General features: G+C 72.4%; 43 protein-coding genes and 1 pseudogene (1 of these 44 only partly in view). 26 read left to right on the forward strand and 18 right to left on the reverse strand.

Annotated elements, in window-relative coordinates:
- Together ACFY3L_RS18350 and lysX are read right to left on the reverse strand one after the other, a co-directional pair.
- Positions 1 to 712 carry the 5' portion of an IclR family transcriptional regulator gene (locus ACFY3L_RS18350; RefSeq protein ID WP_389324785.1) on the reverse strand. The gene continues 17 nt to the left of window position 1, outside the view, so only the first 712 of its 729 coding nucleotides appear in the window; it begins with the start codon at positions 710 to 712; its stop codon lies beyond the left edge, outside the window.
- A gap of 29 nt (positions 713 to 741) precedes the next feature.
- Positions 742 to 3,996, reverse strand: coding sequence for a bifunctional lysylphosphatidylglycerol synthetase/lysine--tRNA ligase LysX (gene lysX / locus ACFY3L_RS18355; RefSeq protein WP_389324788.1), 3,255 nt, complete (start codon positions 3,994 to 3,996; stop codon positions 742 to 744).
- A gap of 56 nt (positions 3,997 to 4,052) precedes the next feature.
- Between lysX and ACFY3L_RS18360 the strand changes: the two genes are divergently transcribed.
- Positions 4,053 to 4,550 (forward strand): hemerythrin domain-containing protein, encoded by a 498-nt coding sequence (locus tag ACFY3L_RS18360; RefSeq protein ID WP_389324791.1) that lies wholly within the window; start codon positions 4,053 to 4,055, stop codon positions 4,548 to 4,550.
- Between the two features lie 35 nt (positions 4,551 to 4,585).
- Positions 4,586 to 5,293: an SDR family NAD(P)-dependent oxidoreductase gene (locus tag ACFY3L_RS18365; protein ID WP_389324794.1), complete on the forward strand. Its 708-nt coding sequence runs from the start codon at positions 4,586 to 4,588 to the stop codon at positions 5,291 to 5,293.
- Positions 5,294 to 5,299: 6 nt separating this feature from the next.
- Here the strand turns inward: ACFY3L_RS18365 and ACFY3L_RS18370 are convergent, their stop codons facing one another.
- Positions 5,300 to 6,061 (reverse strand): polyphosphate kinase 2 family protein, encoded by a 762-nt coding sequence (locus ACFY3L_RS18370; protein ID WP_389324797.1) that lies wholly within the window; start codon positions 6,059 to 6,061, stop codon positions 5,300 to 5,302.
- 105 nt (positions 6,062 to 6,166) lie between these two features.
- On the opposite strand from ACFY3L_RS18370, the gene ACFY3L_RS18375 reads away from it, so the two are divergent.
- The 3 genes from ACFY3L_RS18375 to ACFY3L_RS18385 are packed head-to-tail and all read left to right on the forward strand — an operon-like array spanning position 6,167 to position 8,506.
- The gene (locus tag ACFY3L_RS18375; protein ID WP_389324800.1) at positions 6,167 to 7,192 is read left to right on the forward strand and encodes a YbhN family protein; all 1,026 of its coding nucleotides are present in this window, start codon (positions 6,167 to 6,169) and stop codon (positions 7,190 to 7,192) included.
- Positions 7,193 to 7,241: 49 nt separating this feature from the next.
- Complete coding sequence (locus tag ACFY3L_RS18380; protein WP_389324803.1) at positions 7,242 to 8,156, forward strand: DeoR/GlpR family DNA-binding transcription regulator; 915 nt, start codon at positions 7,242 to 7,244, stop codon at positions 8,154 to 8,156.
- The gene (locus ACFY3L_RS18385) at positions 8,153 to 8,506 is read left to right on the forward strand and encodes a DUF4406 domain-containing protein (RefSeq protein WP_389324806.1); all 354 of its coding nucleotides are present in this window, start codon (positions 8,153 to 8,155) and stop codon (positions 8,504 to 8,506) included. The genes ACFY3L_RS18380 and ACFY3L_RS18385 overlap by 4 nt, the downstream gene beginning before the upstream one ends.
- A gap of 18 nt (positions 8,507 to 8,524) precedes the next feature.
- Here ACFY3L_RS18385 and ACFY3L_RS18390 read toward each other — a convergent pair whose 3' ends face one another.
- Together ACFY3L_RS18390 and ACFY3L_RS18395 are read right to left on the reverse strand one after the other, a co-directional pair.
- Positions 8,525 to 9,100 (reverse strand): Uma2 family endonuclease, encoded by a 576-nt coding sequence (locus tag ACFY3L_RS18390; RefSeq protein ID WP_389324809.1) that lies wholly within the window; start codon positions 9,098 to 9,100, stop codon positions 8,525 to 8,527.
- Positions 9,101 to 9,236: 136 nt separating this feature from the next.
- Positions 9,237 to 9,941: a winged helix-turn-helix transcriptional regulator gene (locus tag ACFY3L_RS18395; RefSeq protein ID WP_389324812.1), complete on the reverse strand. Its 705-nt coding sequence runs from the start codon at positions 9,939 to 9,941 to the stop codon at positions 9,237 to 9,239.
- 82 nt (positions 9,942 to 10,023) lie between these two features.
- On the opposite strand from ACFY3L_RS18395, the gene ACFY3L_RS18400 reads away from it, so the two are divergent.
- Entirely contained in the window at positions 10,024 to 10,860 is an 837-nt protein-coding gene (locus ACFY3L_RS18400; RefSeq protein WP_389324815.1) for a class I SAM-dependent methyltransferase, read from the forward strand.
- A gap of 30 nt (positions 10,861 to 10,890) precedes the next feature.
- On the opposite strand, the gene ACFY3L_RS18405 is transcribed toward ACFY3L_RS18400, so the two are convergent.
- The 3 genes from ACFY3L_RS18405 to ACFY3L_RS18415 all read right to left on the reverse strand — a co-directional run bounded on the left by ACFY3L_RS18405 (position 10,891) and on the right by ACFY3L_RS18415 (position 13,246).
- Entirely contained in the window at positions 10,891 to 11,727 is an 837-nt protein-coding gene (locus tag ACFY3L_RS18405) for a fumarylacetoacetate hydrolase family protein (protein WP_389324818.1), read from the reverse strand.
- Positions 11,728 to 11,761: 34 nt separating this feature from the next.
- The gene (locus ACFY3L_RS18410; protein WP_389324821.1) at positions 11,762 to 12,448 is read right to left on the reverse strand and encodes a FadR/GntR family transcriptional regulator; all 687 of its coding nucleotides are present in this window, start codon (positions 12,446 to 12,448) and stop codon (positions 11,762 to 11,764) included.
- 96 nt (positions 12,449 to 12,544) lie between these two features.
- Complete coding sequence (locus ACFY3L_RS18415; RefSeq protein ID WP_389324824.1) at positions 12,545 to 13,246, reverse strand: carbon-nitrogen hydrolase family protein; 702 nt, start codon at positions 13,244 to 13,246, stop codon at positions 12,545 to 12,547.
- 589 nt (positions 13,247 to 13,835) lie between these two features.
- On the opposite strand from ACFY3L_RS18415, the gene ACFY3L_RS18420 reads away from it, so the two are divergent.
- Entirely contained in the window at positions 13,836 to 16,046 is a 2,211-nt protein-coding gene (locus tag ACFY3L_RS18420) for a choice-of-anchor J domain-containing protein (protein WP_389324827.1), read from the forward strand.
- A gap of 115 nt (positions 16,047 to 16,161) precedes the next feature.
- Here the strand turns inward: ACFY3L_RS18420 and ACFY3L_RS18425 are convergent, their stop codons facing one another.
- A complete protein-coding gene (locus ACFY3L_RS18425; protein WP_389324830.1) occupies positions 16,162 to 17,913 on the reverse strand; it encodes a discoidin domain-containing protein in 1,752 nt (583 codons plus the stop codon).
- Between the two features lie 238 nt (positions 17,914 to 18,151).
- Between ACFY3L_RS18425 and ACFY3L_RS18430 the strand changes: the two genes are divergently transcribed.
- The 7 genes from ACFY3L_RS18430 to ACFY3L_RS18460 all read left to right on the forward strand — a co-directional run bounded on the left by ACFY3L_RS18430 (position 18,152) and on the right by ACFY3L_RS18460 (position 29,683).
- Positions 18,152 to 19,654: an MFS transporter gene (locus ACFY3L_RS18430; protein ID WP_389324834.1), complete on the forward strand. Its 1,503-nt coding sequence runs from the start codon at positions 18,152 to 18,154 to the stop codon at positions 19,652 to 19,654.
- 37 nt (positions 19,655 to 19,691) lie between these two features.
- A complete protein-coding gene (locus ACFY3L_RS18435; protein ID WP_389324837.1) occupies positions 19,692 to 20,975 on the forward strand; it encodes a cytochrome P450 in 1,284 nt (427 codons plus the stop codon).
- A gap of 203 nt (positions 20,976 to 21,178) precedes the next feature.
- A complete protein-coding gene (locus ACFY3L_RS18440) occupies positions 21,179 to 25,009 on the forward strand; it encodes a PA14 domain-containing protein (protein ID WP_389324840.1) in 3,831 nt (1,276 codons plus the stop codon).
- Between the two features lie 29 nt (positions 25,010 to 25,038).
- Complete coding sequence (locus ACFY3L_RS18445) at positions 25,039 to 27,213, forward strand: glycosyltransferase (protein WP_389324843.1); 2,175 nt, start codon at positions 25,039 to 25,041, stop codon at positions 27,211 to 27,213.
- Entirely contained in the window at positions 27,210 to 28,724 is a 1,515-nt protein-coding gene (locus ACFY3L_RS18450; RefSeq protein WP_389324845.1) for a glycosyltransferase family 39 protein, read from the forward strand. Before ACFY3L_RS18445 ends, ACFY3L_RS18450 begins: the two co-directional genes overlap by 4 nt.
- Entirely contained in the window at positions 28,721 to 29,125 is a 405-nt protein-coding gene (locus ACFY3L_RS18455; RefSeq protein ID WP_389324848.1) for a GtrA family protein, read from the forward strand. Before ACFY3L_RS18450 ends, ACFY3L_RS18455 begins: the two co-directional genes overlap by 4 nt.
- Before the next feature lie 117 nt (positions 29,126 to 29,242).
- Positions 29,243 to 29,683, forward strand: a complete 441-nt coding sequence (locus tag ACFY3L_RS18460; protein WP_389324851.1) for a universal stress protein — start codon at positions 29,243 to 29,245, stop codon at positions 29,681 to 29,683.
- 27 nt (positions 29,684 to 29,710) lie between these two features.
- Here the strand turns inward: ACFY3L_RS18460 and ACFY3L_RS18465 are convergent, their stop codons facing one another.
- The 3 genes from ACFY3L_RS18465 to ACFY3L_RS18475 form a co-directional block, all read right to left on the reverse strand.
- The gene (locus ACFY3L_RS18465) at positions 29,711 to 30,892 is read right to left on the reverse strand and encodes a metallophosphoesterase (protein WP_389324854.1); all 1,182 of its coding nucleotides are present in this window, start codon (positions 30,890 to 30,892) and stop codon (positions 29,711 to 29,713) included.
- 68 nt (positions 30,893 to 30,960) lie between these two features.
- A complete protein-coding gene (locus ACFY3L_RS18470; protein ID WP_389324857.1) occupies positions 30,961 to 32,727 on the reverse strand; it encodes a PAS domain S-box protein in 1,767 nt (588 codons plus the stop codon).
- Positions 32,728 to 32,754: 27 nt separating this feature from the next.
- The gene (locus tag ACFY3L_RS18475) at positions 32,755 to 33,768 is read right to left on the reverse strand and encodes a phosphotransferase family protein (RefSeq protein WP_389324860.1); all 1,014 of its coding nucleotides are present in this window, start codon (positions 33,766 to 33,768) and stop codon (positions 32,755 to 32,757) included.
- Between the two features lie 215 nt (positions 33,769 to 33,983).
- Between ACFY3L_RS18475 and ACFY3L_RS18480 the strand changes: the two genes are divergently transcribed.
- On the forward strand, positions 33,984 to 35,891 hold the full coding sequence (locus ACFY3L_RS18480; RefSeq protein WP_389324863.1) for a hypothetical protein: 1,908 nt from the start codon (positions 33,984 to 33,986) through the stop codon (positions 35,889 to 35,891).
- 56 nt (positions 35,892 to 35,947) lie between these two features.
- Positions 35,948 to 36,886, forward strand: a pseudogene (locus ACFY3L_RS18485) (FAD-dependent oxidoreductase); the annotation flags it as partial.
- Between the two features lie 150 nt (positions 36,887 to 37,036).
- Here the strand turns inward: ACFY3L_RS18485 and ACFY3L_RS18490 are convergent.
- Positions 37,037 to 38,050 carry a LacI family DNA-binding transcriptional regulator gene (locus tag ACFY3L_RS18490; protein ID WP_389324866.1) on the reverse strand — a complete coding sequence of 338 codons (1,014 nt, stop codon included), beginning with the start codon at positions 38,048 to 38,050 and terminating at the stop codon, positions 37,037 to 37,039.
- Positions 38,051 to 38,181: 131 nt separating this feature from the next.
- On the reverse strand, positions 38,182 to 39,084 hold the full coding sequence (locus ACFY3L_RS18495; RefSeq protein WP_389324869.1) for a septum formation family protein: 903 nt from the start codon (positions 39,082 to 39,084) through the stop codon (positions 38,182 to 38,184).
- A gap of 122 nt (positions 39,085 to 39,206) precedes the next feature.
- Between ACFY3L_RS18495 and ACFY3L_RS18500 the strand changes: the two genes are divergently transcribed.
- The 3 genes from ACFY3L_RS18500 to ACFY3L_RS18510 all read left to right on the forward strand — a co-directional run bounded on the left by ACFY3L_RS18500 (position 39,207) and on the right by ACFY3L_RS18510 (position 41,068).
- The gene (locus ACFY3L_RS18500; protein ID WP_389324872.1) at positions 39,207 to 39,773 is read left to right on the forward strand and encodes an RNA polymerase sigma factor; all 567 of its coding nucleotides are present in this window, start codon (positions 39,207 to 39,209) and stop codon (positions 39,771 to 39,773) included.
- A complete protein-coding gene (locus ACFY3L_RS18505; protein ID WP_389324875.1) occupies positions 39,770 to 40,702 on the forward strand; it encodes a CU044_5270 family protein in 933 nt (310 codons plus the stop codon). Before ACFY3L_RS18500 ends, ACFY3L_RS18505 begins: the two co-directional genes overlap by 4 nt.
- 90 nt (positions 40,703 to 40,792) lie before the next feature.
- Positions 40,793 to 41,068: a hypothetical protein gene (locus ACFY3L_RS18510; protein WP_389324878.1), complete on the forward strand. Its 276-nt coding sequence runs from the start codon at positions 40,793 to 40,795 to the stop codon at positions 41,066 to 41,068.
- Between the two features lie 910 nt (positions 41,069 to 41,978).
- Here ACFY3L_RS18510 and ACFY3L_RS18515 read toward each other — a convergent pair.
- Both ACFY3L_RS18515 and ACFY3L_RS18520 read right to left on the reverse strand, forming a co-directional pair.
- Positions 41,979 to 43,343, reverse strand: coding sequence for a DUF2252 domain-containing protein (locus ACFY3L_RS18515; protein ID WP_389324881.1), 1,365 nt, complete (start codon positions 43,341 to 43,343; stop codon positions 41,979 to 41,981).
- 43 nt (positions 43,344 to 43,386) lie between these two features.
- The gene (locus ACFY3L_RS18520) at positions 43,387 to 44,112 is read right to left on the reverse strand and encodes a tyrosine-protein phosphatase (RefSeq protein ID WP_389324885.1); all 726 of its coding nucleotides are present in this window, start codon (positions 44,110 to 44,112) and stop codon (positions 43,387 to 43,389) included.
- A 39-nt stretch (positions 44,113 to 44,151) separates the two neighbouring features.
- Here ACFY3L_RS18520 and ACFY3L_RS18525 point away from each other — a divergent pair, with 39 nt between their 5' ends.
- Together ACFY3L_RS18525 and ACFY3L_RS18530 are read left to right on the forward strand one after the other, a co-directional pair.
- Positions 44,152 to 45,282, forward strand: a complete 1,131-nt coding sequence (locus tag ACFY3L_RS18525) for an aromatic acid exporter family protein (RefSeq protein ID WP_389324888.1) — start codon at positions 44,152 to 44,154, stop codon at positions 45,280 to 45,282.
- A 20-nt stretch (positions 45,283 to 45,302) separates the two neighbouring features.
- Positions 45,303 to 46,016 (forward strand): DUF3159 domain-containing protein, encoded by a 714-nt coding sequence (locus ACFY3L_RS18530; RefSeq protein WP_389324891.1) that lies wholly within the window; start codon positions 45,303 to 45,305, stop codon positions 46,014 to 46,016.
- Between the two features lie 46 nt (positions 46,017 to 46,062).
- Here the strand turns inward: ACFY3L_RS18530 and ACFY3L_RS18535 are convergent, their stop codons facing one another.
- A complete protein-coding gene (locus ACFY3L_RS18535) occupies positions 46,063 to 46,413 on the reverse strand; it encodes an STAS domain-containing protein (protein ID WP_389324894.1) in 351 nt (116 codons plus the stop codon).
- Between the two features lie 131 nt (positions 46,414 to 46,544).
- Between ACFY3L_RS18535 and ACFY3L_RS18540 the strand changes: the two genes are divergently transcribed.
- The 3 genes from ACFY3L_RS18540 (at position 46,545) to ACFY3L_RS18550 (ending at position 48,774) form a co-directional block, all read left to right on the forward strand.
- Positions 46,545 to 47,150 (forward strand): RNA polymerase sigma factor, encoded by a 606-nt coding sequence (locus ACFY3L_RS18540; RefSeq protein WP_389324897.1) that lies wholly within the window; start codon positions 46,545 to 46,547, stop codon positions 47,148 to 47,150.
- A complete protein-coding gene (locus ACFY3L_RS18545; protein WP_389324900.1) occupies positions 47,150 to 48,055 on the forward strand; it encodes a hypothetical protein in 906 nt (301 codons plus the stop codon). Before ACFY3L_RS18540 ends, ACFY3L_RS18545 begins: the two co-directional genes overlap by 1 nt.
- Positions 48,056 to 48,117: 62 nt before the next feature.
- A complete protein-coding gene (locus tag ACFY3L_RS18550; RefSeq protein ID WP_389324903.1) occupies positions 48,118 to 48,774 on the forward strand; it encodes a hypothetical protein in 657 nt (218 codons plus the stop codon).
- A gap of 12 nt (positions 48,775 to 48,786) precedes the next feature.
- On the opposite strand, the gene ACFY3L_RS18555 is transcribed toward ACFY3L_RS18550, so the two are convergent.
- Positions 48,787 to 49,311, reverse strand: coding sequence for a type II toxin-antitoxin system PemK/MazF family toxin (locus tag ACFY3L_RS18555; protein ID WP_389324906.1), 525 nt, complete (start codon positions 49,309 to 49,311; stop codon positions 48,787 to 48,789).
- Positions 49,312 to 49,373: 62 nt separating this feature from the next.
- On the opposite strand from ACFY3L_RS18555, the gene sthA reads away from it, so the two are divergent.
- Entirely contained in the window at positions 49,374 to 50,777 is a 1,404-nt protein-coding gene (gene sthA / locus ACFY3L_RS18560) for a Si-specific NAD(P)(+) transhydrogenase (RefSeq protein ID WP_389324909.1), read from the forward strand.
- Positions 50,778 to 50,882: 105 nt separating this feature from the next.
- Complete coding sequence (locus tag ACFY3L_RS18565; protein WP_389324912.1) at positions 50,883 to 52,382, forward strand: NTF2-like N-terminal transpeptidase domain-containing protein; 1,500 nt, start codon at positions 50,883 to 50,885, stop codon at positions 52,380 to 52,382.
- Positions 52,383 to 53,244: the final 862 nt, after the last annotated feature.

Here is a 53,244-nt window from a genome sequence, read left to right on the forward strand (position 1 = left end):
CGCCGAGCTCGTCGGTGGTGCGGACCACATTGGCGGCGATCTCGACGGCGTGGTCGTCGGTGAGCCGGGCGAGCGGCACGCCCACGCTGATCGCGTCGGTGGTGCCCGGCACGATCGCCGCGACGCAGCCGACCCCCGGCTGGAACTGGCCGCGCTCGTACGCCCACCCGCGGGCCCTGGTCTCGGCCAGTTCCTCGAACAGCGCCGCCCGGTCGGCGACGGACTCGCTGGTGTGGGCCCGGAACTCGAGGTCCAGCAGCGCGACGACCCGCTCCCGGGGCAGCCCGGCGAGGATCGCCTTTCCGCCGGCGGAGGCGTAGGCGGGCATCCGCCGGCCGACGGCGGAGCCGGACGTGTCGTGCGACGACTCCCGGCTGGCGATGCAGACGATGCTGGGCGGGTCGAGGCGCACCAGGCGCACCGCCTCGTCGAGCCGGTCCCGCAGCTGCGCCAGGAGCGGCGCGGCGAGCCGGACGGCGCGGTCGGTCAGCAGGTAGGCACTGCCCGGGCGCAGCGCCACGACGCCGATGGCGTAGCTGTCGTCAGGCTCGGCGACGACCCAGCCGCGGTCCACGAGGCTGCGCAACCGCCCCCGGAGGACCCCCTCGGGCAGCCCGAGCTGGCGCAGGAGCGACTCGAAGGTCACCCGGTCGGTGGCGGCGGACAACTGCTCGAGCACGTCGAGCGTCGGACTTTCGTCACTGACGCGCATCAGGACCACATTTCCCCACGAGGCGTGGCTCAAACATCCTGGACCGAACTTTTCTTCACGAGTGGGAACGGCAGCGTCTCGCGGATCGTCCGGCCGGTCAACATCATGACGAGCCGGTCGACGCCGAGGCCCAGCCCGCCGCTCGGCGGCATCGCGAACTCGAACGCGTCCAGGAAGTCCTCGTCCAGCGACATCGCCTCCGGGTCACCGGCCGCCGCCCGCAGCGACTGGGCCGTGAGCCGGGCGCGCAGCTCGACGGGGTCGACCAGTTCCGTGTACGCCGTGCCGAGCTCCATCCCGAACGCGACCAGGTCCCAGCGCTCGGCGAGGCGCGGGTCGTCGCGGTGCTGGCGGGTCAGCGGCGACACGTCGACGGGGAAGTCGGTGTAGAACGTGGGCCGGACCGTGGTGCCCTCGACCAGGCGCTCGTACAGCTCCAGGACCAGCTGGCCGTGGGTCCACCCGTCCTGCCAGGCGACACCGTGCCGATCCGCGACGGCCCGGAGCCCGTCGACCGGGTCGTCCGGCGTCACCGCGGTGCCGCAGGCGCGCGAGACCGCCTCGTACACCGGGACCACCGGCCACTCGTCGCGCAGGTCGACGACGTCGTCGCCGCGGGTGAGCACGAACCCCGGGCCCGCGGCCGCGGCGGCCAGGACGAGCGACCGGGCCAGATCGCGCATCGTGGTGTAGTCGCCGTACGCCTCGTAGGCCTCCAGCATCGTGAACTCGGGGTTGTGGGTGGCGTCGACACCCTCGTTGCGGAAGTTGCGGCCGATCTCGAAGACCCGCTCGACCCCGCCGACGGCGAGGCGCTTGAGGTACAGCTCGGGCGCGATCCGCAGGAAGAGCCGCATGTCGTAGGCGTTGGAGTGGGTCACGAACGGCCGGGCGTTGGCGCCGCCGTGCACCCGCTGCAGCACCGGCGTCTCCACCTCGACGTAGTCGCGGCCGTGCAGGGCGGTGCGCAGCGCGAAGCCGACCGCCGAGCGCAGCCGCACCATGTCGCGGGGCGCCGAGTTGACGATCAGGTCGACGTGCCGCTGCCGGACCAGGGCCTCCGGGTCCGCGAGCCCGCGGTGCTTGTCCGGCAGGGGGCGCAGGCACTTGGCGGTGAGGCGCCAGTCGTCGGCCAGGACGGACAGTTCGCCGCGCTTCGTCGTACCGACGACGCCGCCGACACCGACGTGGTCGCCGAGGTCGACCGTGGCCGCGAACGACGGGTCGCCGCTGATCATGATCTGCAGGTCGCCGGACCAGTCGCGCAGGGTGGCGAAGCACAGGCCGCCGTGGTCACGCAGCCGCACCACCCGGCCGGCGACGCCGACCCGTTCGCCGGTGTCGGTGCCGGGCGGGAGGCCGGCGTGCGATGCGCGGATCGCGGCGATCTCGTGGGTACGGGCGAACCCCGGCGGATACGGGTCGACGCCGTCCCGGCGCAGGGCCTCGACCTTGGCGAGCCGGACCCTGACCTGCTCCGGCCGCCGGTGCAGGTGGACGGGGGCGGCCTCGACCTCGATCAGCTCCCGCGGCGCCTCGCTGGAGACCGGCGTGCCCCGCCGCAGCAGGGTGCGCAGGTTGGGCACGACCAGGAACCCCTCGGCCGCCGCCGACGCGAGGCCGACCTTCGCCAGGTCCCGGACGTCCTCGAAGCACAGGAACCGCGGCAGCCACTGCGGGTTGTACTTCACGTTGGAGCGGTACAGCGACTCCAGCTGGAACCACCGGGACGCGAAGAGCAGCAACGCCCGCCACAGCCGCAGCACCGGACCGGCCCCGATCCGCGCGCCCTCCTCGAACACGGCCCGGAAGACCGCGAAGTTCAGCGACACCCGCTCGACGCCGAGGCGCGGCGCCTCCCGCATCAGCGTGGCCACCATGTGCTCGATCAGGCCGTTGTCGCTGGCCCGGTCGCGGCGCATGAGATCGAGGGACAGCCCGTCGGCGCCCCACGGCGTGAACGACAGCAGCGCCACCTCCCGGCCGTCGCGGTTGTGCGCCTCGACGAGCACGCACCGGCCGTCGTTGGGGTCGCCGAGCCGGCCGAGCGCCATCGAGAAGCCGCGCTCGGTCTCCGTGTCCCGCCAGCGGGCGGCGAGCTCGATGATCCGCGCCATCTCCTGCGCGCCGATGTCGGCGTGCCGGCGGATCCGCACCGTGTATCCGGCCCGCTCGACCCGGTGCACCGCCTGGCGGACCTGCCGCAGCCGCGGCGCCTCGAGGTCGAAGTCGCGCACGTGCAGGATCGCCTCGTCGCCGAGCTCGATGACGCGCAGCCCGGCGCGGGCGTACGCGGTCGCGCCCTCCTCGCTCGCGCCCATCACCGCCGGGGTCCACGCGTAGTCGCGGGCCTCCCGCAGCCACGCCTCGATCGCCGGCGGCCACGCGTCGGGCTCGCCGAGCGGGTCGCCGCTGGCGAGGGAGACGCCGAAGACCACCCGGTACGTGACGGCGGCGCGCCCGGTGGGGGAGAACACGACCTCCTTGTCCCGGCGGGTCGCGAAGTAGCCGAGCGAGTCGCGGCGGCCGTACGCGGCGAGCAGCTGCCGGACGCGCCGCTCCTCGTCGGCGTCCAGCGACGCGGTGGCCCGCTGCGAGCGCAGCAGCGCGAACAGGGCCGAGAACAGGGCGATCGCGCCGAACGCGCCGAGGATCAGGTTGACCCAGCCGGGGGCCCGGCCGTGCAGCCCCACGTCGAAGCCGAACGCCCCGCCGAGGACGGTCTTGCCGCTGTACGCGAGGCGCCCCGCCCCCGCCCCGAGCGAGCCCGGGAACAGCTCGACCAGACCCCAGCCGAGCAGCGTGAACGCGCTGAGCAGCGCGCCGAGGGTCACGAGGGCCTTCGGCAGGCTGGCCCGCTGCACGCGGGCGGAGAACCCGTCGCGGGCCAGCCACAGCAGCACCAGCAGCACGGACGTGATGACAACGTTGGCCAGGCCGGCCGCCACGCCGTGCCACGGCAGTCGCAGCTCCCGCGCCTCCTCACCGCGCTCGGCACCACCGAGCAGCACGAACACGTCGAACAGGACCTGCGCGCCGAGGAACAGCACCAGGATCCAGTAGATGACGCGCTTGCGGTTGTGCACGGCGGCGGCCAGGGTCGCCAGGGTCGCGGCGTAGCCGAGGTTCGCGGGCGCAGGCAGCAGCAGCGCGTCGACCGTGACCCGCACGGGGTGGACCCGCGACCCGAGCGCCGCGGAGACGGCGGCGACGGCGCACAGGACGGCCACGGCCAGCAGTCCGCCCGCGATCCAGTCGGGAAGCCTCGCGCGCAGCGTGTTCATCGGGACATCATGGCGGAGCGCGTTTCGGATTTCGCCCCGCGGGTGATGATGCGGGCATGGAGGACATCACCGCACTCATTCTGGACGACCATCACGCGTTCCGCCGCGGCTTCGCCCGCCTCGACGACGCCCGCGGTGAGGAGCAGCTCACCGCCGTGTGGGAGTCCTTGGCCCTGCACCTGGAGATCCACGCCGAGGCCGAGGAGCGGATCCTGTACCCGCATCTGCTCAAGCGCTCCGACGACGCCGACGAGGAGACCGACGACGCGATCAAGGACCACAACAAGATCCGTGACGCGATCGAGGCGACCCGCTCCCGGAAGGTCGGCTCCGACGAATGGTGGAAGGCGGTGTGGGAGGCCCGCACCGAGAACAGCGAGCACCTCGCCGAGGAGGAGGACGAGGTGCTGCCCGACTTCCGCAAGCACGCCGACATGGACCTGCGGGTGTCGCTCGGCGCGCAGTGGATCACGTTCTACGGCGAGCACCCGAGCGGCAAGGGCCTCACGTTCCGCGACAAGGACCCGCAGCAGTACATCCGCGAGAACAGTTAGGCATATCGAACGCGTCGCGGGGGACCTACCCGCGCATGACAACTGTGCTGATCACGGGTGGCCTCACCGGCATCGGACGGGCCACCGCGGAGGCGTTCGTGAGCCAGGGCGCGGACGTGGTGGTCGCCGGCCGCCACGACGCCGAGCTGCCCGAGGGCGCCGTCTTCATGCACGCCGACGTGCGGAGTGAGGACGACGTCCGCCAGCTGGTCGACGACACCGTCACGCGCTTCGGCTCCCTCGACGTCGCGGTCAACAACGCCGGCACCGAGGGCACCCCGGGTGCCGTGGTGGAGCAGACCGCCGACACGTACGCCGCGATCTTCGACACCAACGTGCTCGGCACCCTGCTGACCATGAAGCACGAGCTGCGGGTCATGGCCGAGCAGGGCCACGGCAGCATCGTCAACGTCTCGTCGGTCCTCGGCCACCAGGGCGCACCCGGCTCGGCCGTCTACGCCGCCAGCAAGCACGCGGTCGACGGGCTCACCCGCTCGGCGGCCCTGGAGGCGGCCGGCACCGGCATCCGGGTCAACGCCGTCGCGCCCGGGCCCGTCCGGACGCCGATGCTGCAGCGGTACGAGACGGCGGCCGGCTCGACCGACCTGGTGGCGGGCGTGCCGCTCGGCCGGGCCGCCACTCCCGACGAGATCGCGAAGGCCGTGCTGTTCCTCGGCTCCGACACGTCCAGCTTCATGACCGGCGAGGTCATGTACGTCGACGGCGGCGCGTCCGCCCGGTAGCCGTGCTCACTCCGGCAGCACCATCCCGTGGCGGTCCAGGGCCTCCTCGACCGCGGCGCAGACCTGCTCCACCACGAGCACCCGGGCCGTGGGCTTGTCGTCGCCGGGGATGACGTGCCACGGCCCGGCCGGGTGGCCGGTGCGGGCCAGCATGTCCTCGACCGCGTGCTTGTACGCGGACCGCTTCTCCCGGTTGCGCCAGTCCTCGTCGGTGAGCTTCCACGAGCGCAGCGGGTCGTCGCGCCGGCTCTCGAAGCGGCGCAGCTGCTCCTTGCTGGAGATGTGCATCCAGAACTTCACGATGATCATGCCCTCGGCGGCGAGCGTCCGCTCGAACTCGACGATCTCGTCGTAGGCGCGGCCCCACTGCTGCTCGGTCGCGAACCCCTCGACGCGTTCGACGAGGACCCGGCCGTACCAGGACCGGTCCAGGACCGTCATCCCGCCCCAGCCGGGCAGCACCGGCCAGAACCGCCACAGGAAGTGGTGCCGCTTCTCGTCGAACGTCGGCGCCGCGAACTGCGCCACCCGCACGTGCCGCGGGTCGAGGTGGTCGACGAGCCGCTTGATCGAGCCGCCCTTGCCGGAGGCGTCCCAGCCCTCGAACAGCACGCACAGCGGCGGCCCGAGCCGTGCCTTGTCGCCACCGATCTGCCCGCCGAGCGTCAGCCGGAGCCGCAGCAGCCGCTCCTGGGCCGCCGCGAGCCGGCGGCTCGCCTCCGCTTTGGGCAACGTGTCGTGGAGGTCGACCTTCGCCAGGCGCTTCATGGCCTCCAGCCTTCCATGGCTTCACCCTCCGCGCGTGACGAGCGCAACGCACTTGCTGCCGGCCATGTGGCCGCACCGCAACCAAAGGATGGGACAGTACTCGGTGTGAGCACGAAACGGGCGCTGCGGATCGCCGCACTGCTCGTCGTGCTTGGTATGGCCACGGTCACGCTCAAGGACAAGCTGCCCGACCCGGGCCAGATCGCCGGCACCATCGCCTCGGCGAGCCCGTGGTGGCTGGTGCTCGCCGCGGTCGCCGAGCTGGTCTCCCTGCGGCACTTCGCGCTCCAGCAGCGCCGCCTCCTCGCCGGCTTCGGGGTGCGGATGTCGGTGCCGCGGGCCGTCGCGGTCACCTTCACCCGCTCCGCGATCTCCTTCAGCCTGCCGGCCGGCTCCGCCGTGTCCGCGGGCTTCGCGTTCCGCCAGTTCCGCACCGCCGGCGCCACCCGGCGCACCGCCGGAGCCGTGGCCGTCCTGTCGTCGCTGCTGTCCGGCCTGGCGCTGCTGCTCATGTACGGCGCGGTCGTGCTCGTCCCGCGCGGCGGCGTCACCGGCACCGGCCATACGCTCGTGCTGGTCATCGCCCTGCTGGTGGGCGCCAGCGTGGTGTTCGGCCTGGACTTCCTGCTCTTCCGCGGCCCGCTGCCGCCCGCGCCCGCGCTCGACGACGAGCCGGCCGACCGGGCGCCCCGCGGCCTGGTCGCGCGGGCCAGGGCGTCGGTCGCGCGCACCGTCGCCGACCTGCGCCGCCTGCCGCCGCGCTCCTGGGTGGTCTCGCTGGTGCACGCCACCGTCAACTGGGGGCTGGACTTCGCGTGCCTGGCCGCGACGGCCGCCGCGTTCGGCGTCGACGTCAGCGTGGTCGCGCTGGCCACGGTGTACCTGACGGTGCAGCTGGTCCGGCAGGTGCCGATCAGCCCCGGCGGCATCGGCGTGGTGGAGGTCGCCCTGCTGGCCGGTCTGATCTCGGCGGGCGCGCCGCAGGGCCCGGCCGCCGCCGCGATGCTCGTCTACCGGCTGCTGTCCTGCTGGATCATCATCCCGCTCGGCGCCCTCACGTACGCCGTCCTCCGCCGCCGGGCGGTGCCGGCACCGTCCAAGGCCGCCCGCCAACCGACCCCGGTCGCGTAACCTCACACAGATCTTTCAAACTTCACAAGATCATGTTAGATTCGGTGCCGTGCCCGCACCGGATCGACTCGACCTCACCCTCCGCCTCGTCCGCGGCAGTGGCCGGCTGACCCTGGCCGAGCTCGCCACCCGCCTCGGCGTCTCGGAGATGACCGTCCGCCGCGACCTCGACCAGCTGCAGGAGCAGGGCCTGGTCCGTCGCGTCCGCGGCGGCGCCGTCGCCCTGGACGTCCCGGCCGACGAGGCGGGCTTCGACGTCCGCGCCCAGTGGCGGTCCGCGACGAAGGCCCGCCTGGCCTCGGCCACCGCCGCCCTGATCGCTCCCGGCAGCACCGTCCTGCTCGACGCCGGCACCACGACCGCCGCGGTGGCCGCCGCCCTGGCCACCCGATTCGGCGCCGCCCCTTCCCCCGAGGGGCCGCTGACCGTGGCGGTGCTCAGCCTGCAGGCGGCGGTGCGCCTCGCCGACCAGCCCGGCATCAGGCTGCTGATCCTCGGCGGCGAGTCCCGCGCGGGGGAGCGCAGCCTGGTCGGCCCGCTCGCCCTGAGCGCCCTGGACCAGCTGCGCTTCGACACGTTCATCATGTCGATCGGCGCGGTCCATCACGACCTGGGCTGGTCCGAGTTCGACCTGGACGACGCCGCCGTGAAGCGCGCCGCCCTGCGCCGCGCCGGCCGGACCGTCGTGGTCGCCGACGCCAGCAAGCTGGGCGTCCAGGCGTTCGCCCGGGTCGCTCCACTGTCCGCCGCCGACATCTTCGTCACGTCCGCCGCGGCACCTCCGGCCGCCCCCGCGGACGCCACCTCCAGCAGCACCGCATCTGCCGGCGGCGCTCCCTCCGGCAGTGCCAGTCCCCACGGCGGCGCCGCCGATCCGGACGCGGCGGCCGAGACGCTCGCAGCGTTGCGCGCGGCCGGCGTCGACGTCATCACCACCGACAACCCTGAGGAGTCCCCATCATGATGATCCTGGTAGCCGGCCCGTACCGCTCAGGCACCGGCGACGACCCCACCAAGCTCCAGGCCAACGTCGACGCCATGAACGACGCCGCCGTCACCCTCTTCCGCGCCGGCCACCTCCCCGTCACCGGCGAGGCCCTGGCCCTGCCCCTCATCGAGCGTGCCGGCTCCACCACCGTCGGCGACCCCGTCTTCGACGAGATCTTCCACCCGATCTCCGCCCGCCTCCTCACCCACTGCGACGCCGTCCTGCGCATCGGCGGCCGCTCCGCCGGCGCCGACGAGATGGTCGCCCAGGCCCGCGCCGAGGGAAAGCCCGTCTACACCGCCATCACCGAGGTTCCGGCCCCGTAGCCGTGCGGCTCGCGTTGTTCAGGCCTGGCGACGCGCGATTCGGCGCAGCAGCGCGTCTGGATCCAGGGTGACGTCGAGAGGCTTCGTGAGGTTGAGCGTTTGGCCCGGTCCTACCTTCGCCTCCTCGTCATATCGCCCGCCTTCCAGTCGATGCACGTGCATCGTGACCGCTCCCGACAATTCCTGCTCAACGACCAGATACCAGGCGATTCCTGCGGCCGCATACAGCGGCATCTTGATGAAGCGGTCCACGCCGGCGGTGCTCGGTGAGGCGATCTCGACGGCGAGCATCACGTCGTCGGCGGCGATCGTGTCGTCGCCTCCGTCGACGTCGGCCACGATGAGGTCCGGGATAAGGATGCGGCCGGAGCCGAGCCGGACGTTGACCCCCTCCAGGGCGAATAGACCTGCCTCGGCGGCACGTTCGTCGAACGCCGCCCAAAGGAGTGATGACAGCAGCTGGTGCCGGTTCTTCGGTGCCGGGCTCAACAACAGACTCCCGTCAATCAGCTCTATGCGATGCCCGGCGGGGTCGATGGCGAGGTATTCGTCTTCGGACCAGGGGCCGTCATGGTCGAGCGGAGCGAAGCTCATGTGGTCATGCACCTCCCGGTGGCTGCTGGCGTCACCAGCCTGTCATGCGGCGGGGGCATCGACGATGCGCACGTCCTGAAGGGTCACTCGTTCACCCTGCCACATGGCAGCTTAAGAGTACAACTTGATCGGCGTTTCAGCGCGAATTGATCGGACGCTCGGAGCGTGGAGCGCGGGGGACGCCGGCGAAGGAGATCAGCTTGAACCAGGCGGGCACGTCGCGGCGCAGGTCGGGCGGGCCCTGGATGGTGACGGCGCCGGAGCGCAGGGCGTCGGACCAGTCCAGGTCGCCGAGCCAGACCTCGACCATGCTGCGCAGGTCGGCGGTCACGCGTACGGCCACGTCGAAGCCGGGGTCGGCGTCGCAGACGTCGGCGTCGGTGGGGGTGAGGACGAGCCACCAGTTGCGCAGGGAGGCGGCGACGGCCGGGAACTCGAACTGGATGACGGTCCGGCCGGCGGGGACGGCGTCGTGGTCGACCCGGCGGTGCATGTCCCACAGCAGGATCTTCGGGTCGAGGTCCTGGTCGCCGAGGTGGCCGATCCAGCGGATGCCCCACTCGCCGAGCGCGGCGACGATCGGGGCGAGCTCCTGGCCGGCGGGGGTGAGGCGGTAGCGGACCTCGACGCCCGACTTGTGGCGTTCGGCGACGCCGGCGGCGACCAGGTGCTGCAGGCGCTTCGACAGCAGCGTCGGGGACATGCGGGGCAGGCCGCGGCGCAGGTCGTTGAAGTGCCGGTCGCCGCCCACGAGCTCGCGGACCACGAGCAGGGTCCAGCGCTCGTCGAGCAGTTCCATGGTCTTGGCCACCGGGCAGAACTGGTAGTACGACGCTCCCATGTGCGCACCGTAATGTCGTCTCGGCGACTAGTACAGATCCTGTACTGGTTCGGCCCCGGCGGTGATTCCTACCGTCGAGGACATGCAGATCACAGAACTGACCGCCGACCAGGCGTTGAAGAGCAAGCACCGGGCGATGTGGGCGACGGGGGACTACGCGGCGGTCGCCGCGGACGTGATCCCGTCGCTCGGGCCCGTCCTTTCCGAGGCCGTGGCCGCCGGGCCCGGGCAGCGGATCCTTGATGTGGCCGCGGGTTCGGGCAACGCGTCGATCCCGGCCGCGCGGGCCGGCGCCGACGTGGTCGCCACCGACCTCACCCCCGAGCTGCTGGAGGCCGGCAAGGGGCTCGCGGAGCGGCACGGCGCCACCCTCGAGTGGCAGACCGCCGACGCGGAGGCGCTGCCGTTCGAGGCGGGCGCGTTCGACACCGTGATGTCCTGCGTCGGGGTGATGTTCGCCCCGCACCACCAGGTGTGCGCCGACGAGATCGTCCGCGTGCTGCGGCCGGGCGGGACGATCGGGCTGATCAACTGGACGCCGCAGGGGTTCATCGGGCAGATGTTCGCGACGATGAAGCCCTACGCGCCGCCCCCGCCGCCCGGCGCCCAGCCGCCGCCGCTGTGGGGCGACGAGGCCCACGTCCGCGCCCTGTTCGGCGACCGTGTCACCGACGTCGTGGCGCAGCGGCGGATGCTGCGCGTGACGGTGTTCCCGACGGCGGAGGCGTTCCTGGAGTTCTTCAAGCGCACGTACGGCCCGACGATCGCCGTCTACGCCGCGAACGCCGGCGACCCGGCGGCGGTCGCCGCGCTCGACGGGGCGCTGCTGGACCTGGCCCGGCGCCACGATCTCGGCGGCGGCGCGATGGAGTGGGAGTACCTGCTCTTCACCGCCCGCACCGGGGCGGCGAACGACTAGGCGCGGGGGACGGCCAGTCGCGGCGGACGGTCAGACGAGGCGCTGGCGCTGGCGGCCCAGGCCGTCGATCGCCAGCTCCATCACGTCACCGGCGCGAAGGTACGGCTGGCCGGGCAGGCCCATCGCCACCCCGGCCGGCGTGCCGGTGTTCACGACGTCGCCGGGGCGCAGCACCATGAACTGGCTCAGGTACCAGACGAGGTGCGGCACGTCGAAGATCATGTCGCCGGCGAGCTCGTCCTGGCGGGGCTCGCCGTTGACCCAGGACCGCAGGCGCAGCTCGGGCACCGTCAGGCCGTCGGCGGGCACGAGCCAGGGGCCCAGCGGGTTGAACGTCTCGCACGACTTGCCCTTGTCCCACTGGCCGCCGCGCTCCAGCTGGAACTCGCGCTCGGAGACGTCGTTGCTGATGGCATAGCCGGCGATGTACGCGTGGGCGTCGGCTGGGCTGTCGAGGTACCGCGCCTCGCGGCCGATGACGACCGCGAGCTCCACCTCGTAGTCGGTCTTGACGCTGTTGCGCGGGATGCGCACGTCGTCGTCGGGGCCGACGACCGTGTCGGCCGCCTTCATGAACACGACCGGCTCGGCGGGCGGCTCGGCGCCGGACTCCGCGGCGTGCGCGCGGTAGTTGAGGCCGACGCAGACGACCTTGCCGGGCCGGGCGATCGGCGCGCCCCGGCGGAGGTCCTGCTCCGGCAGCACGGGCAGGGTGTCGAGCGCGTCGCGGACGCGGGCGATCCCGTCGGCCGCGAGGAACCCACCGTCGATGTCCGCGGTCAGCCCTTCGAGACTCCGCGCGCGGCCCTCGGCGTCGAGCACCACGGGTCGTTCGGCACCGGAGGGTCCAAGCCTGGCAAGTCTCATGGGCTGCCACGGTACGAGCAAAGTGGCCAAGTGGTCAAGCCAATTCGGGGTGTTCGCGGGCGACGGCGGCGATCCGCTCCAGGTGCGCCGCCATGGCCCGGCGTGCGGCGTCGGGGTCCCGCTGCTCGACGGCGGCGACGATGGCCTCGTGGTCCTCGGCCGTCCGCTCGGACATGCCCGGCCGCCCCGACGTCATGGACCGGCTCGACCGGCCGAGGCCGGAGAGGGACTCCAGCATCGCGGCGAGCAGCGCGTTGCCCGACGCGCCGGCGATCAGCCGGTGCAGCAGCACGTCGGCCTCGACCTGGTCGCCGCCGCCGATCGCCGCCCGCATGGCGGCGACCTGCTCGTCGGTGGCCCGCCGGGCGGCGAGGGCGGCGAGGGCCGGCTCGAGCAGCAGGCGCGCCTCGAACAGCTCCTCCACGGTGCGCTCGTTGAGCGCCATCACGAAGCGCATCGGCTCCAGCAGCGCCGCCGTGGACAGCCCCGCGACGAACGTGCCCGCGCCGTGCCGGCTCTCCAGGATGTTGAGCCCGACGAGCGCCCGGATCGTCTCGCGCAGCGTCGGCCGGCTGATCCCGAGCAGCTCGCTGAGCTCCCGCTCCGCCGGCAGCCGCTGCCCCGGCGTGAGCCGCCCGTCGACGATCATCTGCTGGATGGCGCGCACCGCCCCCGCCGCCGCCGAGGTGCGCTCCACCTTCGCGAACTCCGCGCCGCTCACCCCGCCCACGCTACGGCACCGCGCCCCGCCCCCGTTTCCGTGATCCGGAAGAGTTCTGGTCGCCAGAGCGACACCATGTCTACCGGATCATGGGACTCAGGGGAGGGTGGTGACGGCGAAGGTGCCGGGCTCGGCGCCGGTCCGCGCGACGGCGGTGCCGTCCGGGGACCAGATCGTCGAGTGGCCGGCGGTGTCGGCGTAGCCGTCCCCGGTCGGGCCGGCGAAGCTGGCGAGCGCGACCCACACCCCGTGCGCCTTGGCGATGCGGGCGCCGCGCTCGTCCTGCTCGGCGAGTTCGCCGGCGGACATGCAGGTGGCGGCGGCGTACACGTCGATGCCGAGGGCGGCGGTGCGGGCCTGGTGCTCCGGGACCGAGGTGTCCTTGCAGACGGCGAGGCCCAGCCGGTATCCGTCGACGGTGACGACCGCGGGGCTGTCGGCGGGCCGGAAGCGGCGCTGCTCGGAGGCGCCCAGGTGCACCTTGCGGTAGGCGACGGTGACCGTGCCCGCGACGCCGTCCACGGCCAGGACCGCGATGTGCGGTCCGCCGGCGCCGTCGACCGGCGCGCCGGCCAGGGCGAGCGTGCCCGTGTCCTGGCAGGCGTCGAGGAGCGGGGACAGGGCTGGGTGGTCCACCGGCACCACGTCGGCGTCGAGCTCATAGCCCGTCAGCGACAGCTCGGGGAAGACGACGACCCTTGCGCCCGCCGCGTGGACCACCGCCGCATGGGTGACGGCGTTGGCGGCCACGTCAAAGGCGTCGCACTCGGGCTGTGCGACGGCGACGATCAGAGGCATCCGTGAATCTTACGTGCCCGGAGCGGCGGGGTCCCAGGCCCGCAACATCTTGACGGTCATCGATGTCAGTGGTTGGCTGCGGGGGTGTCGGACCGCTGGTTCCCCGCCCTCGCGGCCCTTGCGCTCCTGACCGTCTCCGCGCCCGCGTATGCCACCTCGGGGCAGCCCGAGGCGTCCGCGGACCCGTCCAGCACCTGGAGCGCCGAGCTGCGGGCCGTCGGCGGCGACGACGTCAACGTCGCCTGGACCGGCGTACCAGAACGGCTACAACGGCGGGAAGGACCAGTTCGGCCGTACCGTCGCCAACCCCGCGGGCATCGACCTCGGCGACGGCGTCTTCTGGGACGGGCTGCGGCTGACGGACAACGCGTGGGTCGACGTCGGGCGGCGCGGCACCCGCCTGCTGAATCCGTGTATTGACCACACCGAATGCACGCGATCCCTCGTCTACACCCTCGCGATTCGATGCGAACGTTGCCGATCGATGTCGCGGCGATAGTGTGCCTTGTCAATATCATCACGGGTTCGGTCTGTCGTTTCCGGTTGCGGTCACCCCCGCCCGGTGCGGCGACCGACTTGAGGAGGCTTCATGGTGCGAAAACGCCTGGTCACGACCGCGGTCGTCGTCCTCGCCGCGCCGGTGCTCGTCGCCCTGCCGGCATCCCCGGCCGCGGCGGCCCCGGCCAAGGCGCCTGCGGCGTCCGGTGCGAGCAAGACGTCCGACACGCGGCACATGACGCGGACCCAGTTCACGTTGGACGGCAAGCTGGTCGACACGTCGAAGATGGCGAAGCCGACGCAGAAGCGCTCGCTCGCCGCGGGGGAGACCCCGGCGGTCGGCACGGTCCGTCAGTGGCTGGGTTCGGACGACTACCAGGGCCGGCTGTACCGCAAGGACTACGTCCTGCGCGGTGTCGGCGAGCACATCGAGGTCTGGGTCGCGGTCGACACCTCGTTCCCGGCGGGCGACTGCCGCAACGCGGTGCCGAACACGACCACGGTCACCGACGCGCAGGTGGCGAACTTCATCCACGAGTTCGACACCAACATGTACCCGAAGGAGACCGCGGCCTTCAGCACGCCGCCGAACCGTGACGGCAGCAACGCGCTGCTCGGACCGGACGCCAACGGCAACGGCGGCGTCTACACCGGCGGCGGCGAGAAGACCGTCACGCTGGTCGACAACGTCCGGGACGACAACTACTACACGTTCCCGGCCGCCACGACCTACATCGCCGGCTTCTTCTCGACGCAGTTCAACGAACTGTTCGACCGCAACGTCATGACGATCGACGCGTTCGACTGGGAGCACCGTACCGGCGCCAACCCCGTCGACGCGCCGAGCAGTGACGTCTGCACCAGCCGCCCGGCCCGGCCGACCCTCTACGAGGGCACGTTCGCGCACGAGTGGCAGCACCTGCTGCTGTCCTACGTCGACCCGAACGAGTCGACGTGGCTCAACGAGGGTCTGTCGGACTTCGCGCAGACGCTCACCGGCTACGTCGACGGCACCAAGACGGTCTACGACAAGGGCGGCGACAGCCACCTGTACTGCTTCCAGGGCTACGGCCCGGTGCAGACACCCTTCAACCCCAACCCCCGTGACTGCGGTGGTCCCCAGAACTCGCTCAACCTCTGGGGTGAGGGCGGCAGCGGCGCCGGTGTGCTCGCCGACTACGGCAACGCATACCAGTTCCTGCTGTACCTCTACGACCACTACGGTCAGGACATCATCGAGAAGCTGCACCGCGACGCCGCCCTGCAGGGCATCAAGAGCGTCGACGCGGCCGTGAAGGCCGAGGGTGCCAAGGACGCGTACACGGTGCTGCACGACTACCAGTCGTCGGTGCTGCTGGACAAGCTCCTGGACGACTCGCGCTACAGCCTCGTGCTCGGCGCCGACAAGTCCAAGGTCACGTCGAAGAGCGTCCGCTCCTCGGTGAACCTGGCGAACCCGCAGAGCTACAGCGTGCCCGGAGCGGCCCCCAACGGTGCCGACTACGTGCTGCTGCAGAAGAACGGCACGGCCATCAAGGGCAAGGACCTGCGGTCCTTGAAGTTCACGGGCGCGACCCAGCTGCCGGCGATCCCGCTGGCCTGGACGCTGGTGAACAACGACCCCGACCGGCCGGGCAACTCGGTGCTGTTCTCGGGCAACGCCAACAACACCGACGCCACCGCGGTCATCCCGGTGACGGTCCCCGCCGCCAACGCGACGCTGACCTTCCAGGCGAAGTACGGCGCCGAGCTCGGTTACGACTACGGCTACGTCGTGGTCTCCACCGACGGTGGGACGACCTACACCGCGGTCCCCGGTGACAAGACCGTCGACGCGCCGCTCGGGCCCGGCCTGAACGGCACGACGAACGGTTTCGAGGCGCACAGCTTCAACCTGTCCGCCTACGCGGGCAAGTCGATCCTGCTGGGCTTCCGTTACGTCAGCGACGGTGGTGTCAACGAGGGCGGCCTGCTCATCGACGACATCACGCTCGGCGGCACCCTGCTGAGCGACGGCTCCAGCCTGGCGCCGTTCGACTCGCCGACGGAGATCACCCCGGTCAAGGTCAAGAACTGGCACGTGAAGCTCGTCGGCATCGACGAGGCCAACCACCTCGCGTGGCAGTTCGAGTTCACCGGTAAGAACAGCATCTCGCTCAACTGGATCCAGCTGGCGCTGCTGTCGCTGTTCCCGAAGGTCGTGGCGGTCGTCGCCTACGACGAGCCGACGGAGCAGGTCCAGCAGTACGCGCCGTACACCCTCACGGTGAACGGCGTCGTCCAGCCGGGCGGAGCTGCCTGACACCTCCGGGTGCCATGACGGCGGGCACCCCTTGCCTCGTGCGAGGGGTGCCCGTCGTCGCGTTCGCCGCTCGTGTACGGCTTGTCGTGCCGCTTCTCAGCGTCGCTTCACCGCGCTACCAGCCGACGGCCACCAGCAGCCACTGCGGAAGCTCGTGCGAGACGAACGACGACTGGCCGGCGTAGTCGTCGTACGGGAACCCGTACGCGAGCTTGTCGATGGCGTGGTCGTGCCAGAACTTGGCGTAGTAGTTCGCCGGCGCGGCCTGGTAGTACAGGCTCGGCGTCGACCACTGCGACTGCGGCAGCTGCCGCACGTGCCGGTTGAGGGCGGCGCAGTTCGCCGGGTCGTTGGCGAGCACCCCGGCGCAGCCGAAGACGTCCGACGTCGGGGCGTTGATGCCGTACTGCGAGGCGTACGCGGTGAAGTAGTTCGCGTTGACGCCGCCGGTGCGGAACGTCGGGTCGGAGCCCGGCGCGATGATCCGGTACGGCGCCTGCGACTGCGCCAGGACGTCGAACTGGGCCGGCACCTCGTCGATGAACCGCTGGAACGTCGCCGCGCGGCTCTCGGCGAACGTGGCCTGGTCCTCGCCGACCTGCACGTCGTAGCCGTCGCGGGCGTGCAGCCGCATCGCCAGCTTCAGGCCGAACGCGTCGACGCGGGTGGTGTTGCCGTTGAAGACCGACGGCCCGACGGTGAACTCGATGAAGTCGTAGTACTGGCTGTTCGGGCTGCCCAGGTAGAAGTACATCCGGCCGGCGGAGTTGGCCGGCATGTCCAGGTAGGGCTGCTCGGCGATGCTGTGCGTCTGGCCGTTGAAGCTCCAGTACACCTGGCTGTCGGGGTACTGCCCGTTGGTGCGGTTGAGCACCTTGACCATGACGACGTTGCTCGGATTGGGGATGGAGCTGGTGTCGCCCCAGAACGACCCCGGCGGCTGCGAGGTCGGCGGCTGGGACGTCGGCGTCACCGGGCCGGTGGTGCGGACCGCGAACTCCCACAGCGAGTAGCCGTAGGCGGTGGCGCGGGCGGTGCCGTTCATCCGCACGTACCGGCCGCTGCCCGCCGCCGTGAGGGTCTGGACGCCGCCGGTGCCGGTGGTGGTGGAGTAGACGGTCGTCCAGGTGCTGCCGTCGGTGGAGAGCTGGATCGTGAACGACCGCGCGTAGGCGGCCTCCCAGTTCAGGACCACCTGGCAGACGCTCGCGGTCGCGCCGAGGTCGACCTGGATCCACTGGGGGTCGCTGAACGCGCTCGACCAGCGGGTGCCGGTGTTGCCGTCGAAGGCGGCCGACGCGGGCGACGCGGCGTTCTCCGTCGAGGACGCGGTGGCCGGCCGTCCCTGTGCGGCGTTCGTGGTGCCGCAGGTGGTGCCGCCGGCCGTGCCGTACACCTGGAACTCCCACAGCGAGTAGCCGTAGGCCGTCGCGCGGGCGGTGCCGTTCATGCGCACGTACCGGCCGCTGCCCGACACGTTGAGGGTCTGGACGCCGCCGGTGCCGGTGGTGGTGGAGTAGACGGTCGTCCAGGTGCTGCCGTCGGTGGAGAGCTGGATGCTGAACGAGCGGGCGTACGCGGCCTCCCAGTTGAGCACGACCTGGTCGATCGTGTTGGTCGCGCCGAGGTCGACCTGGATCCACTGGGGGTCGCTGAACGCGCTGGACCAGCGGGTGCCGGTGTTGCCGTCGGTGGCGAGGGCCGCACCGGACGCGGCGTTCTCCGTCGACGACGCGGTGGTGGGTCTGCCCTGCGACAGCAGGCTGCCGGCGGCGCTGGCTTCTGTCGTGACGGTGATGGCGGCGTACCCGGCGATCAGGGCCGCGACGAGCAGGCCGGCCAGGCGCCGGCCTTTCCATCTGCGCATGAGACTGCCTCCCTGGGCTTGGACGGGGGCGTGCGGGACCGTCGCCGCACCAAGCCGACACACAGGTCGACGCACCGGGAGGGCGGTTGCCGGTGCTGGCGGCGTCCGGTCGTACCGAAGGGAAGAGAGCGCTCTCTCGGACTCAGCGTGGTCGATCGGTGGTCCAGCGTCAAGACCCGCGTTTTGAGCCTCGCCGATGCGGGCACGGAACGGGTCAGGGAATCCTGGGAGGTGCACCTTGTCCGAAACGCAATCCAGCCCTCAGTCGGCCGCAGAGCCGACCGGCGGCATCATCCGCAGCCTGATCCCCGCCCGGATCGACCGGCTCACCTGGGCCCCGTTCCACACCAGAATGGTGCTGGCGCTGGGCACGGCCTGGGTCCTCGACGGCCTCGAGATCACCATCGCGAGCGCCGTCGGAGCGGTGCTCAACAAGCAGGAGACCCTCGGGCTCAGCAGCACGCAGGTCGGCGCCATCGCCACCGTGTACCTGCTGGGCGAGGTCTTCGGCGCGCTGGTGTTCGGCCGCCTGTCCGACGCGCTCGGCCGCAAGAACCTCTTCATCGTCACCCTCGGCGTCTACCTCGCCGGCAACGCGCTGACCGCGCTCACCTGGGGAAACGGCACCCTGAGCCTGATCTTCCTCTACCTGACGAGATTCATCGCCGGCGCCGGCATCGGCGGTGAGTACGCCGCCATCAACTCGGCGATCGACGAGATGATGCCGGCGAAGTACCGCGGGCGCGTCGACATCGGCGTCAACGGCACGTACTGGGGCGGCGCCATCATCGGCACGCTCGGCACGTACGTCCTGCTGAACCACATCTCGCTCAACATCAGCTGGCGGCTCGGGTTCCTGATCGGGCCGATCATCGGTCTGCTCATCTGGAACCTGCGCAGGCACCTGCCGGAGAGCCCCCGCTGGCTGATCATGCACGGCCGCGAGCAGGAGGCGGAGGAGAGCATCGCGTCGATCGAGCGCGACGTGGAGCGCTCGGGCCAGACCCTCGCCCCGGTCGACGAGGGCGCCGCCATCGAGATCAAGCCGTCCGCCTCGCACGGCTACCTGTCGCTGATCAAGGTCCTGTTCCGGCAGCTACCGTCCCGGTCGGCGCTGTCCGCGACCCTCATGATCACCCAGTCCTTCCTGTACAACGCCATCTTCTTCACCTACACGCTGGTGCTGGCGAAGTTCTACGACGTCGACGCGGAGAAGACGCCGATCTACCTGATCGCCTTCGCCGTCGGCAACCTGGCCGGCCCGCTCCTGCTCGGCCACCTCTTCGACACCCTCGGCCGCCGCAAGATGATCACCGGCACGTACGTCCTCTCCGGGATCCTCCTGGCCATCTCGGCCTGGATGTTCGACGCGGGGATGCTCAACGCGTTCACGCAGACGCTCGCCTGGTGCGTCATCTTCTTCTTCGCCTCGGCCGGCGCCAGCTCCGCCTACCTGACCGTCAGCGAGATCTTCCCGCTCGAGATCCGGGCCCAGGCGATCGCCGTGTTCTTCGCCATCGCCCAGTGCTTCGGCGCCATCGGCCCGATCTTCTACGGCTGGCTCATCGGCGAGGGCCAGGACCCCGGCAAGCTCTTCATCGGCTACCTGATCGGCGCCGCGGTCATGATCGTCGGCGGCGTCGTCGAATGGTTCCTCGGGGTCGACGCCGAGGGCAGGTCCCTGGAGGACGTCGCCGTCCCGCTCTCCGCCGTCACCACCCGCCCCCGCTCGACGGGCTGACCACCGCGTACCCCCGCTCATGGTACCGTCTAGTACCATGAGCGGGACGCTGGTGCGGTGGGCGACGAAGCACGGGTTCGCGCGACTGGGCATCAGCGCCGCGGCGCGGAGGGGCGACCCGCAGGCGCGGTTCTTCGTCGACCCCGCCGTCCGCGCCGACCCCTACCCGTTCTACGACAGCATCCGCGCGCAGGGGCCGCTGGTCCGCGGGCGGATCATGTGGGCGACCGCGCGGCACGACGTGGCGTCGGCGGTGCTGCGCAGCGAGGCGTTCGGCGTCGGGTTCAACGACCGGCGGCTGCCGGCGCCGATCGCGCTCATGTGGCGGTTCGGCCGGCGCACCGCCCCGATCGGCCCCGTCGATCCGCCGTCGATGCTCGTCACCGACCCGCCGGACCACACCCGGTACCGGCGGCTGGTCTCGAAGGTCTTCACCGCCCGGGCGATCGAGGCGCTGCGGCCCAGGATCGAGCGGACCGCCGAGGAGCTCCTGGAAGGCCTGGGCCCACGGTTCGACCTGGTGGAGCGGTACGCGGCGCTGCTGCCCGTCACCGTCATCGCCGACATCCTCGGCGTGCCCCTGTCCATGCGCCGGCAGTTCCTCGACTGGGGCACCATGGCCGCGCCGACGCTCGACCTCGGGCTCACCTACCGGCAGTACCGGCGCACCGAGATCGGCATCCGGCAGAGCAACGCGTGGATGCGCGGGCACTTCGAGCGGCTGCGCCGCGACCCCGGCGACGACCTGCTCAGCCAGCTGGTGCACCTCGAGGGCGAGCAGCTCACCGACGACGAGCTGCTCGCCACCGCGGGCCTGCTGCTCGCCGCCGGCTTCGAGACGACGGTCAACCTGCTCGGCACCGGCGCCGCGCTGCTGATGGCCCACCCCGAGCAGCTGCGGCTGCTGCGCGAGGACCCGTCGCGGTGGCGCGGCGCCGTGGAGGAGATGCTGCGGTTCGACTCCCCGGTGCAGAACTCGGCGCGCATCTGCCAGCGGCCCGTGGAGATCGCCGGGACCGAGCTGCAGCCGGGCCACGTGGTCGTGCCGATGCTCGGCGGCGCCAACCGCGACCCCGCCGTCTTCACCGACCCCGGCCGCTTCGACATCACCCGCGCCAACGCCCGCGACCACCTGTCCTTCTCCGGCGGCGTGCACTACTGCCTCGGCGCCGCCCTGGCCAGGCTGGAGGGCGAGGTCGGCCTGCGCACCCTCTTCGACCGCCACCCCGGCCTCACCGTCGCCGGCGAGCCGCGGCGCCGCAAGACGCGGGTGCTGCGCGGGTACGAGTCGCTGCCCGTCGCCGTATCGGTGACCGTCTGACCGCGGGCGCGTCTCCGGCGTGTTTCCGGCGGAACCGTTCCGCCGTATTCTCCGTGCGCCGATGAATTGACCGGCGGCCGAAACAATGCAGACCCGAAATTGTCGTTCCCACATCACACAGCACCCCGAGGATGCGTGCCGAGGGACGACTGTGGGGTGGGCAATTGCGTAAGCGGCCGGTATTCGTCGCATTACTGACACTGGTGGCGGCACTGCTACCCGGTGCGGTGCCGGCCGGCGCCGCGACCCCACCCGGATTCTCCACGCGACTCGTCGTCGGTGAAGGCCTCGACGGCCCGTCGGGATTCGACATCGCCCCCGACGGCCGCGTGTTCATCCTCGAACGCAGCGGCAAGATCAAAATCTTCAAGGACGGCCACCTCCTCCCCGAACCCTTCGCTGACCTGCCCTCGGAGGCGTCCGGCGACCGCGGGCTCATCGGTGTCGCGTTCGATCCCGGGTTCGGTGTCGCCAACCACCACGTGTACTTCTATTACACCGGGCACGACCTGCTGAATCACCTCGTGCGTTTCGACGCATCGGGCGACATCGGCACCGACGGCCCGTACACCATATTTCAGACACATTCGCCGTCGCAGTTGCTGCACGTCGGCGGAAGCATCAGGTTCGGACCCGACGGAAAGCTCTACTTCGCCGTCGGCGACAACGGCTATCCACCGAACGCACAGGATCTGACCAACCCTCACGGCAAAATTCTGCGGATCAACCCGGACGGCACCATTCCACCGGACAACCCATTCGCGGGACAGCCCGGAAAACTCGGTGCGATCTGGGCATACGGTTTCCGCAACCCGTGGCGGTTCCAGTTCGACGGCGCCACCGGCCGGCTCTACGGCGGCGACGTCGGCGACTACACGTGGGAAGAGCTCAACCTCATCGTCAAGGGCGGCAACTACGGCTGGCCGGTCCACGAGGGCCGCTGCGCCGCCGGCTGCGCCGGCTACACCGAGCCGCTGCACGCCTACAACCACGACGGCGGCAGCGGCGCGGTGACCGCCGGCCCGGTCTACCGCGGCGGCCAGTTCCCCGCCGAGTACCAGGGCAGCATGTTCTTCGGCGACTACTCGCGCGGCTTCATCAAGCAGGCGCTGCTCGACGACGCCGGGCAGATCACCCAGGTCCGCGACTTCGACCCTGACGCCGGCAGCGTCGTGGACCTGAAGGTCGCCCCCGACGGCTCGCTGTACTACCTCACGTACTTCCCCGGCCAGCTGTACCAGGTCTCCTACAGCCTCGCCGGCGGCGCGCCCCTCGTGCGCGCGCAGTCCGACAGCACGGGCGGACCGCAGCCGCTCACCGTCCACTTCACCAGCGCCGGCACCAGCGACCCCGACGGCGACGACCTCACGTTCCACTGGGATTTCGGCGACGGCACCGGCAGCACCGCACCGGACCCGGTGAAGACCTACACCGCCGTCGGCGTCTACCCGGTGACGCTGACCGTGTCCGACGGCCGCAGCACCGTCAGGTCCCGGCCGATCGTCGTGCAGGTCGGCTCGCCGCCGACGGTCCGGGTCGCCGCGCCCGCCGACGGCGCCCGCTACGACGCCGGCGAGACGATCACCTACAACGCGTTCGGCACCGACGCCGCCGGCTACGACGTCAGCGACGGCGACATCAAGACCGAGGTGTTCCTGCACCACAACACGCACGTGCACCCGTTCGTCGGGCCGCTCACCGGCCGGGTCGGCACGTTCACGATCCCCGTCACCGGCGAGGCGTCGGCCGACACCTGGTTCGAGATCAAGGTGACCGTCACCGACCGCAACGGGCTCACCAGCACGAAGTCCGTCTTCATCTACCCGCGCACGTCGCTGATGACGTTCACGACCAGCCCGCCGGGCCTCGGCCTGACCCTCGACGGGGTGCCGGTCCCGACCCCGTCCACGGTCCAGGGCGTGACCGGCTTCCGGCGGGAGATCGCCGCGCCGCCGACGACGCGGAGCGCCGACGGCACCGTGTACCACTTCACCGGCTGGTCCGACGGCGGCGCGATCCGGCGCTTCGTCACCACCCCCGCCACCGCCACCACGTGGACCGCGACCTATGCGCCGTCGGCGCCGTTCTTCGGCGAGTACTTCAACAACCAGCAGCTCGACGGCCCGCCCGCGCTGACCCGGCAGGACCCGGCCGTCGACTTCATCTGGTCCGTCGGCCCGCCCGGCCCGGGCGTGAACGCCGACCACTTCTCCGCCCGCTGGTCCAAGACCGAGTTCTTCGCCACCGGCCGGTACCGCTTCACGGTCGCCTCCGACGACGGCGCCCGGCTGTTCATCGACGACCAGGTCGTCATCGACCAGTGGCACGACCAGGGCCCGACCGCCTACGAGTACGTCGCCGACCTCGCCGCCGGGCAGCACAAGGTCCGCATGGAGTTCTACGACAACGTGGTCGACGCGAGCGCGAAGCTGACCTGGGAGACCACGCCGGACCAGCCCCGCGACGCGTTCACCGCCGAGTACTGGAACACCCCCGGAGCCGGCTCCGCGCCGGCCGTCCCGGCGACCGCGCCGCAGCTGCGCCGCGACGAGACGGCCGTCGACCACGACTGGGGCCTCGGATCGCCCGACCCCGTGATCGACGCGGACCACTTCGTCGCGCGGTACACCCGTCCGCTGACGCTGACCGCCGGCTACTACGACTTCGTCACCACGTCCGACGACGGGGTGCGGCTGTGGGTCGACGCCCAGCTGGTCGTCGACCACTGGGGCGACCAGGGCGTCACCGAGTACCGGGCCCGGCTGGCGCTCGGCGGCGGCGCGCACACGATCGTCATGGAGTACTACGAGAACGCCGCCGGCGCCCTCGCCCGGCTCAGCTGGAGCCGCGCCGGTGACCTGCCCCCGGCGCCGCCCTACGAGGCGCGGTACTGGAACACGCCCGGCGCCGGCTCGCAGCCGTCGATCCCCGCGCGGGCGCCGGATCTCGTGCGGGACGAGACCGCGATCGACCACCCGTACGGCGGCGGCGGCCCCGGCGGCGGTATCGACACCGACCACTTCGTCGCCGTGTACACCCGCACCGACGTGCTCCCGTCCGGCCTCTACCGGTTCGCCGGCGCCAGCGACGACGGCATCCGGGTCATCGTCGACGGCGCGGTCGTCCTCGACCGCTGGCGGGAGCAGAACGAGGAGTTCACCGCCGACAAGCTGCTGCTGGGCGGCCCGCACACGATCCGCGTCGAATACTACGAGAACGCCGCCGGCGCCCAGCTGCGGTTCGGCTACCGGCGCGTCGGCGACGTCACCTCACCACCCGGCTGGGACGGCGCCTACTACCGCGGCACCGACCTGACCGGGGCGCCGGCGATGCAACGGCAGGACGCCGCCGTCGACTTCGACTGGGGGCTCGGCTCGCCCGGCCCCGGCGTGCCCGCCGACGGGTTCTCCGCCCGCTGGACCCGCACCGACAACCTCGCCGCCGGCGTCTACACGTTCCGGCTCCTCGCCGACGACGGCGTCCGGCTCCTCGTCGACGGCGTGACCGTCCTCGACGAGTGGCGCGACCAGCCGCCGACCACGTTCGTGGTCCAGCGCAACCTCGCCGAGGGCGCCCACGTGATCGTCGTCGAGTACTACGACAGGGCCGCCGGGGCCATCGCCCGGCTCAGCTACGACAAGACCGCCGACCTGCCGCCACCCACCCCGTGGACGGTGTCCTTCTACGACAACCCGACCGCCACCGGGGAACCCGTCCTGACCCGGCAGGACCTGGCCGTCGACCACGACTGGGGCCTCGGCGCCCCCGCCGAGGGGCTGCCGGCCGACGGGTTCTCCGCCCGCTGGACCAGGACCGACCACCTGCCCGGCGGCACGTACCGCATCACCGCCACCAGTGACGACGGCATCCGCGTCTCGATCGACGGAGCCGTGGTGATCGACGGATGGTCCGACCACCCGCCGACCACGTACACGTTCGAAACCCCGCTGTCCGAAGGCGACCACACGGTCACGGTCGAGTACTTCGACAGCGGTGGCGGCGCACTGGCGCGCTGTTCGGTCATCCGGTTGTGAAGCTCATCGGTCGTATCGAAGGAGATCCCGTGACCCCGAAGGCCACGATCGTCATCCCGTGCAGGCATGAGGAGGACAACGTCGGTCCGCTGATCGCCCGGTTGTCGGCGGTACTGCATGACGCCTCACCCGATGACGCCTCGCTTGACGGCGCCTCACTTGACGGCGCCTCACTTGACGGCGCCTCGCCGTGCGGCGTCGAGCTCCTGTTCGTGGACGACAGCGACAACGAGCACACCGTCGACGCCATCGCGGTCGCCGCCGCCCGCCTGGAGCGCGACGACCTCCGCGTCCGGGTCTTCCACCGCACCGGCGGGCAGCGGACCGGCGGCCTCGCGGGCGCCGTCGTCGACGGGTTCCGGCGGGCCCGCGCACCGAAGGTCCTCGTCATGGACGCCGACCTGCAGCACCCGCCGGAGCTGGTGCCCGCCATGCTGGCCGCTCTCGACGACCACGACCTCGTCATGGCGAGCCGCTACCGGGAGGGCGGCAGCAGCGGCGGCCTCGACGGGCGCCTGCGCCGCCTGGTGTCGACCGGCTCGACGATCCTGGCGCGGGTCGCGTTCCCGTTCGCGCTGCGTGGCGTCACGGACCCCATGACCGGATTCTTCGCGGTGCGGCTGGACAGGATGGACACCGAGAAGCTCCGGTCGCGTGGCTTCAAGATCCTCCTGGAGATCCTCGCGCGGTTCCCCCGCCTCCGCCGCACCGAGCTGCCGCTGCGGTTCGCCGAACGCGTCGCCGGCGCCAGCAAGGGCGACCTGCGCCAGGGACTGCTGTACCTGCGGCAGTTGCCCTGGCTCCGGCTCGTCACCTGGTTCGGCACGCCCGCCGCCCGCTGGGGCGCCCTGCTCGGCACGGTCGCCGCGGCCGCCGCCGCCCTCGCCGTGTCACCGCTGTCCGGCGCCGCGGTCCTCGCCCTGCTCGTGACCGCGGTCGCGCTGTACAACACCGTCGTCGGCGCGCTGGAGGTCCGATGGCGCCTGTACGGCTGGCGCACCCCCGAAGCGGTCGAGCAGATGCGCTGGCCGGCCGCCGTGCCCGACGAGGCGAAGGAGCGCTTCACCATCATCGTGCCGGCGCTCAACGAGGAGTTCGTCATCGCCGGCACCCTACGGCACCTGCTCCAGCAGGACCACGACGACTACGAGATCCTCGTGTCGCTGTGCGAGGGCGACGACGCGACCCTCGCCGAGGTCCGGCGCGTCCAGGCGCTCGACGACCCGCACGGCCGGGTCCGCACCGTCGTCCGCGCGTACACCAGATCCAACAAGCCACGCCAGCTCAACGCCGCGCTCGCCGTCGCCACCGGCACCGTCATCGGGGTCGTCGACGCCGAGGACGACGTCGCGCCGCAGCTGCTCACCCGGGTCAACACCCTGCTCGGCCGCACCGACGCCGACGTCGTGCAGGGCGGCGTACAACTCATGACGCTCGGCACCCGCGTCCGCGACTGGTTCAAGGTCCACAACGTGATGGAGTACTTCTTCTGGTTCACCAGCCGCATGTTCTACCAGGTGCGGACCGGGTTCGTGCCGCTCGGCGGCAACACCGTGTTCATCCGGCGGCGACTGCTCGAACAGGCCGGCGGCTGGCCCGACAACCTCACCGAGGACTGCGCGCTCGGCGTCCTGCTGTGCACCCGGTACGACGCCCGCGTGGTCGCCGCGTACGAACCGGAGCTCGCCACCCGCGAGGAGGTCCCGCAGACCATCGGCGACCGCCGGGCCGGGTCCCTCTTCTGGCAGCGCGTCCGGTGGAACCAGGGCTTCCTCAGCATCCTGCTCGAAGGCCGCTGGGCGACGCTGCCCACCCTGCGGCAGCGCGTCCTCGCCGGGTACATCCTCGCGACACCGTTCCTGCAGGCCTTCTCCGCGTTGCTGCTGCCCCTGTCGATCGCCACGATCCTGTGGCTGAAGGTGCCCGTCGGCGTGGCGATGCTGATGTACGCGCCCTTCGTGCCGATCCTCATCACCCTGGCGACGCAGATCGTCGGGCTGCGCGAGTTCGCCCACGCGTACCGGCAGAAGGTGCTGTGGCGGCACTACCTCTTCCTGCTCGTCGGCTCGCCCGTCTACCAGTGGGTGCTGATGGGCGCGGCGTTCTGGGCCGTGTGGCAGCACGTCGACGGCAACACCACCTGGCACAAGACCGCCCACGGTGGCCACCACCGGCCGCTGGCTCTGGAAGGCGCCGTCGCATGACGCCGGTTCTGGAAATCGAGCGCAGCCCGGTCCGTGGTGCCACTGTCGCCGCCGAGCCGAGCCCGTCGCGCTGGCGCACGCACCGGGCGTCGTTGCTCGTGCTCGCCCCGCTGCTCGTCCTCGCGGGGCTCGTCAACGGGTGGAACCTGCACGGCTGGCCCGGCCGCATCAACGACGACGAGGGCACCTACGTCAACCAGGCCTGGGCGCTGCTCGACCACGGCGCCCTGTCGCACTACACCTACTGGTACGACCATCCCTTCCTCGGCTGGGCGATCATCGCCGGCTACGCCGGCCTCACCGACGGCTTCGACCGCGCCTCCAGCGCCGTCATGGTCGGCCGCGAGGTCATGCTCATCGCCGCGGTGATCAGCTGCGCCCTGCTGTTCCTGCTCGCCAGGCGGCTGCGCCTGAGCCGCGGCTGGGCCGGGGCCGCCGTGTTCCTGTTCGCGGTCAGCCCACTCGCGGTCTACTTCCACCGCATGGTGTTCCTGGACAACCTCGCCACCATGTTCGTCCTCGCCGCGCTCGCCGCCGCCGCGTCACCGCGCCGCAGCGTCGGCGCCGCCCTGTGGAGCGCGATCTGGTTCGCCTCGGCCACCCTGTGCAAGGAGACCATCGTCATCCTCCTGCCGGCCCTGGTCTGGCTGCTCATCCAGCACACCTCCCGGCGGACCCGGGCGTGGAACCTCGGCGTGTTCTCCGTGTCGTTCGCCGTCCTGGTCGCCTCCTACCCGGTGTTCGCGCTGCTGAAGAACGAGCTGCTGCCCGGCGAGGGCCACGTCAGCCTCGGCTGGGCGCTGTGGTGGCAGGTGTTCGGCCGCTCCGGCAGCGGCAGCCTCCTCGACCCGACCTCCGGCACGTCCAGCCTCGCCAGGTCATGGACCGACCTCGACCCGTGGCTCCTGCTGACCGGCGTCGCGCTCATCCCGGTCGGCCTGGCCGTGCGCCGCCTCCGGCCGATCGGGCTGGCCCTGCTCATCCAGGTCGCCATGATGTGCCGCGGCGGCTACCTGCCCTTCGCCTACGTCATCGCCCTGCTGCCCTTCGCGGCCCTGCTCATCGCCGGGGCCGGGGCCCAGCTTTCGGCGCGGCTGCGTGCTCCGTTCGTCGTTGCCGCCGCTGTACTGGCGGCGCTCCTCTTCCTTCCCAGCTGGGCGGCGACCCTGCGTGCGCAGGCATCCTTCGACGGCAGCGCGGACTCCCGCGCCGCGACCCGCTGGGTCGTGGAGCACGTCGACCGGTCCGCGGTCGTCGTCACCGACGACTACATCTGGATGGACCTGAAGCTCGCCGGGTTCACGCACCCCGTCTGGCTCTGGAAGGTCGACACCGACCCGGAGGTGATGACCGAGGTCCTACCGGCCGGCGTGGCCAGCATCGACTACATCGTCATGGCCGACCAGGCCGTCAGCACCCTCGCCGACCTGCCGACCCTGCGCCGGGGAATGGAGTCCTCGACCGAGGTCGCCCGCTTCGGCGACATCATCGTCCGGAAGGTGCACCCGTGAAGTCCCTCCTGCGCATGGCCGGGTTCGGCGCCGTGGGGGCCTCCGGGGTCCTGCCCAACCTGGCGGTCATGTGGCTGCTCGTCGACCACTGGCACCTGCACTACCTGCCGGCCGCGGTGGCCGCGACCGAGGTCGCCATCTGCTGGAACTTCGTCCTCGTCGATTTCGTGGTGTTCCGCGACCGCCGCGGCCGGCACTGGACGGGCCGGCTCGCGCGGTTCGTGGCCCTCAACAACCTCGACCTGGCCGTCCGGCTGCCGCTGCTCGCGCTCCTCGTCTCGTGGGCGGGCGTCGACGAGCTCGCCGCCAATTCGGCGACCCTGGTCCTGGCGTTCGCCCTGCGCTTCGCCGTCACCAACCGCTTCATCTACCGCCCCGCCCCGCTGCCGGAGTCCGCCTGACAGCTGCTGCTCCTCCCTGCTCCGTTGTTCTTTCACCGCTTCGCGGCTCCGTTTCGACACCTGCCGTGCCGCGGCCCCCGGATGCGGATCCGCCGGGTGCTGCGGCATGCTGGTGCCGTGGTCTTCGAACTCGGCACCGACGGCCCGAAGGTCATCGTCGTCGGCGTCGACGGCTCGGACCCGTCCCTGCGGGCCGGTGCCTACGCGGCGGGCCTCGCCCGCAGGCAGGGCGCCCGGCTCGTCGTGGTCTACGTCGCCGGCGCCCCCACCGCGGGCCTCTTCGTCGCCGGCGCGGCCGCCGCCGTCGAACAGGCCATCACCGACGCCACCGAGGACATGCGCCGCCAGGTCGAGGCCGGCTCGGTCCACGCCGGCATCCGCGCCGAGTTCGTCGCCGCCCGCGGCGACCCGTACTCCGAACTCGTCCGCATCGCGACCGAGCTCCGCGCCGACGCGGTGGTCGTCGGCGCCTCCTCCCGACTCGGCCACCGCTTCGTCGGCTCCCTCGCCGTCCGCCTCGTCAAAGCCGGCAAATGGCCCGTCACCGTCGTCCCCTGATGGGGTGGGGACTGTCCTGCGGTGGGGTCAGGCGCGGCGCAGGGTCAGTTCGGTGATCTCGCTCGGGGCGAAGATGCGGAACGGCGGGCCCCAGAAGCCGGTGCCGCGGCTGGTGTAGAGCTGGGTGCGCTCGCCGTGGCGGGTCAGGCCCTGCACGACCGGCTGGTCGAGGCGCACCAGGTAGTGGAACGGCCACATCTGGCCGCCGTGGGTGTGGCCGGACAGTTGCAGGTCGATGCCGTGCGCGACGGCGTCGTCGACCTGCTTCGGCTGGTGGGCCAGCAGCAGGACGGGCAGGTCGGGGTCGGCGCCGGAGAGGGCCGTCGCGTGGTCGGCGCGGTGCCCCTGCAGGCCGGTGCCGGCGGCGGTACGGTCGTCGACGCCGGCCACGACGAGGCGGTCGCCGCCGCGCTCGACGACCAGGTGCCGGTTGTGCAGGGCCTCCCAGCCGAGCTCGCCCATGCGCTGCAGCCAGCCCTCGGCCTCGCCGTAGTACTCGTGGTTGCCCGTGACGTAGACGCGGGCGTAGCGGGCCTTGACGTCGCCGAGCGGGGCGGCCTGCTCGGTGCGCTGCGCGACGGTGCCGTCGGCGATGTCGCCGGTGTGGGCCACGATGTCGGCGTCCAGGGAGTTGACGACCTCGGTGACACCGCGGGACCAGCGGACCCGGTCGATCGGGCCGTAGTGCGTGTCGGTGAGCAGGACGACCTTCAGCCCGTCCAGCCCGGCGCCGAGGCGGGGGATCGCGACCTCGACCCGGCGGACCCGCGGCACCTTCATCGCCTCGACGTAGCCCCACAGCAGCAGGCCGACGGCGACGACCCCGGTGAAGCCGGCGACGAGCCTGGAGCGCAGCGGGTCGCCGACGCCGCCGGCGAGCAGGCCCAGGCGCAGCAGGTCGCCGGCGACGGCCCACACGAAGAGCTGCCACACCACGCCGAGGGCGGTGTCCGCGATCCGCGACGCCCAGTCCAGATGGCGGCGGCCGTGGCCGAGCATCATCAGCACGGGGAACGCGACGGCGGCGCCGGCGAACACGACGGTGCCGGCGACGCGGACGCCGACGGGCCACGCGTTGCCGGACAGCACCAGCGACCACCACGGCACGCCGAAGAGCAGCGCCAGCACGGTGGTGAGCGTCAACGCGAACAGCACGGGGCGCAGCAGCGACCGGCGCCGCGCGACTGGGACCGCTTCAGTGGTAGCCACGCTTCAGCATGGCACGCAGTGCCACCCCGCGACCAAGGCGATCCTGTGATCCGTCACAGGCCACGAGGCTACTGGTATTTACGGACCGAATTGTCCCGGTTTGACGCACCCGGGGTGGCCTCCCAGTGGCGGCGCAGCACCTCCAGCTCGTGCCGCCGCTGCTCGGTCACGTCGCGCATCGTGATCACCAGGCCGCGGACGAGGCGGTCGTCGCGCAGGTCGCGGAAGTGGACCTCGACCAGCACCCGGGTGCCGTCGGGGCGGCGCAGGCTCCACGTGTCGCGGGTGCCGTCCCGCCCGCCGAGCAGCGCCACGCCCAGCGTCGCGTCGACCTGGTCCCGGTCGTCCGGCGCCATGATCTCCCGCAGCGTCGCGAACGGCGTCGGCCAGATCCCCAGCAGGTCCGTCACCGACGGGCTCGTGTACCGGATCCGCTCGTCGTCGTCCAGGACGATCACGACGTCGTTGGTGTGCTCGGCGACGGCCCTCAGGTAGTCGTCGCTGTCGCGCCGGCTCGCGGCCTCGGTGAGCGCGATCCGGGCGAGCGCGAGCGCCGCCTGGCCGGCGAGCACGGTCACCGCGTCCTGCACGGTCCGCAGGTCCTTGCGGTCGGCGGCGATGTAGAGCACGGCCGCGTCGAGCGGGCAGACCAGTACGTCGCCGAACTCGCCGAGCCGCTCCTGCCACAGCGGCGGCGTCGCGCCGACCGGCACGATCCGCGGCGCGGACAGCTCGTTGAGCGGCAGCAGGTCGGTGAGGCTGGAGTCGACGACGATGATGTGCGGCGTGTCGGCCGGCAGCAGCTCCCGGACCGCGGTCCGCACGGCGACGGCGACCGCGGCCGCGTCGGTGACGCTGACCAGGACCGTGCCCGCGTGCCGCAGGGTCCGCTCCCGGCGCAGCCCGTCCGCGTGGTGCTGGACGGCGTCGTTGAGCCTGGTGACGAGCAGTGCGAGGGTGATGCCGGAGACCGCCGCGATCATCGGGCCGTCCCGCACGGTGCCGGTCAGCGCCTGCACCAGCAGGACCAGCGGCGCGAACGCGACGGCACCGAGCAGCCACGGCATGCCGAGCCCGCGGTCGGGGGTGTCCGCCGCCGCGGGGGCGGGCGGGGGAGCGGTGAGCCGGGCCATCGACGGCAGCAGCGCCGCCGCGCCCCAGCACGCGTAGAGCGCGACGTACGCGGCGTCGGCGGGTCCGCCGGGCGCCAGCCCGTCGCGGGACTGGGCGAGGCCGTACGCCACGTCACCGACGAGCATCCCGGCGGCGCCGACGGTGAGCAGGATCGCGGACGGGTTGCGCGGCGCGGCCCTGGTCAGCCGGACCGTCACGACCAGGACGACGACGTCGCCGAGCGTGTACGCCGCCTGGATCGACCACTCGGTCCCGGTCATGCCGTCGGCGGCGAGCCTGGGGCCGACGATGAACACCCAGCCGGCGAGCAGCGCGGCGCTGGCGAGGGCGAGCAGGTCGAGCAGACCGGCCCGGCCGCCGAGCGTCGACGAGGCACGGGTCAGCCCGATCAGCGCGACCGCCACGAACGGGAACATCGCCAGGTAGCACAGGTCGGCGAGGGGTGGCGGGTCGGCGCCCGCGACGAGCCCGAAGAGGAAGTCGCCCGCCGTCATCGCCACGAGCGCGGCGGCGAGCGCCCACCACGGCCCGGGGCGCTGCGGCCGGATCCGGCGTACCCCCAGCACCACGGCCCCGGCGGCGCACAGGCCGATCCCGGCCCAGGCGACGGAGTCGAGCTCGGGCGCGATGAACAGCGTGCCGGCCAGCGCCGCCATCAGCGCGCCGTACACCGCGGCGACCAGGATCTGCCGTCTGCCCATCGACATCCTTACCGTATGTATCGTCCTCTATACCACACTGTGGTTGACCGGACCTAGGCCCCGATGGTCGGCGAGCAGCTGCGGCGCCACCCACTCGCGCCGCCCGCGCGCCTCCTCGCCGACGATGCCGCGGCTGGGCATCTCGGCGAGCAGCAGCACGAAGAACTGCATCCGGTACAGCATCAGCCGCAGCCGCTGCGACGGCGTGAACGTGAACGGCGTGGCGCCGTAGTACCCGCGCAGCACCGGGTGTTCGGGCAGCTCCTCCATCCGCCGGCCGAGCGCGGTGGACACGAAGTCGTACAGCGGGTCGCCCCAGAAGTACCGCTCCCCGTCGACCAGTCCGGTGAGCCGGCGGGTGGCGCCGTCGGCCTCGCACAGCACGTTGCCGTCCCACAGGTCGAAGTGCACCAGCGCGGGCCGCGTGACCTCGTCGAGGACGCCGGTGTGCCGCTCGATCGTGGCGAGCACCTCGGCGGCCGGCACCGGCAGCTCCACCTCCCAGTCGGCGGCGTCGGCGAGCAGGTCGGCGGTCATCGCGGTGAACGCCGCCGACCACGTCGGCCCCGCCGCCCGCCCGGCGCCCTCGTAGCCGAAGTGCGGCCCGGTCACCCCGTGCAGGTGCCGCAGCGCGACCCCGAGCTGCTCGCGCACGGTTTCGTCGGAGGCCCTGTCGGAGGTCCCGTCCGGCAGCTCGGTCAGCGGGCGGCCCGGCAGCAGCCCGACGACCACCACCTCGTCGTCCGCGTACAGCACCGGCGGCACCGGGACGTGCGGCGCGTTCGCCGCCACCGTCCGGTAGTAGCGCGCCTCGGCCGCGATGACGCCGCGCTCGTACCGCAGCAGCGGCACCTCCGGCGGCGGCCCGACCTTCGCCACCACGTCCCGCCCGTCGTCCAGCGTCGCCCGCCACACCGCGGCGAACGTCCCGCCGCTCAACGGTCCACAGTGGACGACGGTCAGCCCGGCCCGCTGGTTGAGCAGCGTGGTCACGTCGTCGGCGGTGAGAAGGCGCTGGGTGGGGCTGGGGGCATGGGGCACCCCAACACTCTAGGTGAGCGCGGTGTCGTGATCAACGCGTGATCAACATAGGCGTTAATCATTGCATCTGTTAAATCCTGTATTGACAGACATTGGGGGTGGTGTAGACGACCTTGCAGGCCATAGCGTGCACGAAACGCCTGACTCAATGGGGAGGCCAAGTGAGGAAAAGGCTAGCGAGTTTCGCTGTCGCCGGATTGGTGGGTGCGGCTCTGGTGGCGCTGCCACAGAGTCCCGCCGCGGCGGCACCGTCCAAGGAGCTGAGCGACGGCATCAAACGCCAGCTCGCCGCGGGGGTCCAGGTCGTACCGAAGCAGCAGTCCACGCTGAAGGCCCCGGCCAACGCCGTCAACCCCTACACCGCCCTGCTGAAGGATCCCGGCAAGGTCGACAAGTACTACTGGTCCGAGGTGGCCAAGCAGCAGGCGGCCGCACGGGCCAACCTGAAGAAGAACTCGCTGACGGCGGCGGCGACGTCGCCGTTGCTGCACGACGAGGCCGAGCCGCGCGGGACGTTCGGGTCCAACGACAGCCACGCCACGGCGGAGCTGGTCAAGGGCTTCGGCACCGGCAAGAAGCTGAACAACCGGGCCCGCGTGCTCGGGCAGCTGTCGCCGGAGACGGTCAGCCCGAGCACGGTCTCCGCGCCGGCCGAGGACAACGGGGCCATCCCGATCGCCTCGGACCTGCTGCTCGGCGCCGGCCGCCGGGGCGTCTCGACCAGCGGCGACATCGGCGACGGCCCGCACGGCAGCGCCGGCGACGACACCGGTGACTTCGACTTCATCAAGGTGACCGCGCTCGCCGGGCAGCAGCTGATCGCCGGCACGGACACGCCGAGCGGGCCGCTGGACACCGTCATCGGCCTGTACGACGCGGCCGGCGTGCTCGTCGGCACCGACGACGACGGCGGGCCGGGGCTGGACAGCCTGCTGGACTTCACGTTCACCACGTCCGGCACCTACTACCTGCTCATCTCCGGCTTCGGCACCGGCACGGTGTTCCCCGCCGACCCGTTCGACTCCGGCAGCGGGCTCGGGTCGGGCAGCGAGGGCCCGTACCTGCTCACCGCCACGCTCGCCTTCCCCGACCGTGACTTCTACGCCGTCGACCTGCTCGCCGGCGACGTCCTCGGCGGTTCGGTGACCGGCGTCGGCACCCGGCTGACCGTCCGCGACCCGTCCGGCCGGATCGTCTTCGGCTCCGAGCAGGACGCCAGCTTCATCTACGCGCCCAGCTCCCCGCTGCCCGGCGGTGGCAACGCGGTCGTGTCGCAGGTCGCGGCGACCTCCGGCCGGTTCACCGTGGAGGTGGGCGGCGGCGCCGGCCTGTACGACATCACGCTCGAGGCCTATCGCCCCGGCCCCGAGGCGCAGGACAACGGCACCGTCCAGACGCTCTTCCTGGACTTCGACGGCGCCCGGATCAACACCGCCATCTTCGGCGGGCCCGGGGTGCGCACCCTGTCGCCGCTCGCCGGGTTCCTCGGCAAGTGGGGGCTGACCGCCGCCGACGAGAACAAGGTGATCAACGAGGTCATCGCGGCGGTGAAGGAGAACATCGTCACCGACATGAAGGAGCGCGGCACCGACCCGCGCTTCGGGCTGAAGATCCTCAACAGCCGCGACAACCCGGACCCGTTCGGCCAGCCGAACGTGCACCGCATCGTCGTCGGCGGCACGATCGCCGAGTCGGGCATCGACACCATCGGCATCGCGCAGTTCATCGACCCGGGCAACTACGCCAACGAGGACAGCGCGATCGTCCTGCTGGACGTCCTCAGTGACCCGAGCGGTGCGGCGTCGCTCAACACGTACATCACCCCGGCCAGCAACAAGATCAAGTTCATCGGCCGGGCGCTGGGCAACGTCATCACCCACGAGGCGGGCCACCTCTACGGCAACTTCCACACCGACCCGCTGAACTCCACCCCCAACCTCATGGACGCCGGCGGCGCGTTCCCCGGCCTCTTCGGGGTCGGCCCGGACAACATCGGTGGCACCGCGGACGACTTCGACTACGACTTCGGCGACGACCAGTTCTACCCGGACGAGGGTCTGGTCGGCGTCGAGGACACCCTGAACACCGCGGCCTGGGGCCTCACCAAGGGCAAGGCCAAGTGACGCGGTAGACAGCGCACCGCAGGAAGGTCCGCGTCCACGGCGGGGTTCTCCCCATCGTGGACGCGGACCCGGACATCGTGGTGATCGGCGCCGGTCAGGCGGGCCTGTCGGCCGCCTATCACCTGCGCCGGCTCGGCCTGGACCACGTCGTGCTCGACGCCGACGCCGCACCGGGCGGCGCCTGGCAGCACCGCTCGCCGTCCCTCGAGGCGTCGTCGCTGCACCGGATCTTCGACCTGCCGGGCCTGCCGTTCTCCGCGCCGCCGTCCGGCTCGGCCGCTGCCGTGGTCTCCGCGTACTTCGCCGACTACGAGCGACGGTTCGGACTCGACGTGCGGCGGCCGGTGCGGGTCCTCTCGGTGTCGCGCCCGTCCTCTGCTTCGCGTTTCGTCGTCGGTACGACCGGCGCCTCGTTCCACGCACGTGCCGTCGTCAACGCCACCGGCACCTGGACGCGGCCCTACCTCCCCACCTATCCGGGCACCTTCGCCGGGCGGCAACTGCACTACGCGGAGTACCGCGGCCCGGCCGAGTTCGCCGGCCGGCGGGTCATCGTCGTCGGCGGCGGCAACTCCGCGATCCACGTCCTCTCCGAGCTGCCGGGCGTCGCCGCCTCGGTCCGCTGGGTGACCCGCCGACCGCCCGTGTTCCACGACGGCGAGTTCACCGAGGACCACGGCCGCGCGGTGATCGCCGAGGTCACCGCCCGGGTCACGGCCGGCCTGCCCCCGGCGAGCGTCGTGAGCGTGACCGGCCTCGGGTACACCACCCTCGTCCGCGCCGCCGTCGCGAAGGGCGCCCTGGACCGGCACCCGATGTTCGACCGTCTCGTCCCCACCGGCGCCATGTGGGGCACCACCTTCGAACCCGCCGACGTCATCATCTGGGCCACCGGCTTCCGCGCCGCCCTCACCCACCTGGCCCCGCTCCACCTGCGCGAACCGGGCGGCGGCATCCGCATGGACGGCACCGCCACCGTCCGCGAGCCCCTCGTCCACCTCATCGGCTACGGCCCCTCCGCCAGCACCGTCGGCGCCAACCGCGCCGGCCGCGCCGCCGCCCGCTCCCTCGCCGCTGTAGTTCCGCCCCGCCGTGCCAGCGGTGGGGCGGACGCACAGCATCCTGGCCGCTCGCAGCCGGCGGGCTTACAGCGACCGGGGTGGGGCGATGGAGGCGCGGGAGCGCAGGGGCATGTCGACCAGGCGGGTGCCGGGGGTGCGGTCCGGGTCCAAAAGAAGCTCGACGGCGCGGCGGCCGAGCTCGAAGTGGGGGAGGGCGACCGACGTCAGCTGCGGCCGCAGCCACGACGCCAGGTCCGAGTCGTCGAAGGCGACCACCGACAGGTCCTCCGGGATCCGTAGCCCGGCGGAGGCGGCGGCCTGGTAGGCGCCCATGGCGAGCCGGTCGTTGAGGCAGATCAGGGCCGTCATGGGAGGCCCGCCGGCGAGGAGGGCGCGGACGGCCTCGTACGCGGGCTCCGGCCACCACGGGCACTCGATCGTCCCCGCGACGCGCAGGCCGGCGGCGGCGAGGGTCTCGTCGATGCCGGTGCGGCGGTGGCGGGCGGCGTACACGTGGGTGGCCGGTTCGCCGAGGATGTGGATGCCGCCGGTGTGGCCGGCGGCCAGGAGCGCCGATGCGGCCGAGCGCCCCGCGGCGAGCTCGTCGGGGACGACACTGACGGCGCGGCGGCCGCCGGTGACGCAGTTGACGAGCACGACGGGATGGCCGCGCAGGGCCGACGGGATGCGGATCTCGCGGGTGTACATCGCAGCGTAGAGAAAGCCGTCGACGCCACGGTCGAGCATGTCCTGGACGAGCCGCTTCTCGGTGGCGGGGTCGCCCTCGGTCTCGCCGATGAAGATCAGGTGCTGGCGGGCCAGGGCGGTGGCGGTGCTACCGCGGATGATCTCGCCGGCGAACGCGTCGGTGGCGATCGTGTCCGACACGAGGCCGATGGTCTGCGTGACGCGGGTGCGCAGGCTGCGGGCGGTCAGGTTGGGCCGGTAGTCCAGCTCGCGGGCGGCGCGCAGCACGCGCTGCTCGGCGTCGGCGGAGATGCGCATGTCGCGGCGGCCGGTGAGCACGAACGAGGCGGTCGTGCGCGAGACACCGGCCCGCCGCGCGACGTCCAGCAGCGTCACCCGCCCGGCGGTCATCGGCCCCCGTCCAAACGACAATCCCCTCCAGAACAGCGCAGCCCAGGACCAGTCTGCCGCACGGGAGCCCACGGCCTTGACCGATGTCACCGGCCGGAGCGAGGGCGGAGCGGCAGTCCGGGGTGCCGCGATCAGACGGCTTTGCTTCCGTTGCCCTTCAACGTGCGGCTGATCTTCTTCGGCAGCAGCACGAAGCAGTGCGCGCTGTGGTTGCCGGCGCTCCACTCCTGCGAGTTCGCGGCGACCAGGGGGTACCAGTAGCTCGCCTTGGCGTTCGCGAGCGGGTTGATGCCGCCGCCCGTGTAGCTGCGGATCTGGTCGACGCACGCCGTGTCGAACGCCGCCTTCGACGCGTCCCTGCTGTTCGGGTACGCGCCGGTGCCGGACTTCGGGGCGAGGAGCCCCATGAACTCCGCGTCGTGGGGCGCGGTGCAGGCCACCGGCGTCAGGTCGCTCCAGCTGTCGATGCTGCCGACGAGGGTCATGCACCCGTACAGCCGCTCGCTGCCGGCCTGCATGCTGCCCTGCAACGACGCGGTCCGCTCCTCGAGGTAGCCGTCGTGGCTCTTCAGCGACGCCACGTCGCACCGGAAGAACCTCGCGCCGCCCCGCCACTGGGTGGTGGTCGGCGGGTACACGAGCAGCCGCGCCCTGCCGAGCTTCCAGGACCCGCCGAGGAACTTCGTGACCTCGGCCTCGCACGCGGCGTAGGTGTCGGCCATCTTGTCCAGCGTCGGCGGCGTTTCGGCGTCGGCCGTGGCACCCGTGAAGTGCCCGACGTGCACGGTCTCGCCCATGTGCGGGCCGCCGCACGGCGCCGCGACCGTGGCGATCGGCACCGTCACGATGTCGTCGACGGTGGGGGTCGAGGTGGTCCAGCAGTCGCCGGCCTTCGGCTCGGGCACCTTCGCCTCGGGGATCATGGCCCACCCGTTGACGAGGTCCTTGTCGACCCCGGCCGGCACGCTGGCCGTACAACCCGTCACGGCCGCCAGCAGTACCACCGCGACAGCCGCCATCTTCGATCGCACCACGTCTTTGCCTCCCCCGCGAACGCGCGCGGTGGGCATTTTGTCAGTAGCCGATCAATCCCACAAGCGGAAACAATCGTGCCGCGGGAGCGGGAACCCACCGGCGGCCGCGGACAGGTACAGGTGTGACAGCTGAACTGCGGGTCCGGATCCGGGCCGGGGACGCCGACGCCTTCGGCGCGCTCTTCGACGAGCACGCCGACGCGGTCCACCGGCACGCCGTGTGGAGCACCGGCGACGCCGCACACGCCGAGGACGTGGTGTCGCTGACGTTCCTGGAGGCGTGGCGGATCCGCGCGACCCTGCACCCCGACGGCGGCAGCCTGCGGCCGTGGCTGCTCGGCATCGCGACCAACGTGCTGCGCAACCGCCGGCGCGCCGCACGCCGCCACCGGGACGCGCTGCGCCGGCTCCCGCCGCGCGACACCGTCCCGGACTTCGCCGACGAGGTGATCGCCCGGATGCACGACGCCGACCAGCTGGCCGCCGCGATGGCGGCCCTGCGGGCGCTGAGCCGCGCGGACCGGGAGGTGTTCCTGCTCTGCGTGTGGTCGGAGCTGGACTACGCGTCGGCGGCCGAGGCCCTCGGCGTCCCCGTCGGGACCGTGCGCTCCCGGCTGTCACGGGCCAGGACCCGGCTGCGGGCCCTGACACAGCAGCCGGACTCCGTCGAGCAGGGAGAGCACCGTTGAACGACCCGACCGCCCCCGCCGCCCCGCCCGTGGCGGCCCTGCCGGCGGCGCGCCGGCACGCACTGCGGCACCACCTGGTGACCGAGATCCGGCGACCGGCCCGGCGCTCCCGGCGGACGCTGGTGCTCGTGCCGGCGGTCGTGCTCGCCGTCGCCCTCACCGCCGGGGTCGTCGTCCAGGCGTTGTCGCCGGTCAGCGCGCCGCTGGTGGTGACCGTCGCCCAGGGCGACCACGGCGGCGCGATGCTGCTGCTGCAGCAGATGGCCGCGGCGGCGGCCGGCGAGCCGGACCTCCCGGCGGGCGGCGGCGAGTACCTCTACGTCAAGAGCCAGGTCGCGTACTCGGAGGTGGGTGACGGCCCGGCCCGGCTCCAGCCGGTGCACGTACGGGAGATCTGGATCCCGCTGCTGCACCGCGGCGACGGCCAGGTCCGGCAGCCGTTCTACGACCTGCCGCTCCTCGGCGCCATCCCGACGACGCGGAAGCTGCCGGACATGACACCCAACGCGCAGATCGTCGACCTGCCCGCCGACCCCGACGAGCTGCTGGCGAAGCTCTACCGGGAGCGCGCGGGGCAGGGCAACAACCCTCAGGCCGAGGCGTTCACCGCGATCGGCGACGTCCTGCACGAGTCACTCGTCCCGCCGCAGATCAGGGCCGCACTCTACCGGGCCGCGGCGAAGATCCCCGGCGTCGAGGTGGTCCGCGGGGTCACCGACGCGGCCGGCCGCCCAGGCATCGCCGTCGCGCACACCGACCGCAACTGGCGCCACGAATGGATCTTCGACGAGCGCACCTTCGACTACCTGGGCGAGCGCAGCTACCTCGTGAAGGACACCCCCGACGGCCCAGCCGGCACGGTGCTGGGCACGTCGGCCGTCACCCAGCGCGCCGTCGTCCCCAGCCTCGGCGCCCGCCCGAAGCGCTAGTTCCCTGACCGCCAGGGCTCGCTCGAGGCCGAGCAGCGTCGGCCCGTGGAAGATCGCGAACAGTACCTGCGACATCAGCAGGACCGGACCGTGCTGGCGGCGATCGGCGCTCGTCTCGAACCTGTGAGCCGGATCAGCGTGCGGCTGCCCCGGTCTCTGGCCGAGCCGGCCGTCGCCGCCTGGAACCGCGACGAACCGGGCGGGATCGGCGAGGAGAGCCGCGAAGAGTTCGAACTGCGTGACGATGCCGCCGAACTGGCCTGGATCGGCCTGGCGATCAGCGAGCGCGGCGGGTGGGACGGCGAGGAGGTCGTCGTCGACCTGGATGCCGTCCAGGTCGCGGCGGCGTTGCGAGCCGCGCGGTAGGTCAGGCCGGTCACGTGCCCGATGCGGGCGAGTTCGGTGTCGCGGTCGGGGCCGGGGCGGTGGATCCCTTCCACGTCCTGGTGCGCTGGAAGGCCAGATCGTGCCTGCGCAGGTGCTGCCACCCGCACAGCCTGAACGCGGCAAGCGTCCGGCCCCGGTGCCGGACGGCGCGTCATCCACCACCGGGAACGTGGTCAGGGCGCCAGCCTCCGGTCGTGCCACCGCCGGCGTCCCGCCTGGCACGGTGCCGCGCCTTCCGGCGGACGTGCGGCGGTCGTCATGCCGGAGGCAAGCGAGCGCCCGAAGCGGTGGACGGTCGGCGAGGTGCTGGACGCTGTCGCGGCCGCCGTCGGGTCAGGCGGTCGGCGTGGTGCCCGGGCAATCGGTGGTCGTGCGGCGGCACAACCTGCGGCTGCGGCAGTGGCAGGTCGGCCGCGCCATCGCGGTGCTGCGGGACAAGGCCGGGCTCGCCGGCATCACCGTGCACCCCATCAACCCGCCCAGCTGCCGCAGGAGGACCACCGAACCGGCCCGTCGGACGATGACCTGCCGGCACTGCAACCTCTCCGGGCACCGTGACCCGTTCGCGGCCGCCACCATCGCCACCCGCACCCCCGGGTTTCTGTGGGCGGCGGCACCAGCACCCCAGCGGCGGTGTCGCCGCAGGTGCTCACGCGCCGTCGAGCAGGATCGACACCTCCCCGGTGCCGGACTGTCCCGGCGTGACCCACGCCGAGCCCCGCCACACCGTCACGCCACCACACCACGCGGCGCGACGGTGGGACCGGTGGCAGGAGTCGGTTGGCCGGCTGAGGCCCGCCCCACCCCACCGGTGGGGAGTCGCGAGACCGCATCCATGCGGCGAGGAACCACAACACCACCAAGCCGGTGAACGGTAGTGGTCACAGCGTTAGACGCCTGTCGTGGCGGGGAGCCTTCCGGCGTTGACGGCGGCGACGAGGGCGGCGTGGTCGGCCTCGGTCTGGTCGGCGTAGTCGGCGGCGAAGGCGGCGAAGCCCTCGTCGAACTCGTCGCCGTCGGCGGTGTCGGGGGCGCCGCAGTAGCCGGACAGGGTGCGCGGGTCGATCGACTGGGCGTGGGCGCGGGCGAGGACGACGCCGCAGACGCGGGCGTAGTCGTCGAGCTGGCCGGCGCGCAGCGTCGTCGGGTCGATCGAGCCCTTCATGTCGCGGAACTGGCGCACCAGATACGGCACACCGTCGATGCTCGTCCAGCCGAGCAGCACGTCGCTGACGGTCTGCATCCAGCGCTGGCCGCGCACGACGCGCTCGCCGGCGTGCTGCTCGGGCACGGGCGGCAGATAGGGGGCGAGGGCGGACGCGCGGGCCTGCTTCACCTGCAGCACAAGCGCCTCGTCGTGGTTGCCGTGCAGGAGCACCACATACGAGCGCAGGCCGACGCTGCCGAGCCCGACGATGCGGTGGGCGACGTCGACGACGGCGTAACGGCCGAACAGGGTGCGGATCTCGTCTTCGAGGGTGGCGGCATAGCCCTCCAGGGACTCGATGACGCGGAACGAGTCGGCGGAGTCGAGCGGCACCAGGATCGGCGGGTCCGGGGTGAAGCGCCACGCGTCGTGGTCGAGGCGCTGGGTGAACTTCTGCGCGACGCGGCGGCTGGTGTTCTTCTTCGCCTTCTTGCGGACCCGGTCGAAGACGTCGGCGAGGTCGCCGATGCCGAAGTGCTCCAGCGTCGAGTGGTCGGTGGTCAGGTAGTACGCCTCCAGCAGCGACATGTCGGCGAGCTCGGCGAGGGCCGTGCGGTAGCCGGTCGCGCAGTCGTGGGCGGCGTCGCGGCACTCGTCCTCCGGCAGGCCCGCCTCCCGGCCGGCGCTGACGATGCTGGCCGTGAGGCGCTTCAGGTCCCAGTCCCAGGGTCCGACGACGGTCTCGTCGAAGTCGTTGACGTCCATCACGAGCCGCCGCTCCGGCGAGGCGAAGAAGCCGAAGTTGGCCGCGTGCGCGTCGCCGCAGATGTACCCGTGGAGCCCGGTGTCGGCGCCGCCGGCGAGGTCGGCGGCCATGACGGCGGCGGACCCGCGCAGGAACGCGAACGGGGAGCTGATCATGCGGCCGACACGGATGGGCACCAGCTCGGCGACGCGCTCCGCGTTGGACGCGGCGATCACCGCGACCGGATCACGGCCGGCCGCCGTGCGGAACTCGGTCAACGACTTGGCGGGGGTGCTGGAGCGACGCTGGACACCCTCGGCACGCAGTGCCTTCGGAGCCGCCCATCCGGTGGAGCCGATCATGCCCTTACGGTAACGGCCCCGAGGTGACACGGCGGTGTCAGATTCACGGCTCCAGCAGGTGTTCTTCCAGCGCCGTGAGGTGCGCCTCCGCCAGGCCCATCTCCAGCAGATACCCGCGGACGGAGCCGTGCCGGCCGTGCAGGTCGTGCAGGAACAGCCGCATCGCGTCGGCGGGCGCGGCCAGGTAGCGGTCCGGCATCTTGGCGATCTCGGGGTTGATCCGGCGCAGGTACGCCATGGCGGGGCCGGTCGCGCCGGCGGTGAGCGCGTAGTCCTCGGCGATGTCGTCCTCGGCGACGCCGAGCGCCCCGAGGGTCAGCGCGGCCACGACGCCGGTGCGGTCCTTGCCGGCGGTGCAGTGCACGACCACCGGCGCGTTGTCGGCCTCCGCGATCACGGCGACCGCGGCGACCATCGCGGCGGCGCCGGTGTAGGCGATGTCGAGGTACCGGTTCGCCAGCCAGCGGGCGTCGCTGGGCTCGTCGTGGTCGGGCGCGTCCTCCCACTCGGCGTGCTCCGGGTGCAGGTGGTGGTAGGCGAGGCCGGGGAACTCGGGCACCCGCCCGTCGCGGGCGACCTCCCGCGGGCGGCGCAGGTCGATGACGGTGCGCACCCCGACCGCGGTGAACGACGCGGCGTCGGCCGGGTCGATCCGGCTGAGCGAGTCGGAGCGGAAGAGCCGCCGCCAGCGCACCGTGCGGCCGCCGGTGCCGGTGTAGCCGCCGAGGTCGCGGAAGTTGAACAGGTTGGGGTGGTCGTAGCTGCGCACGCTGCGACCTTATCGGGTGCGCCGGTAGGCTTCCGTTCTGTGGATCCGGCCAGGTCGAAGCGCGCGTCGGTGACCGAGCCGCTGGGCGTGCTGCTGGCCAGCGTGCCGAAGAGCCGCCCGAGCTGGCTGACCGTCGTCAAGACCACCGTCGCGGCGACCACGGCCTGGGTCCTCGCCCGCCAGCTCGGTGACAACGTCGCGGTGCTCTTCGCCCCGATCGTCGCGATCCTGACGCTTCAGGCCAGTGTGTACGGCTCGATCGCCACCGGCCTGCAGCTGCTCTTCGCCAACCTCGTCGGCACGGCCGTCGCGATCGGCTGGGTGAAGATCCTCGGCCTGTCCTGGTGGTCGCTCGCCCTCGCCGCGTTCGGCGCCCTCGCCCTGGCCCGGCGGGTCACCAACACCCCGCTCGCGCGCAACCAGCTCACCATCGCCGTGCTGGCGGTGATCATGCTGGCGCCGGTCGCCAAGGGGTACGGGCAGTGGCGCTTCATCGACGTCGCCATCGGCAGCGTGGTCGGGCTGACCGTCGCCGTGGCCGTGCCGGAGCGGCCGCGCCTGCGGCAGGCCTGCGCGGCCATCGCCACCTGGTCGGCGGGGTGCGTGTCGGTGCTGCGGGACATCGCCGACGAGCTCGACCGCCGCGACGGGTCCCCGGCCCTGGACACCCGGGTGCATCACGACTGGGTCCGGGCGTCGCGGGGGCTGACCGACCTGAGCACCGCCGCCGCGGCCGAGGTCGCCGGGGTCGAGGAGACGGCCCGGCTCAACGTCGCCGCCGTCCGGCTCGGGGAGCGGGTCGTCGCCCTGCACGAGGAGCAGGTGTTCCTGGTCCGGATCAGCCTGCAGATCAGGTCGGTGGCGCTGGCCGCCGACCGGCTCTACGACCGGGCCGGGCAGCCGCCGGCCCTGGACCGGCAGACCTTCACCGCGCTGCTGCGGTCCCTCGCGGCGCTGCTCGAGGACCACCTCGACGGCAGGGAGACCGACGACACGCGGCTGCGGGAGGAGCTGACCGCCGCCGTGGAGCGCGTCCACCGGGTCTTCCCGAGCGCGGTCGCGGTCCTCGACTCCGTCAGCCTGCTCGGCCGGCTCGACCAGCTGCGCCAGGACGTCGGCGGCGAGGACGCCACCGCCCTCGTCGACCCGGACACCTTGCCGCGATCGTGACTCCCCGGGCGGCACCGGGCATGATAGGGCAGGCTTACCTGGGCCTGGCCTCTGGAAAGGTGTCGACGGTGCACAACGGGGACGAGTCACTCGCCACCCTGCTCGGTGGGCGGCGTGCGGCGCTCGACAGCGTCGCCCCGGTCGCCGGGTTCGTGGCGGGCTGGCTCGCCGGGGGCCGGTCGATCGCCCTGGGCGCCGGGGTCGCGGTCCTGGCCGGCGCGGTCGTCGCCGCCTGGCGGCTACGGCAGGGGCGGCCGCCCGCGGCGACCGTCGTCAGCCTGCTGCTGGTCTGCCTGGGTGCGATCGTGGCGCTGCGCACCGGCCGGGCCGAGGACTTCTTCCTGGTCAGGCTCCTGACGAACGCGGCGAGCGCCCTGGCGTGGGCGGGCAGCGTCCTGGTCCGGTGGCCGTTCCTGGGCCTGATCGCCGGCACCGTCCTGGGGCAGAAGACCAGGTGGCGGCGCGACCCGGCGCTGCTGCGGGCGTACCAGGCGGCGAGCTGGGTGTGGGTCTGCCAGTACCTGGTGCGGCTGCTGATCTTCGTGCCCCTGTGGTGGACCGGTCACGTGGTGTGGCTGGCCACCGCGCAGGTGGTGCTGACCTGGCCCCTGGTCGCGGCGTGCCTGGCCGTGAGCTGGTGGGTGTTCCGGCGCAGCCTGCCGCCCGGCCACCCCGGCCTGCGCCATCCCCGGGCGGCACCGACCGGCACCGACGCCGGTGCCACCCGCCAGTGACGCCGGCGCCGCAGGGCTTTCGGCAGGGGCGCTGTCAGGAGCGCTGTCAGGGCGCCTTGAGGGCGATGACGGCCTCGTCGACGGTGTCGGTGAGCGTCAACACACGGTCGAGCGCGGTCAGGTCGAAGATCCGGCGGATGCGGGCGTGCGGGCAGACCACCGCGAATCCCCCCGATTCGGTGTCCCGCAACCGCTTGTGCACCGACACCAGGACCCGCAATGCTGTGGAGTCGATGAACTCCACCTCCGACAGGTCCAGCACGAGCAGCGTCGCTCCCTCGTCCAGGCAGCGGTGGACCCACGTGTGCAACGCGGGTGATGTCGCGACGTCGAGGGCCCCGGTCGGGGTGACCACGACACAGCCGTCGACGGTCGCGGTCGCGAAGGTGTCGGTCATGTCCGCTCCCACGGCCCTGTTCGGTGCGGCAGTCGGTCCCTCAACGGTGATCCCCCTCGATGCGCGGCTCGTGCTCGTCCCCGAAGGGGCGGATCGCGCCCGCAACGCGTTACACCTTGTCGGTGACGCCGGTGCGTGACGCCGATCTCGCCGCGCCGTTGCGGGCTGCGGCCGGCGGCGACGAGACCGGTTTCGCCGTGCTGTGGCGCGCCCTGCAGCCGGCGGTCCTACGGTACCTGCACGCCGTGTGCGGCGACGCGGCGGAGGACGTGGCGTCGGAGACGTGGCTGCAGGTCGTCAGGGACCTGCCGCGCTTCGCGGGGGACCCGACCGCGTTCCGGGTCTGGCTGTTTCGCATCGCCCGGCACCGCGCCATCGACGACGGCCGCCGGGTCTGGCGCCGCCGGGAGGAGAGCCGCGACCAGGTCGAGTCCGGCCGCCCCGCCCCGGACGCCGCCACCGAGGTCATCGAGCACGCCGGCACCGAGTGGGCGCTGCGCCTCATCGGCGAGCTGCCCCAGGACCAGGCCGAGGCGGTCCTGCTCCGCGTCGTGGCCGGCCTCGACGTGGCCGGCACCGCCGAGGTCCTCGGCAAGCGCCCCGGCGCGGTCCGCATCGCCGCCATGCGCGGCCTGCGCCGCCTCGCCGTGCACCCCCAGGTCCGCGACCGCCGCGTCGCCGCAGGCACCACCGGCGCCGGAGCCGACCTGCCCCACGCCCACCTGGAAGGTGCCTGATGCTGGGCTGGTGGCGGCGGCGTGCGCTGTCGAAGGCGGACGCGCAGCGGCTCCTCGATGACATGACCGGCGGATCCGGCGGCCGCGGCGAGACCGGCGGCCGCGGCGGATCCGGCAGCCGCGGCGAGACCGGCGGCCGTGGGGGATCCAGCAGGCGCGGCGAATCCAGCAGACGCGGCGAAACCGGTGGATACGGCGCGATCGGTGGCCGTGGCGAGACCGGCGGGCGCGGTGAACCGGGCCGGACCGGCGACATCGGGGACTCGGCGCTGGCCGGGCTGCTCCGGGCGGCGGCCGGTCCGGCGCGGCCCGGGGAGCTGGCGGGGGAGGACGCGGCGGTGGCCGCGTTCCGGCGGGAGTTCACCGCCGGCGGCGCCGGTGACCCGGTCGCGCCACAGCGGACCGGGCCGGCCCAGCGGCCGGTCCAGCGGCCGGCCAGGCGGCGCGTCGCGGTGCTCGCGGCGGCGCTGACGGCCTGCGTGCTCACCGGGGCCGGGGTCGCTGCCGGCGCCGGCAGGCTGCCCGCGCCGCTGCAGCGGGCCGCGCACGACTGGATCGACCAGGTCCCCGACCACGCGCCGGCCCCCGTGCCCGCGACGCCGTCACGGACCGTGCCGGTCGCGTCGCCGACCACGCCCGTCGCGCAGCACTCCACCGGACCGGCGGCGACCCAGAGCCCGGCGCAGCCGAGCGCCACGGCCGCGAAGGACATGCGGAAGCTCTGCAGCGAGTGGCAGAAGGTCCGCGACAACCCGCACCGCAAGCCGATGGACCCCGAGGATCTGAGGGTGCTGACCGCCGCCGCGGGCGGCGCGGACCGTATCGAGGCGTTCTGCGGCCTGCCGCCGGCGCCGTCGCCGTCCAGTACAAAGTCGAAAAACAGCAAGTCGTCCAAGAACGCGTGACGTGATCGCGTGCCCGGCGTTGAGCACCACAACGACGGACGACCGCGACGGGAATGGACGCCATGGACGGGACCACGGAACAGCTCAGCATGACCGCCGCCGAACTGTCGTTCCTGCTGGCCAGCGGTGGCCAGCCGGGCGAGGCTCCCCGGCTGCTCGGCCTGACCGACGCGGACCGGGCCGACGCAGTCCTCAGCGCCGGGCTCGGGTCACTGCTGCTGCGCCACCTCGCCGCGCCCGTCGACGGACAGAAGCTGGAGATGGCGCCGGCGGTCGCCGCGGTCGCCGCCGGGCTGCACCGGCCGCGCGCGTTCGTGCAGGTCGGGCTGACCGCGGAGGACCAGGCCGACGGGGCGCTGCTGTTCGAGGCGGAGATGACCCGGTTCCTGGTCGCCGCCCGCGCGTACCGCTGCTACGACATCACCCCGATCGGCGCCGACGTCGACGTGCGCGAGCCGCTGCTGGGGATCGCGGACCGGTTCCTGCACCGGCACCGGCCCGCGGTCGCCACGTTCAACACCTCGACCGTGCAGGACGTCGCCCGCGGCAAGGCACCGGCCCGGGCGACCCTCGCGTCGGCGACCGACGGCACGTGGCGCTTCGTCGGCAGCGACGGCACCGACGAGGCCGCCACCGTGGTGGACAGCTTCGACGAGGCCGCCGCCCTCATGCGCGACGAGCTGGCCAAGATGCTGCCGGTGTTCCAGTTGCAGCCCTGACGGACGGCGGCGTCAGTCCCAGCCGTACGAGGAACGCAGCCGCTCGGCGATCCGGTCGAAGCGCTCCCGGTCGAGAATGGCGCCCTCACGGCGGATGCCGTGCTCCTCGACGGTCAGGACCCGGTCGAGGCGGACCCAGCTGGGCCGCTGGTCGCGGTCCCACGATCCGGGCCCGAGGGCGAACCAGTTGCGCTGGCCGTCGCGCTCGCTCTGGCTGGACAGCATCAGCCCGACGAGCTCTGTGCCCTTGCGCCCGACGACGAGGACCGGCCGGTCCTTGCCCTGGCTGGGGTCGTCCTCGTACTGCACCCACGTCCACACGACCTCGCCCGGGTCGGCGGCGCCGTCGAGCTGCGGGGCGTACTGCAGCAGCTTGTCGCTGACGTGCTTCGGCGGCGGGCCCGGCTTGTGCAGCGTGGCCCGGCCGGCGGGCACAGCGGCGGTCGGCGTGGGCGCCGGTTGCGTGGGCACCGGCTGCGCGGGGGCGGACGGGCGGGCGCCGAGCCGGGTGGCCAGGTCGCGAAGAAGTCGTTTCACGCGGACGACCATAGTCCCGATCATCTGGACGGCGCTTGCCAGCGCACTGGACACTGTGGTCCATGTACGACTTCGATGTCCTCGTGCTCGGTTCCGGCCCCGGCGGGCAGAAGGCGGCCATCGCGGCCGCGAAGCTCGACCGGCGGGTCGCCGTCGTCGAGCGGCGCCACATGATCGGCGGTGTCTGCATCAACACGGGCACCATCCCGAGCAAGACCCTGCGCGAGGCGGTGCTCTACCTGACCGGCCTGAGCCAGCGGGAGATGTACGGGCAGAGCTACCGCGTCAAGGACGACATCACCGTCGGTGACCTGGGCGCGCGCACGCAGCACGTGATCGGCCGGGAGATCGAGGTCATCCGCAGCCAGCTGGCCCGCAACCGGGTGAAGCTGCTGCAGGGCACCGGCGTCTTCGTCGACCCGCACACGCTGTCGATCTCCGACGAGCACGGTCACTCGTCGCTGGTGTCCGCCGAGAAGATCATTCTCGCCGCGGGCACCCGGCCGGCCCGCCCCGACAGCGTCGAGTTCGACGACACCACGATCATCGACTCCGACGGCATCCTCAACATCGACAAGATCCCCGCGTCGATGGTCGTCGTCGGCGCCGGCGTCATCGGCATCGAGTACGCGTCCATGTTCGCCGCCCTCGGCACCAAGGTCACCGTGGTCGAGCGGCGCGACCGGATGCTCGACTTCTGCGACCTGGAGATCGTCGAGGCGCTCAAGTACCACCTGCGGGACCTGTCGGTGTCGTTCCGCTTCCGCGAGTCCGTCGCCGCGGTCGAGCGGCACGGCCGCACCGCCGTCGCGGTCCTCGCCAGCGGCAAGCGGATCGCGGCGGACGCCGTCATGTACTCCGCCGGCCGGCAGGGCGCCGCCGACCAGATCGGCCTCGAGAAGGCGGGCCTGGAGGCCGACAAGCGCGGCCGGATCACCGTCGACGAGCACTTCCGCACCGAGGTGCCGCACATCTACGCCGTCGGCGACATCATCGGCTTCCCGGCCCTCGCCTCGACCTCGATGGAGCAGGGCCGTCTCGCCGCCCACCACGCGTGCGACGAGCCGGTGCGCGGCATGCAGCTGCTCCAGCCGATCGGCATCTACACGATCCCCGAGATCAGCTTCGTCGGGCGCACCGAGGACGACCTCACCGACAACAACATCCCGTTCGAGGTCGGCATCTCCCGGTACCGTGAGCTCGCCCGCGGGCAGATCATCGGCGACTCGTACGGGATGCTGAAGCTCATCGTCTCGCCGGAGGACCGCAGCATCCTCGGCGTGCACGTCTTCGGCACCGGGGCCACCGAGCTCGTCCACATCGGCCAGACCGTCATGGGCTGCGGGGGCACCGTCGACTACCTCGTCGACGCCGTCTTCAACTACCCGACCCTCGCCGAGTCGTACAAGGTGGCGGCCCTCGACGCGATGAACAAGATGCGCTCGGTGTCGCGCCTGACGGCCTGAGAATGTGACGGGGACCACACCACAGAACTCCAACCTCGGCCGCGACCGATGAAGTTCTCAGGAGGCAGGGCAACGACACGGGGGAAGGCACGGATGCTGCGACACGTGAGGCCGGTGCTGGTGGCCGCGCTGCTGGCTGCCCTGGCGGGCTGCACCGGCGACAAGCCGGCCGAGGATCCGTTCGCGGCGTTCGTCGCCGGGTGGCAGCGGGCCGACTTCACCGGCGTCGAGCTGCGCACGCCGGCCGGGCAGCCCCTCGCGGCCGGGGCGGCGAAGGAGCTGCTGGCCGGCACCGAGGGCGACCTCGCGGCGCGCCGCCCCGCGCTGACGAGGAGCGGCGCGGCGACGGTGCGCAGGAACGACGCCACGACCACGCTCGGCGTCGACTGGACGCTGCCCGACGGCCGCCACTGGACGTACGAGACGACCGTCGACGCCCGCAGGATCGACGGCCGGTGGGCGGTCTACCTCGGCCCGGCCGTCGTGCACCCCGACCTGCCCGACGGCCGGCGGCTGACGCTGCGCTCCACCCCGGCGAACCGCGGGGTCGTCCTCGCCGCCGACGGCACGCCGATCGTGTCGGAGATCCCCGTCGTGCATCTCGGGATCGAGCCGCGGCGGGTCCGCGACGTCAACGCCCTCGTCCAGCGGCTCGACCTGGTGTTTCGGTCCGTGCGGGTCGACGTCGACACCTCGGCGCTGCCGGGGCGGATCGCGGCCGCGAAGCCCGACGCGTTCGTCGACCTCGTCACGCTGCGCCAGACCGACTACGCGGAGATCGAACGGGACCTCGCCGCCACCGACGGGATCGCCACGCGGGCCGGCACCCTGTCCCTGCCGCTGACCCGCACGTTCGGGCGGGCGCTCCTGGGCACCTCCGGACCGGCGACCAAGGAGCTGATCGACGCCGGCGGCGGCGCGCTGAAGGCCGGCGACATCACGGGACTCACGGGGCTGCAGCGTCGGTACGACACGGCACTGCGCGGCACGCCCCGGGTCGAGATCGTGGCGGCGGACCCGCAGGGCGCGAAGGCGGCCGACAAGGTCCTGTACACCGCGTCCGCCGTCGACGGTGCCCGGGTCCGCACGACGATCGAGGTGAAGACGCAGCAGGCGGCGGAGGCCGCCCTCGCGGCCACCACGAAGCGCTCGGCGCTGGTCGCGGTCCGGGTCGCCGACGGCGCGGTGCTCGCCGCCGCCAACGGCCCCGACGCCGCCGGCTACAACCTCGCGTTCCAGGCCGAGGTGCCCAGCCCGCCGCTCGGCGTCGACGGCGCCGCGGCCGGGTTCGGCGCCGCGTGGAAGCTCGGCGCCGACATGTTCACCGGCAAGGCCACCGCGGACGGGGTCGTCGGGTCACCGCTCGTCTACGCGGGTGCCGCCGCGGCGGCCTCCCGGGGCCAGTGGCGCCAGCCGGTCCTGCTCACGGAGCCGTCGCCCGGCCCACCCGCCGCCGACGGCCCACCGGTCACGGGCGCGCTGACCGTCCCGGGCCTGTCGGTCGGGGTCCGCGCCGGCGTCGCGTACTGCGTCTACGTCGAGGGCGCCGGCCAGGACGTCACGGGTCCGATCGCCGAGGCATTCCTGAAGACCCTGAGCACCTGACGGCCTCCGGTCCCGGGCACGCTGAATGCCCGGGGCCGTGTCGGTCGCGGTGCGCGGCGGTGTCGCGTATGCGTCTTTTGTCGAGGGCGCGGGTCAGGACGTCGCGTGGCTGGTCGCGGGGGTGTTTCTGAAGGCTCTGAGTGCCTGCGGGCTCGCCGGTCTCGGGCGCGCTGACTGCCCGGGGCCGTGTCGGTCGGGGTGTGCGGTGGTGTCGTGTACTGCGTCTTTGTCGAGGGCGCGGGTCAGGACGCCGCGTGGCCGATCGCCGAGGCCTTCATGAAGACTCTGAGCGCCTGAGCGCGCTGACGGTTCTGGGCCCTGTCGGTCGGGGTGTGCAGTGATGTCGAGTAGTGCGTCTTTGTCGCGAGCGTGGGTCAGGACGCCGCGTGGCCGGTCGCCGAGGCCTCCCTGAAGACCCTGAGCGACTGAGACCGTGGCAGGCAGCGTGTTCCGGCATGCCGTCCGGTTGACGTGGTGCTCGATGCGGCGACGATCCGGTCCGCCGGTTCGCCGGGCGGGTCGTGCCGTGGGCGCTGCCGGCGGACGCGGTGCCGCTGTGCGCCACCTCTATCGCCGGCGCGGGCCTCGGCGACGGGGCAGGTCTCGGTGCCCTTCACGGTCTGGTCGGCGCCGGGCTGCTCGCCGAGGTGCCGACCGGCGTGCTTGCCGACCGGTTCGCCAACTGGGGCGCTCGTCGCCGCGGGAGTGCCGCAGGCGTCGCGTTCGCGGTGTGGAGGGTGGCGCCGGGACGCTTGCCGAGGTGCCGGCCGGCGTGCTTGCCGACCGGTTCGCCAACTGGGGCGCTCGTCGCCGCGGGAGTGCCGCAGGCGTCGCGTTCGCGGTGTGGAGGGTGGCGCCGGGA

The organism is Dactylosporangium sp. NPDC000521 (genome assembly GCF_042898305.1).
In the GTDB taxonomy this organism is placed as follows: Bacteria; Actinomycetota; Actinomycetes; order Mycobacteriales; family Micromonosporaceae; genus Dactylosporangium.

Bases quoted from the DNA above. Each gene is read 5' to 3' on its own strand.
- lysX (WP_389324788.1), bottom strand. From the start codon at position 3,996: ATGAACACGCTGCGCGCGAGGCTTCCCGACTGGATCGCGGGCGGACTG.
- ACFY3L_RS18360 (WP_389324791.1), top strand. From the start codon at position 4,053: ATGGAGGACATCACCGCACTCATTCTGGACGACCATCACGCGTTCCGC.
- ACFY3L_RS18365 (WP_389324794.1), top strand. From the start codon at position 4,586: ATGACAACTGTGCTGATCACGGGTGGCCTCACCGGCATCGGACGGGCC.
- ACFY3L_RS18370 (WP_389324797.1), bottom strand. From the start codon at position 6,061: ATGAAGCGCCTGGCGAAGGTCGACCTCCACGACACGTTGCCCAAAGCG.
- ACFY3L_RS18385 (WP_389324806.1), top strand. From the start codon at position 8,153: ATGATGATCCTGGTAGCCGGCCCGTACCGCTCAGGCACCGGCGACGAC.
- ACFY3L_RS18390 (WP_389324809.1), bottom strand. From the start codon at position 9,100: ATGAGCTTCGCTCCGCTCGACCATGACGGCCCCTGGTCCGAAGACGAA.
- ACFY3L_RS18395 (WP_389324812.1), bottom strand. From the start codon at position 9,941: ATGGGAGCGTCGTACTACCAGTTCTGCCCGGTGGCCAAGACCATGGAA.
- ACFY3L_RS18400 (WP_389324815.1), top strand. From the start codon at position 10,024: ATGCAGATCACAGAACTGACCGCCGACCAGGCGTTGAAGAGCAAGCAC.
- ACFY3L_RS18405 (WP_389324818.1), bottom strand. From the start codon at position 11,727: ATGAGACTTGCCAGGCTTGGACCCTCCGGTGCCGAACGACCCGTGGTG.
- ACFY3L_RS18415 (WP_389324824.1), bottom strand. From the start codon at position 13,246: ATGCCTCTGATCGTCGCCGTCGCACAGCCCGAGTGCGACGCCTTTGAC.
- ACFY3L_RS18420 (WP_389324827.1), top strand. From the start codon at position 13,836: ATGGTGCGAAAACGCCTGGTCACGACCGCGGTCGTCGTCCTCGCCGCG.
- ACFY3L_RS18425 (WP_389324830.1), bottom strand. From the start codon at position 17,913: ATGCGCAGATGGAAAGGCCGGCGCCTGGCCGGCCTGCTCGTCGCGGCC.
- ACFY3L_RS18435 (WP_389324837.1), top strand. From the start codon at position 19,692: ATGAGCGGGACGCTGGTGCGGTGGGCGACGAAGCACGGGTTCGCGCGA.
- ACFY3L_RS18450 (WP_389324845.1), top strand. From the start codon at position 27,210: ATGACGCCGGTTCTGGAAATCGAGCGCAGCCCGGTCCGTGGTGCCACT.
- ACFY3L_RS18470 (WP_389324857.1), bottom strand. From the start codon at position 32,727: ATGGGCAGACGGCAGATCCTGGTCGCCGCGGTGTACGGCGCGCTGATG.
- ACFY3L_RS18490 (WP_389324866.1), bottom strand. From the start codon at position 38,050: ATGACCGCCGGGCGGGTGACGCTGCTGGACGTCGCGCGGCGGGCCGGT.
- ACFY3L_RS18515 (WP_389324881.1), bottom strand. From the start codon at position 43,343: ATGATCGGCTCCACCGGATGGGCGGCTCCGAAGGCACTGCGTGCCGAG.
- ACFY3L_RS18530 (WP_389324891.1), top strand. From the start codon at position 45,303: ATGATAGGGCAGGCTTACCTGGGCCTGGCCTCTGGAAAGGTGTCGACG.
- ACFY3L_RS18535 (WP_389324894.1), bottom strand. From the start codon at position 46,413: ATGACCGACACCTTCGCGACCGCGACCGTCGACGGCTGTGTCGTGGTC.
- ACFY3L_RS18545 (WP_389324900.1), top strand. From the start codon at position 47,150: ATGCTGGGCTGGTGGCGGCGGCGTGCGCTGTCGAAGGCGGACGCGCAG.
- ACFY3L_RS18550 (WP_389324903.1), top strand. From the start codon at position 48,118: ATGGACGGGACCACGGAACAGCTCAGCATGACCGCCGCCGAACTGTCG.
- sthA (WP_389324909.1), top strand. From the start codon at position 49,374: ATGTACGACTTCGATGTCCTCGTGCTCGGTTCCGGCCCCGGCGGGCAG.